Below are 55,953 nucleotides of genomic sequence, written 5' to 3'. Positions count from 1 at the left end.
CGCTTCGAGGTGGTCGATGGCCTGCTCTCGACGACATCGAGCGACTTCGGTATCGCTGCGGCCTTCGTTCCTGGCGCGTTGCAGGTGACGAGCCCGTCCATGGCCATCCTCGCCAATAATCGTGGCCCCGCGCCGGTGACCGGATACGACGCGCAGCTCTATCAGCGCGACCGGGTCTTTTCGCTCGCGGTGAACGGCAAGCGGCTGACGACCAGCGCCTTCATCATCGGTTTCGATTCCGATGTCGTCGATGCGCCGAGCAGCATCTCCCTCGGCCGCGACCTCGCCAGGCTGGGCGTCGTGACGCCGTCGGGCCCCTCTTTCGGCGAGATCGCGCGTGGCTTCGTCCTGGGAGCCGACGGCCGCTGGCGCAGCACCACCAACGATGCGGAGACGACCGCAAGCACAGGCGAGCGGTCGAAACCGCTCGTCAATCTCGCTGGTTTCGAGGGACAGCCTTGAACCACTGGAGGCGTGTTGTTCTTGGGTGTGTTCTGAGTCTTGGCGCCGGCTGCATCGCCGGGCCGGGGGCGGCGCAGGTCTTGCCGCAGACCCTCGAGAACGAAGCCGCGCGCCAGCAGCGCGAGATCGAGCGTCAGACCGCGCCGCAGCGTCAGCGCGGTCCGGCCGTGGTGGCGCCCGCGCCGGGCCCAAAGCTTGAATTCCCCGCCGGCGGGACGACGGTGGTGCTCACCCGCATCGAGTTCGGCGATTCCAAGTTTCTGAGCCCCGCCGAGCTCGACGCCATTCGGGCGCGCTATCTCGGCCGGCGCGTCGATCTCGCGGAGATCGGCAGGCTGGTCCAATCGGTCAACGACCTCTATGCCGAGAAGGGGCAGATCACCGCGAGCGCCGTGCTGCCGCCGCAGAAGCTCGATGGCGGCGTGCTCAAGGTCCGGCTCGTTGAGGGGCGTGTCGGCAAGGTCAGCCTCAGCGGCGCTGTCCAGACCTGGCCCTGGTATATCCGCTCGCAGGTGCCGATCAGCGAAGGCGAGGTCGTCGATGTTCCGGCGCTTAACCGCGAAGTCTCGATCTTCAACCGGCTCAACGAAACGCAGATCCGCGCCCAGCTCGCCGTCGGCGCGAGTTTCGGGCTGACGGACATCGAGCTCGCCTTGACCGAGCCGGCGCGGAACGTCGTCCAGCTCTCCTACGACAATCAGGGTGTGCTCTCGACCGGGCGCTATCAGGGCACCTTGTTCCTGCGTCATCACAACCTGCTCGGCATCGACGACAGGGTGATCCTCTACGGCTCGCGCGCCCGTGGCAGCATCCTCGGCAGCGGCAGCTATACGCTGCCGGTGACGCCCTGGGGCACGCGCCTCGGCGTGAGCTTTACGCGCTCCGCCTATCGGATCGTCACCGGGCCGACCCGCGAGTTGCGGCCCGATGGCATCTCGGAGAGCGGCTCGCTGACGCTGTCCCAGCCGATCTTCGCGACTGACATCGTTCTGCTTCAGGCGACGGGGGCGATTGGCCGCGGCCGCAGCCGCAGCAAGCTCGTCGAGGTCAACACGGTCGACAGCAACTATATCCGTACCATGGCGGGTGCCTCGCTGAGCCTGACGCTACCGAGCCTCAACCATTCCACCAGCGTGAACTGGACGCAGATCGCGCATGAGGACACGCTGGCTGGCGCCAAGCGCAACTATACGATCTGGACCGGCAACAGCGCCTCGCTCTGGCGGATCAGCGACGATCTCTACGGCTCGATGGTAGGGGCCGGGCAGTATACGGCCGAGTCGCAATTGCCCGGTGACCAGATCTTCCAGATCGGCGGGCCGACGACCGTCCGCGGCTATCCGATCGGCAGCGCCTTCGGCAATTCGGGTTTTTACGGCCAGGCGGAGCTGCACTATTCTCTGCCCGATCCGTTGCGGTCGTTGGAAACGTTCGTGTTCCTGGATCACGGCCAGACCTATCTGAATGCGTCGAGGGTGACGCGCGCGACATCCGTCGGCGCCGGCCTGGTCTGGCGCCCTGTCGACTGGGCGTCGCTCGAAGGCGGTCTCGGGCGGCCGCTGCAGCGCGTCTCGGCGCTTCAGCGCGATGTCGAGCTTTATTTCCGGCTTACGCTGCGCAAGAGCATCTGAGCCTGTTCGTGAGGACCTGACCATGGCGCCGCTGCCGCTCTTCTATTCAAGCATCACCGTGCTCGACCGCAACCAGCATCGCGAGGCGCGGATCTCGTCCGCTGACAAGCCTTATGGCTTTGCGGCTGGCGCGCATGTCTTGCCGGCGCTGATGCCGGAATTCGCGATCGGCTGCCGGGACATGCCGATTCTCTTCCTGGAGGAAAGCGGCGTAGTTTCGCCGCTGTTCATGGTCGGGATGCGCCCTGGCGAGAGCCGCTTTGTCGACCCGGACGGGCGCTGGCGCGGCCAACATCCGCCGGCCTATTTGCGGCGCTATCCTTTCGTCGGCGGCGAGGTCTCGGCCGAGCAGCAGGTCATCTGCGTTGACGGTGGCTTTGCCGGTCTGCAGAACGAGCAGGGCGAGCGCCTCTTCAGCGAGGAGGGGGAGCCGACCGAGGCCCTGCAGCGGATCATCGCCTTCGTCGGCGAATATTCCGACGCGGCCAAGGCAACGGCGGCTTTCACCGCCGAGCTGAAGGCTCTCGATCTGTTCCAGACAATCAACATCGAGATTCGGTCACCCGATCGCGCGACCTCGAATTTCTCCGGCTTCGCGGCGGTGAGCGAAGAGCGGCTCAACGCGCTGCCGGACGAGACCTGGCTAGATCTGCGGCGCAAGGGCTATCTGGCGCCCATCCACGCCCATTTGATCAGCCTGATGAACTTCGCTTTGCTCGGCGAGCGCCCGCAATAGGGTTGGCGCCGCGCGTCGCGTCGAAGATTCAAGCCGACGCGGCCCGTGCGGCATCGATTTCTCCGATACCATTCACGAAGAGCCCGATCGTTTCGCGGGCTATGTGATCGACCGAGAGCGGCCCGGCCGGATCATGCCAGCGCGCGATCCAGCTCAGCGCGCCCGCCGCGGCGAAGGCGAGCAGTTTTGGATCGCAGGTGCGGATCGAGCCGTCGGCGATGCCGGCTTCGATCAAACCACGGAAGCGCTTGTCGATCTTGCCCTTGAGGGCGCGCAGGTCCTTGCGCGTCTCGGCGGGGAGAGGGTCTTCGCCGACGAGGATCAGGCAGCGGCCGAAATCCTCGGTGACGATGTGGGCGTATTCGGTCCAGAGCACGATCAGCCGCTCGAGGCCGCTGCCGCCGCTGCGCCGGGCTTCAGCCGAGGCGGCGGCGGCGTCGAGCCGTTCCAGTCCGATCCGCACGCATTCGAACAGGATCTCGTCCTTGCTGCGGACATAGTGGTAGATCGTCGGCTTGGTGACGTTCAGCCGCTCGGCGACATCGTCGAGCGAGGTGCGGTGGAAGCCCTGCTCGGCGAAGGCCTGCGCCGCGACGCGCAGCACGGCCTCGCGCTTGAGGGCCCGCTCGCGCTCGCGCTGCGCCGGCGTCTTCCAGAGGGCTGTCGCCATATCCGGCTCAGGCCCGTTCGATCGCGAGCGCGATGCCCTGGCCGCCGCCGATGCACATTGTCACCAGCCCGTAGCGTCCGCCGGTGCGCTTGAGCTCATAGGCCGCCTTCAGCGTGATGATCGCGCCGGTCGCGCCGACGGGATGGCCGAGCGCGATCGCGCCGCCATTGGGATTGACCTTGGCCGGATCAAAGCCGAGTTCCTTGGCGACGGCGCAGGCCTGGGCCGCGAAGGCCTCGTTCGACTCGATCACGTCGAAATCCCCGAGTGCGAGCCCCGTACGATTCAGAAGCGCCTGCACCGCCGGCACCGGGCCGATGCCCATCACGCCGGGTTCGACGCCGGCATGGGCATAGCCGACGATACGCGCCAGGATCGGCTTGCCCTCGCGGCCGGCGCGCCCCTCTTCCATCAGCACCATCGCGGCGGCGCCGTCATTGATGCCCGAGGCGTTGCCGGGCGTGACCGTGCCGTCCTTCTTGAAGGTCGGGCGCAGCCCCTTCAGCGTCTCCGCCGTCGTGCCGGGCTTGGCATGCTCGTCGGTGTCGAAGCTGATCATGTCGCGGCCCTTGCGAACCTCGACCGGCAGAATCTGCTCCTTGAAGCGGCCGGCATTGATCGCCTCGCCGGCGCGGCGCTGGCTCTCGGCGGCGAAGGCGTCCTGCGCCTCGCGGTCGATGCCGTAGCGCTCGGCGACGTTCTCGGCGGTGATGCCCATGATGCCATTGCCGAACGGGTCGGTCAGGATGCCGGTCAGGTGGTCGGAGGCGACGGTGTCGCCCATGCGCTGGCCGAAGCGGGCGGTCGACAAGAGGTGCGGCGCGCGGCTCATCGTCTCCGCTCCGCCGGCGACGGCGGTGTCGCAATCCCCGAGCATGATCGCCTGCGCGGCGGAGACGATCGCCTGCACGCCGGAGCCGCAGAGCCGGTTCAGCGTCAAGGCCGGCACCTCGACCGGGATGCCGGCATCGATCGCCGCGATGCGGGCGAGATAGGCATCCTTGGATTCGGTCAGGATCACGTTGCCGAACACGACATGGCCCACCTCTGAGGCCGGCAGGTCGGCGCGGCGCAGCGCCTCGCCGACGCAAGCAGCGCCGAGCGCGGTCGGGGCATGGCCGGAGAGCGCCCCGCCGAAGGTTCCGATCGCGGTGCGCACACCCGCGGTGATGACGACATGTCGGCTCATGGTGGTTCTCCTCAAACGGGTTCGGCCTGCCGCTCAGGCTTGTACAGGGCCTCGATCTCGGCGGCGTATTTCTTCGCGATGCTCGCTCGCCGGACCTTCATCGTCGCGGTGACCTCGTCATCGTCATGATCGAGTTCCTTGACGAGCAGGTGGAAGCGCTTGAGCTGCGCCACCGGCGCGAGCTGGCTGTTCGCCCGCTCGATCTCGGCGGCGACGAGTTCGCGCACGCGCTCATGCTCGGCGAGGCTGCGGAAATGGGTGAAGGCGATACGGTTCTCCTCGGCCCATTTGCCGACGGTCTCGCCGTCGATCTGGATCAGGGCGGAGGGATAGCGGCGCCCGTCGGCCACGACGATGCACTCCTTGATGAAGGCGCTGCCCTTGACCGTGTTCTCGATCTCGGATGGGCTGAGGTTCTTGCCGCCGGCGGTGATCATGATGTCTTTCAGCCGGTCGACGATCCGGACCTGGCCGGCCTCGATCACGGCGACGTCGCCGGTGTGCAGCCAGCCCTCGCGCAGCACGCCTTGCGTCGCCTCGGGATTGCGGAAATAGCCCTCGAAGACGATGTCGCCGCGCACCAGCAATTCGCCTTGGTCGCCGAGACGAACCTCTGCGCCCGCGACCGCCTCGCCGACTGAAGCAGGCAGCAGATGGTCGAGGCGCTGTCCGGTCGCCATGCCGGAGGTCTCGGTCAGCCCATAGACCTCGACCAGCGGCACGCCGAGCGTGCGGAAGAACTGGACGATGCGCGGCGGGATCGGCGCCGCCCCGGTCAACGCGATCTTCGCCTTGCGCAGGCCGATGAAGTTCTGCAGCGCCCGGAAGATGACGAGTTGAAAGAAGGTTGCGAGCGCTTTCTCGCGCAGGCTGCGTGCGGAGTTCGGCTTGGTGGCGAAGGGCTCGCAGGCGGCAAGGCCGGCCTCGAACAGGCGCCGGCGCCAGCCGCCGGCCTCCATCAGCTTGATGTGGATCGCCGCGTGCAGCTTCTCCCAGATGCGGGGCACGCCGAGGAAGAGCGTCGGCGCGATCTCGCGCAGATCCTCCTGCACGGTGCGGATCGACTCGCCGAAGGAGACGCAGGAGCCGGCATAGATCGGCGCCATCGTGCTCAGCATCTGCTCGGCGACATGGCAGAGGGGCAGATAGGACAGGTTGGTCGTACTCGCATCGTAGCCGAGCCGCTCGACCACGCCGGCCGCCTGGGCGCGCATGTTGCGATAGCTCAGCATCGCCCCCTTGGGCTTGCCGGTCGAACCCGAGGTGTAGACCATCAGGCCGATATCGGCGGAGGTCTGCGCGGCGAGGCAGGCCTCGACCAGCCCGGGATGTTTCGCTTCATGTTCCGAGCCGAGGCGCAGCACCTCGGCGAAGGATAAGACAAGCTCGGAGGCGTAACCCCGCAGGCCCTTGGGGTCGATCACCACGATCCGCTTCAGCCGCGGCAATTCCTCCAGCCGCTCCAGCACCTTGTCGGTCTGCTCCTGGTCCTCGCAGACCACGATCTCGACCTCGGCATGGCCCAGCACATAGGCGACCTCGTTGGCCGGGCTGGTTGCGTAGACGCCGACCGCGACCGCATTGACCATGCCGGCGCCGAGCTGGGCGACAACCCATTCCGCCCGGTTCTCCGAGAGGATGCCGACATGCCCGCCTTCGGCGAGGCCGAGCGCGCGCAGTCCGAGGCCGAACTGGCGGGCCTGGCGATCGTATTCCGCCCAGTTGATCGGCAGCCAGATGCCGAAATCCTTCTGCCTGAGCGCGATGCGCTCCGGCATGGTCCGCGCATTCTCGCGCAGCATCTGCGGCAGAGTGAGGTTCGGAAGCTCGTGCATCGCCGCCATCCTCACGAGAGCCAGCGCTTGCGGCGCTTGTAGTGCTTGATGTCGCGATAGCTGCGCTCAGCCCCGGCGCCGCCGAGGCCGAGATAGAATTCGCGCACGTCCTGGTCGCGCATCAGCTTCTCGACCGGCCCGTCGATCACGACCTTGCCCATTTCGAGGATGTAGCCGTAATTCGCCACCGCGAAGGCGACGGCGGCGTTCTGCTCGACCAGCAGCATCGAGACCTTCTGCTCGGCATTGATGCGGGCGATGATCGCGAAGATCTCCTCGACCAACTTGGGGGCCAGGCCGAGCGAGGGCTCGTCGAGCAGGATCAGCGATGGCCGCGCGATCAGCGCGCGGCCGATCGCCAGCATCTGCTGCTCGCCGCCGGACAGATAGCCGGCGAGCCCCTTGCGGCGCTCATGCAGCCTTGGGAAGTAGTTGTAGACGAGGTCGAAATCGGCCGCGGGCAATTTGCGCCCGCTCAGCGCGAAGGTCGCGGCGGTGAGGTTCTCCTCGACGGAGAGGTCCTCGAAAATCCGCCGCCCCTCCATGACATGGAAGAGTCCGCGCCGGACGAGCCCATGCGGGGTGAGCGCCGCGATATCGTCGCCGCGGAAGCGGATGGCGCCGGCGGTGACGTCGCCATCCTCGAGCGAGAGCAGGTTCGACACCGCCTTCAGCAGCGTCGACTTGCCGGCGCCGTTCGAGCCGAGAAGGGCGACGATCTCGCCCTCCGGCACCTGCAGCGACAGCCCGCGCAGCACCTGCACTGTCCGGTTATAGACCACCTCGACATTGTTGACGTCGAGCACCGGGGAGCTCATCGCGCTTTCCCTTACCCCGTCTTTCCGGGACGCCGCGCAGCGGCGGGCCCGGAATCCATGAACACTGATCCTTCGAGGAAGATGCTCGCGCTGTCCGCGCCTACTGGTTCATCGCCATGATCATGGGTTCCGGGCCCGGGCCTACGGCCCGTCCCGGAATGACGATGCGGTTCCAGCGCGAGCCCTCTCACAGCTTGATCCAGTCGGAAGCCGGCTGCATCTGCTTGGCCTTGGCGTCGAAGCGGTAGATGCGCCCGACCGGCACGGAATTGCCGGGGATCGAGATCGGCACGCCGAACAGCCCGCCGGTGTCGAAATCCTTGATGCTGTTGAGCCCGGCCTTGAGATTGGCGCCGGTAAGCTCCTTGCCGGCGTCGAGCGTGCGCTTCACCGCCTCGGCCATCAGCATGGCGGTGACGAAGCCCTGCAGATAGCCGGTCGACTGGTATTCCGGGCGCATCTGCCGGATCTTCTCCAGCATCGGCGAGGAACCGTCCTTGTCGTAGTAATAGCGGTACGGCATCACGCCCATGAAGCCCTCGGCGGCGTCGCCCATGCGCTGCACGGTCGAGTTGTCCATGGTCCAGAACGTGCCCATGAACTGGCTCTTCATGCCCATCTGCTTCGCCTGGGTGACGAATTCCGGGATCGGCGCCAGCACATAGCCGTGGAAGATGGTGAAGTCGGGATTGGCGCGGCGCAGCTTCAGCACCTCGGTCGAGACGTCGACGCTGCCCGGCGGCGTCACGATCTTCTCGACGACGCTGAGCTTGAGTTCCTTGGCGACCGCCTCGCTCGGCCCGATCGGATCGCGCCCGAACTCGCTGTCGGAATAGACGAAGGCGACGCGCGCGCCCGGCTTCTCCTTGGCGATGTAGCGCAGGAGAATGCCGAACATCTCGGTGTAGTCGGGCCCGGCCATGAACTGCAGCGGGAACTTCTTGGGATCGTTGAGCTCGGTCGCGAAGGAGGCGCCGGCCATGATCATGCTGCCGCGGCGCTCGAGCTCGGGATTGATCGTCTTCGAGAAGCCGGTCGAGTCGCCATAGTAGAGCGAGACCTTCTCCTGGCCGGTGATCTTGTTGAAGGCCGCGACCGAGGCGTCGACCTTGTAGGCGGTGTCCTCGGCGACATACTTGATCTTGCGGCCCTTGATGCCGCCGCCATCGTTCAGGATCTTGAGATAGTCCTGGATGCCGGCATGGATGCCGACGCCGGCAAAGGCGAAGACGCCCGTCAGCGGGATCGAGCCGCCGAGCACGATGTCGCCGCCCTCCTGCGCCGCGAGCGGCCTGACGCCGAGCGCCAATCCGCCGGCGAGCGCTGCGGTGCCGGCGAGAAGCTGGCGCCTGTCGAGAGTCGTATTCGTCATCTCATCCTCCCTAGGGTTGGCTGCTCTTGCCGGCAGCGGTTTTCAGCGAAGTGCTCAGGTCCTGAACGGCCAGAGATGGAAGAAGCGGCGCAGCCGCCGCCAGATCTCGGCGAGGCCGCGCGGCTCGAAGATCAGGAAGCCGACGATCAGCGCGCCGAAGACGATGGTGCGCACCGGCGCCAGCGCTGCGAGCGCGTCCGGGTAGATCGGCGTCGCCCAGTTGGCGACGAACTTCAAAAGCTCCGGCACGAGCGTCATGAAGACCGCGCCGAGGATGCCGCCGAGGATCGTGCCCATGCCGCCGACGATGATCGCGGCGAGGTAGAAGATCGAATTGACCAGCGGGAAGCTCTCGGGCGTGACGACGCGGAAGAAATAGGCCCAGAGCCCGCCGGCGAGCCCGGCATAGAAGGAGGAGATCGCAAAGCTGGTCAGCTTGTAGCGCAGCAGCGGAATGCCGAGCACCTCGGCCGAGATGTCGCGGTCGCGGATGGCGATGAAGGCGCGGCCGATCCTGGTGCGCAACAGGTTGGCCGCGCCGAGCACCATCAGGCAGGTCACCGGCAAGATCAGCCAATAGAGCGAGAAGGGCTGGTCGAGGGTGAGGCCGAACAGGCGTGCCGGCGGCATCGACAGGCCGCGCGACTCGCCGGTCAGCGACCCGTGCGAGAACAGGAAATGCAGGATGACCGAGGCCGCGATCGTCGCGATGGCGAGATAGAGCCCCTTCACCTTGAGGCTGGGAATGCCGACGAGGACGCCGATCGCCGCGGCGAAACCGGCGCCGACCAGAAGGTTGATGAAGAACGGTGTACCGAGCCTGATCTCCAGCACGGCGACGGTGTAGGCGCCAACGCTCATGAAGGCGGCCTGGCCGAGGCTGACGAGGCCGGTATAGCCGGTGAGCAGGTTCAGGCCGGTCGCGCTCGCGACATTGATCGCGCAGAGGCAGGCGAGGAAGAGCCAGTAGGGGCTGGCGACGAAGGGAAAGGCGATCGCGGCGAGCGCGAGCAGCACCAGCAGGCCGCGCTGCACGGAAGTGTCGAACAGCGCCTCGTCGGCGGCGTAGCTGGTCTTGAGCGTGCCGATCCGCATGGCGCTAGAGCCTCTCGATCTCGTGGGTGCCGAACAGGCCGTAGGGACGGACCATCAGCAGCACGAGCAGCAGCGCGAAGGTGACGACGAGCTTGAACTCGCCGCCGAGGAAGGCGCCGGCGAGCGCTTCGACCAGCCCGATCAGGAGGCCGCCGACGAGCGCGCCGGCGATCGAGTCGAGCCCGCCGATGATGACGACGACCAGGACCGAGAGGCCGAACACGCCCATGGTCGGCGAGATGCCGCCGATCGCCCCGACCAGCACCCCGGCCCCGGCCGCGGTGGCGCAGGCGAGGATCCAGGCGATGGAGAAGACACGGGGAACGTCGATCCCGACCGAATAGGCCGCGCCCTGGTCGGCGGCCGTCGCCTTGAGCGCGACGCCGCCGCGCGAGAAGCGGAACAGGGCCAGGAAAAGTCCGATCACCACGGCCGCAGCGACGAAGCCGATCGCGACCTTGGGCGCGAGATAGGCGTCCCCGATGAAGACTGGCGCCGAGGGCATGAACTCAGGCAGACGCAGCGGGTCGGCGCCCCAGCCGAGCTGAACCACGCCGGCCAGAATCGAGCCGAGCCCGATCGTCACCATGAACACCGAGATCGGGCTCTCGCCCAGCATCGGCCGGATCAAGGCGCGCTCGACCAGCCAGCCGAGCGCGCCGCCGGCCGCGATCGCAAGCGGCAATGCCAGCCAGGGCGAGAGGCCGAGCCCGGCCGCGAAGCCGAGGAAGGCATAGCCGCCGAGCATCAGGATCTCGCCGATGGCCAAATTCACCACGCGCGTGGCCTTGTAGATCAGCACGAAGGCGACGCCGGTCAGCGCATAGAGTGCGCCGGCGCCGAGACCGGCGAGCGTGACTTCAAAGAGGAAGAGCGCGTCCATCACGCCGCCTCCGCCTTGATCCGGCGCGCGATTGCGCCGACATCGCCCGAGCCGAGATAGGCAGCGATCACGGCATCGTTGCCCTGGACCTCGCGCGGCGTGCCGCTGGCGATGACCTGGCCGAAATTCAGCACCACGACATGGTCGGAGATATCCATCACCATGCCCATGTCGTGCTCGACCATCAGGATGGTGACGCCCCATTCCTCCTTCACGTCGAGGATGAAGCGGGCCATATCCTCGGTCTCCTCGCGGTTCATGCCCGCGACAGGCTCGTCCAGCATCAGGATGCGCGGACGCATGGCGAGCGCCCGCGCCAGCTCGACACGCTTCTGCAAGCCGTAGGAGAGCGTGCCGACCGAGGCGTTGCGAATATGCTGGATCTCGAGGAAGTCGATGATGCGCTCCTCGATCTCCGCACGCAGCTCCAGCTCCTCCTTCTGGGCCCGACCCCAATAGAACAGCGCATCGAGCACGCCGGTGCGCATATGGGCGTGACGGCCGAGTTTGATGTTGTCGAGCACGGTCATGCCGCGGAACAGCGCGATGTTCTGGAAGGTGCGGGCGAGGCCGCGCGCGGCGCGCTGCGGAGCGCGTACGCCTTCAAGGCTCTCGCCGGCGAAGCGGATGCTGCCGGCTTGCGGCCGATAGAAGCCCGAGATCGTGTTGAACAGCGAGGTCTTGCCGGCGCCGTTCGGGCCGATCACGGCGGTGATCGCGCCTTCCGGCACCGAAAACGAGACGTCGGTGAGGGCGCGAACCCCGCCGAAGGCGAGCGAGACGCCAGACACCTCCAGGATGGGGGAAGCGACCATCTCAGCGGCCCTCGAATTGCGGCGTTCGCTTGGCCAGGAAGGCGTGTGCGCCTTCCCGGAAATCTGCCGTGCGCGTGCCGGCGAGGAATGCCTCGCGTTCGAGATCGAGCTGGGTCGAGAGGTCGTTGCCGAGCGAACGGCCGACGAGGTGCTTGATCCGGGCATAGGCCGCAGTCGGCCCATGCGCGAGTCGGCGTGCCAGCGACATCGCCTCGTCCGCGAGGTCGGCAGCCGGCACGACCCGGTTGACCAGCCCGAGCGTGAGCGCCTCGGCCACGCCGACCGGCTCGGCCAGCAGCGCGAGTTCGAGCGCCTTGCGCTCGCCGACAAGGCGCGGCAGCCGATAGGTCGCCGAGCCGTCGGGGGAGGCGCCGATACGGGAATAGGCCATGGTGAAGACGGCGTCGTCGGCCGCGATGCAGAGATCGCAGGCCATGGCGAGGCTGAAGCCGGCACCCGCGACCGGCCCCTGAACGGCGGCGAGCGTCGGCAGTTTCAGCGCGTTGAGCGCGCGCAGTGCGGCGTGGAACGGATCGATGATCGCCTCGACCGCGGCGGTGGGGTCCTCTCCCGCGAAGCGGGCGACGTCGCCGCCGGCGCAGAAGGCACGGCCTTCGCCACGCAACAGCAGGGCTCGCACCGTGCCGTCCTGAGCGATGCGCTCCATCGCATCGGCAAGGGCTTGCGCCATCTGCGCATCGATCGCGTTCAACACGCGCGGATGGCTGAGCGTGACGACGGCGACGGCATGCTCGATCGCGAGCAGCACCGGACTCCCGGCCTGATCCATGGCGTTCCCCTCGGGCCTGCGATCGTTTGCCGCCGCAGTGCCTCTACTCGTTGTTCACGAGATTACTCGTGAGTAAGGCGAAACCCTGCGCGGTGCGCCATGTGCATTTCTGCACGGCCCGGATTGCCAAAACGGAACGGCGCGGTCGCCCAGAGCGACGGCTTTCGCCCGTGCCTGCAGGGTGATGAACCCAGGCAAAGCACCATCCGGATCGATGCAAACCTTCGTATGGCTCACCAAAGCGCAAGGGTGACCGAGCGCGACCGGCGCCTAGTGCTACGGTCTTTCCCGGAGCCTCATATCGCAGCGGTCGCGGCCTTGCTGCCGCGCGGCGGCCAGGTCGGCTCGCTGACGGGCTGGTGGTCGAGCTCATGGCCGGGATCGCCGGTGGCGGCCGCTGCGATCCGAAAGGCCACGGCGTCTTCCTCGTCGCCTTCGATCCCGCGGCTGCGGGGGAGACCATCGACTGGCAAGGCAAGGCCCCCGCAGATCGACACGCCGGAGAACAGGGCGGCTTCTTTCGCCGACAAGGCGGTTGTCGAGATGGCAGGCTCGACCGAGACCGACAAGGTGCGCGAATCTCCCGGCGGAACTGGCCGTCTGAACCAGATCAGCCATAGATTGGAATTCATTTAAACTACTGTTTTTATTGACTTTCTTGCTCTTCATGCCGATAGCCGTCTCGGACGCCTTTACGGCGCGGGATCACGAGGGCAGATGTCGCACAGCGCGCTCAGCGTCGCCGCGCTCTACGCCGCCGAGCAGGACAGGCTCCGGCGGCGCTTGATCGGGCGCGGGCTCAACGCGCAGCAGGCGGCCGATGCGGTCCAGGAGCTCTTCCTGCGCCTGCTGAGGGCGCCGCGCAGCGACATCCGTGACGCCAGCGCCTATCTCAGCCGTGCCGCGGACACGATCGCGATCGACCACTGGCGGCGGGAGCAGCGGGCGAAGCTGCTGTTCGAGGCCGAGCCGCCCGATGCGCTGATGATCGCCGATCCCATGCCGACGGCCGAGACCGGTCTCGTCGAGCAGGATCGGTTTCTCGAGCTGGAGGCCGCGCTCTCGTCCTTGCCACCGCGATGCCGCGAGGTGCTGCTGCTCCATAAGTTCGAGGAGCTGAGTTATGCCGAGATCGCGCAGCGCCTCGGTATCTCCCGCAACACGGTCATGGTCCATCTCGCCAACGCCATGAACCTGCTGCGTCGACGGATGCGCGAGAAAAATCCGCCAGGTGCTAATTAGTTTTCCGAGCCGGATCGTCTAAACAGCGAGATGAGCCAACAGGCGGGATCGATGGAGTTCCGGCGCGCGATGCATCTGCGGACACCGCATTGCGGCCCGAACCGGCGCGCCGATGGATAAGGTCGATGCCGATACGGTCGATGAAGCCGCTGTCGCTTGGTTCGTCAGGCTGCGCGACGAGGAGGTGACCGAAGCAGATCGGGCGGCATTTGCCGTCTGGCTGAAGGCCGATCCGGCGCATGAGCGGGCTTGGGGCGAGCTCGAAGCCATTTGGGGTGCGCTCGATCAAGTCGCAGTTACGACAATGGTCGTTCCGGTCACTGAGCGCCCAGAGCGGCGTCGGCCACGAGCATTCTGGCGTCCGCTGGCGGTTGCGGCGATGCTGCTGCTGGCCGTGACTGCGGGTCTGCGCCTGCTTCCGCCCGGCCTCCTTGCCGACTATCGCACCGGGATCGGCGAACGGCGCGTCGTCGCTCTTGCGGACGGTTCGCGTATCGAGCTTGGGCCGGTCAGTGCGATCGAAGTCGACCTCGGCAATGCCCGGCGAGCCGTGAGATTGGTTGCAGGCGAGGCCTTCTTCACCGTGGCGCGCGATCCGGCCCGGCCTTTCGTCGTCGGCGCCGGCCAGGGCGAGATCGCCGTGCTCGGCACGGCATTCGACGTCAAGATCGGCCTGAGCGAGACGGTCTCGGTCGTCGTCACCGAAAGCAAGGTCGCGGTCAGCGCCAGCGGAAGCAGTGCCGTCGGCGTCGCCGCCGGCCAGGAGGTCAGCTATGACCGCAGCGGCGTCTCGGCCGTGCGTCCGGCCGATCTCGATAGTGCCCAGGCGTGGCGACAGGACCAGCTCGTCTTCCACGATACACCGCTCGACACGGTGCTGAGCGAACTCGGCCGCTATCGCCGTGGCCATATCCAGCTGCTCGGGGGTGAGCTCGGCAAGCGGCGCATCACCGCCGTATTCGACGCCAAGCGTCCCGAAGCGGCGCTCGACACCATTGCTCGCAATCTCGACCTGCGGCTGTTGCGCATGAGCGACTACCTCGTCGCTCTCGTCGCCTGGTGAAGAAAAATCGCGCCGGCGCCTAATTAGTTTTCTCCCCCCGGGCGTCTTCCCCAACGGGGGAGCGCCAGTACGGCGCTCCGCATGATCGCGGACAGGGGCATCTGACGATGAAGAGCAGGAACAAGGCCGGACAGCAGGCGGTCCGGCCGGCGCTGATAGCCGTGCTGCTGGCTGGCACGGCGCTCGGCAATTTTGCCACGCAGCCGGTGCTGGCGCAGGCGCCTGCGGCGACGAGCGCTGCGATCGACATCCCCGCCCAGGCCCTGTCCTCCGCCCTGATCGCCTTCTCCCGTCAGACCCGGATCGAGATCTTCGTCCCATCTTCGCTCGCCGCAGGCAAGCGTTCCGGCGCCGTCTCGGGCGCCCAATCGCCGGAAGCCGCTCTGCAGCGCCTGCTCGCCGGCACCGGCCTGACCTATCGCTTCACCGGCGCGCGCTCGGTCACGGTGGAGGCTGTACCCGCAGCAGCCGCGATCGGCGCGGCGCCGGCCGGTGCGATCGCGCTCGATACGATCGATGTCATGGGTGCGAGCATGGCGCGCGGCGGCGTCAGCGAGATCGTCATCGGTCCAAAGGAAATCGAGCGCAAGAACCCGATCGACACGCGCGACCTTTTCGCCGGTGAGCCGGGGGTCAAGGTCGGTGGCTCGATCCCGATGTCGCAGAAGGTTTACGTCCATGGCGTCGAGGAAAACAATCTCTCGGTCACGATCGACGGCAGCCGGCAGAACAACAAAGTCTTCCATCACAACGGCACCACTCTGATCGACCCCTCTTTCCTCAAGGCGGCCCGCGTCGATGCCGGCGTCGCGCCAGCCGATGCCGGCCCTGGCGCGATGGCTGGCGCCATCGCCTACGAGACCAAGGATGCGCGTGACTTTCTGCCCGGCAACGGCGTAGGGGCTTTCGCCAAGACGATGTTCAATACCAATGGCAACGTCTTTACCAACAGCCTCTCAGGCTATGCCCGCTATCAGGGTTTCGACGCACTCGGCTATGTCACTTATGGCAAGGGGCAGGCCTATGAGGCCGGCGACGGTCGCAAGGTCCCAGGCACGGCGACCGACATTCTGAGCGGCCTCGTCAAGCTCGGCTGGGAGGCGCCGAGCGGCGACCGCTTCCAGATCAGCCACGAGCGCGTGCGTGACGATGCGCTGCGCCCCTTCCGCGGCAATATCGGCTTCATCAGCGGCCGGCCCGCCTGGGAGCCGCGGATCCGGAACTACGAGATCAATCGCCAGAACACGGTGCTGAGCTACAGCCGCACCTCGCCGATCGGCTTGTGGGATCCAAAGGCGGTGCTGGCCTACAGCGCGACCGAGGTCAGGACGCCGGTCTTCGAACGGCCGATCGGAGCCAACCCGCCGGTGACATATCCCGGCACAGGCGAAACAGACAGCCTCAACGGCAAATTCGAGAATCGGTTCGGGCTCGGTTCACTCGGAAGCGTCACGGCCGGCGTCGACTTCTACAAGGACAAGGCGCTCTATAAGGACATCAATTATCGCATCAGCGAGAAAGCGAGCAATGTCGGCGTCTATGCGCAAGCGCGGCTGACGCCAATAGAGCGCGTGCGGGTCTCGTTCGGCCTGCGCGGCGACAAGCAATGGTTCACTGGAGTCGACAGGTCCAGCCATGACAATTTCGGGGTCAGCCGCAACGCATCGGCTGAAGTCGACCTGATCCCCGAACTGCTGACCGCCAAGGCCGGCTACTCGCATGTCTTCGGCGGCGTCCAGCTCGCCGAGAACTTCATCCTGAATCCGGCCTGGCGCTATGGCCGGGACGGGGTCGAGCCCACAACGTCCGACAACTATGTCGCCGGGCTGGTGGCGCGCTATGCGGGCTTCACCGTCGAAGGCAGCGTCTTCCGTACCGTGATCGACAATGCCCGATCGGCCCGCTTCGCGCTGGCAGCTGCGACGCAGACCCGCCATGTCGAATCGCATGGCTACGAGATCTCGGCCGCCTATGCCTGGGCAGACGGCTTTGTGCGGGCGAAATACGCCGATATCGACGTCAAGATCGACAATCTGCCGGCCGATTCCGATACCGGCACTTATCTCGCCACCCCGATCGGCCGTGTGCTGACGCTGACCGGCGCCCATACCTTTCAGCAATGGGGCGTGACCGTCGGTGCCGATCTCGAGATCGTTTTCGATTACAAGAAGGTTCTGCCGGGCAACCTGCCGCTCAAGGGCTACGAGGTCGTCAACGCCTTCGTCGAGTATAAGCCGCAGGCGCTGCCGAACTTCACCTTCCGCGTCGAGGCCAAGAATATCCTCGACAAGACCTATGCCGACCGCGCCACCTATGGTCAGGAATTCGGCACGGTGACGCCGCTCTACCAGCCGGGCCGCGCCATCGTGCTCAGCGCCGCCGCGCGCTTCTGAGGAGCGGCGGGCCATGTTGCGAGCGTTGCTGTCCGGCTTGGTTCTGTTCGCTGCTGTTGCGGTGACCGAAGCGCGCGAAGTGACCGATCTCGCCGGCAGGACGGTGACGGTGCCTGACACGGTCGAGCGCATCATCATCGGCGAGGGCCGCTATGTCCCGGCTCTCGCCATTCTCGACCGCGACGATCCGGTCGGGCGCGTGGTCGGCATGATGGGCGACTATGAGGCCGTCGATCCGGCGAGCTATGCCCGCTATCGCGAGCGCTTCCCGAAGATCGCCGGGATCGCCCGGATCGGGCGTGCCGCCAAGGAGAGCTTCAGCCTGGAGAAGGCAATCGCGTTGAGGCCGCAGGTCGCGATCTTCGGCCTCGGTGGCCACGGCCCCGATACCCGCTCCGGCGAGGTGATCGCGGCGCTGGAGAAGACCGGCACGGCGATCGTGTTCATCGACTTCCGCAGCGATCCCTTGGTCAACACGCCGAAATCGCTGGAACTGCTCGGCCAGGTGCTCGGCCGCGAGAAGGAGGCCGCCGAATTCCTCGCCGCCTGGCGCAAAGCGTTGAAAGAGGTCGAAGACCGGCTGAAGCAGGCGAAGCCGGCGCCCGTCGGCGTCTTCGTCGAAAGCCGCGTCGGGCTCGATGTGAGCTGCTGCGAGACGATGACGCGCGGCATGATCGGTCGCTTCGTCACGGCGGCGGGCGGCTTCAACGTCGCCGAGGCGATGGTGCCGGGCGAAGCCGGGACCGTCAGCCTGGAATGGCTCCTCGCCCATCCGCCGCAGGTCTATGTCGGTACCGCGATCGGCGGCACCGCGTCTGCCGAGAGCAAGCCCTGGCTCGCGCTCGGCGCCGGCGTTTCGACGGAGGTCGCGCAGGCGAGCCTCAAGCGCTCGATGGCGCGCACCGGCATCTCGCAGCTGGAAGCGGTGCGCCTTGGCAGGGCGCACGCGGTCTGGCACCACTTCTACAATTCGCCCTTCAACGTCGCGGCGGTGCAGGCCTTCGCCAAATGGCTGCATCCCGCGCTCTTCGCCGATCTCGATCCCGAGGGGCTGTTGCACCAGCTGCACCAGCGCTTCCAGCCCTTTCCGATCGACGGCGTCTACTGGACCTCGCTGCCATGACCGACATGCCTGCCGCGCCCGCATCCCGCCCCGCCCTCGAAGAATGGCATCTGTCCGTCGTCGAGGCCCTCGACGTCGAGCCCCGCCTGCGTCGCGTCGTCTTCACCGCTGACACGCTCGACCAGCTCGACTATCGGCCGGGTCAGGCACTCGTGCTGCGCATGCCGCTGCCGGAGGGCGGCACCGGCCGGCGCGACTACACCATCCGCTGGCTCGACCGGGAGGCGAAGCGCCTCGCCATCGATTTCGTCCTGCATGGCTCGACGCCGGCGCCGAGCTGGGCACGGGCGGCACGAGCGGGGGACAGCCTGCTCGCGCTTGGCCCGCGCGGTCGCACGGTCGTCGCTCCGGGTGCGGATTGGCATCTGTTCTGCGTCGACGAGACCGGCATGCCGGCCCTGCGCCACATGCTCGAGACGATGCCGGCCGCGGCGACCGTTCTCGCACTGATCGAAACCGCCTCGGCCTCGGACGAAACACCGATCGAGACTTTGGCGACGCTGACCAGTCGATGGCTGGCGCGCGATGGCATCGCGCCCGGCCCGAATCCGTTGGTGCTGGAGGCCTTGCGCGCGCTGCCGCTGCCTTCAGGCCAGGGCCAGGCCTATCTGGTCGGCGAGACCAGCAATGTCCGCTCCTGGCGCCGTCATCTGGTCGAACGCGGGATGCCGAAGACCGCCATTGCGTCGGAGGGCTACTGGCGGCCCGGGCGCATTGGCGGCCACGATCACGTCGATGATTGACACCATGCGTTCCGGCAGGGCGCGCGACGACGCCCATAGCGGAGCCTGACTGGTCGCATCCGTGCAGGGAGCGACGGATGCCGGCTGGCCTGTTCGTCTCGCTGCCCGATACGCGCTGTCTGGTCTGGGCGCTGGGATGACGGCGGAGCCGATGCGGCACCCCGGGCGCACGCGGCCACGCGCCGGCGCTGTATCTGCCCGATTTTCGATCTGACTACGCCCGTTTTCCGGCGCGCCCGGCACGCGCTGAGCAGTGGTCGAGCAAAGCCGTCGCAACTTCCTTCGACCTGTTGATCTCTCCTCGAATTCGTGCAATTAAATGACCGACCGGTCGGTTGATAAAAACAAAGGCGCGGAACTCGGGGAGAGACATCGTGGCGGACGCTTTCATTTGCGATGCGGTTCGCACGCCCGTCGGCCGCTATGGCGGGGCGCTTTCGAGTGTCCGTGCCGATGATCTCGCGGCGATCCCACTTGCCGCGCTGATGGAGCGCAACCCTTCCGTCGATTGGGCCCAAGTCGACGACGTCATTCTCGGCTGCGCCAACCAGGCCGGCGAGGACAATCGCAATGTCGCGCGCATGGCCGTCCTCCTCTCCGGGCTGCCGGTCGATGTGCCCGGCACCACGGTCAATCGGCTCTGTGGCTCGGGCCTCGATGCGCTCGGGCTTGCCGCCCGCTCGATCCGCGCCGGCGATTGCGAGCTGATGCTCGCCGGCGGCGTCGAGAGCATGTCGCGCGCACCGTTCGTCATGCCGAAAGCCGATGCCGCCTTCTCGCGGGCCAATGCGGTCTACGACACCACGATCGGCTGGCGCTTCGTCAACCCTAAGCTGAAGAAGGCCTTCGGCATCGATTCCATGCCCGAGACGGCCGACAATGTCGCCGCCGATTTCTGCGTTTCGCGCGCGGATCAGGACGCCTTCGCGCTGCGCAGCCAGCAGCGCTGGGCGGCGGCCCAGGCTGCCGGCCGTTTCACTGAGGAGATGGCGCCGGTCGCCGTGCCTCAGAAGAAGGGCGATCCGGTCATCGTCGATCGCGACGAGCATCCGCGCCCCGACGTGACGCTCGAACAGCTGGCCAAGCTGAAGGGCGTCAACGGTCCCGATCTCAGCGTCACCGCCGGGAATGCCTCCGGCGTCAATGACGGCTCGGCCGCGCTGATCGTGGCGAGCGAGCAGGCGGCGAAGGCAAATGGCCTGACGCCGCGTGCTCGCGTCGTCGCGATGGCGGCCGCCGGCGTCGCGCCGCGCATCATGGGCATCGGCCCGGTGCCGGCGGTGCGCAAGGTGCTGCAGCGCGCCGGGCTGGAACTCGCGCAGATGGACGTGATCGAGCTGAACGAGGCCTTTGCGGCGCAGGGGCTCGCGGTGCTGCGCGAGCTCGGCCTGCCGGACGATGCCCCGCAGGTGAACCCGAATGGCGGCGCGATCGCGCTCGGCCATCCGCTCGGCGCGAGCGGCGCCCGGCTGGCGACGACGGCGATGTGGCAACTCCAGCGCAGCGGCGGGCGTTACGCTCTCTGCACGATGTGCGTCGGGGTGGGGCAGGGGATTGCAGTGATCCTCGAGCGCGTCTGACGCGCGAGGCGGAACAGGAGGCAGGCCGATGTATGCCCAGATGGTCAAGACCGAGGCGAAGCGGGTCCGCAGCCTCGACGAGATGGAGCCGCAGGAGCGCGCCTTCCAGGAGCGCATCGACGCCGGCCAGAAGATCGAGCCGAAGGAGTGGATGCCGGAGGACTATCGCAAGACGCTGATCCGCCAGATCAGCCAGCACGCCCATTCCGAGATTGTCGGCCAGCTCCCCGAGGGCAACTGGATCACCCGCGCGCCGACGCTGGAGCGCAAGGCGATCCTGCTCGCCAAGGTCCAGGACGAAGCCGGCCATGGCCTCTATCTCTACTGCGCGGCGGAGACGCTCGGCATCAGCCGCGACCAGATGTACGAGCAGCTCCATTCCGGCAAGGCCAAGTACTCCTCGATCTTCAACTATCCGACGCTGAGCTGGGCCGATATCGGCGCGATCGGCTGGCTGGTCGACGGCGCGGCGATCATGAATCAGGTGCCGCTGCAGCGCTGCTCCTACGGCCCTTACGCCCGCGCCATGGTGCGCATCTGCAAGGAGGAGAGCTTCCACCAGCGCCAGGGCTTCGACATCATGACCGTGCTTGCCAAGGGCACGCCGGAGCAGAAGGCGATGGCGCAGGACGCGCTCGATCGCTGGTGGTGGCCCTCGCTGATGATGTTCGGCCCCTCCGACGATGCCTCGGTGCATTCGGCCCAGTCGATGGCCTGGAAGATCAAGCAGAACTCGAATGACGAGCTCCGCCAGAAATTCGTCGACCAGACCGTGCCGCAGGCCAAGTATCTCGGCCTCACCGTCCCCGATCCCGCGCTGAAGTGGAACGAGGCAAAGGGCGGTCATGATTTCGGCGAGCCGGACTGGACCGAGTTCTTCGCGGTGATCTCAGGTGAAGGCCCGTGCAACCACGAACGACTCGAGGCGCGCCGCAAGGCCTGGAACGACGGTGCCTGGTTCCGCGACGGGCTGACCGCCCATGCGAGCAAGCAGGCCGTGCGGCGTCAGGCCTCGCGCATCGCTGCCGAGTAACACGCCGACGCAAGGGAGCTGATGATGTCGAGCGAATGGCCCCTCTGGGAGGTCTTCATCCGCGGCCAGCACGGCCTCAACCACCGCCACGTCGGCAGCCTGCACGCGCCCGATGCCGAGATGGCGATCATGAACGCCCGCGATGTCTATACGCGCCGCAATGAGGGCGTCAGCATCTGGGTGGTGCGCTCGGTCGACATCGTCGCCAGCGCGCCCTCCGACAAGGGCCCGCTATTCGACCCGGCCAACGCCAAGGTCTACCGGCATCCGACCTTCTTCGACGTGCCGGACGAAGTGGGACACATGTGATGAGCGCCCCGGCCTCTTCCTCTGCGGTTTCGTCGGCGGTCGCCGAGTTCGCGCTGCGCATGGGCGACAACTGCCTGATCCTCGGCCATCGCAATTCGGAATGGTGCGGCCATGCCCCGGCTCTCGAAGAGGACATTGCGCTCGCCAACACGGCGCTCGACCTGATCGGCCAGACCCAGCTCTGGCTCGGGCTCGCCTGCGAGGCCGAGGGCAAGGGCCGCACGCCCGACAATCTCGCCTTCCTGCGCGATGTCTCCGGCTATCGCAATCTCCTGCTGGTCGAGCAGCCCAATGGCGATTTCGGCCGCACGCTGATGCGGCAATATCTGTTCGACGCCTGGCATCTGCCGCTGCTCAAGGCGCTGATCGGCTCGGCGGACAAGCGTATCGCCGAGATCGCCGAGAAAGCCTCCAAGGAGGTCGCCTACCATCTCGAGCGCAGCGCCGATCTGGTCGTCCGCCTCGGCGACGGCACGGCGGAAAGCCATGCCCGCATGCAGGCGGCCGTGGACTTTCTCTGGCCCTATACCGGCGAGATGTTCCTCGCCGATGCGGTCGACGAGGAACTGGCGGCCGCTGGTCTCGCGCCGGAGCCGGGATCGCTGAAGGCCGCCTGGCAAGAGCATGTCGGCAGAACCTTCGCCGATGCGACGCTGAAGGCGCCGGAGAAAAGCTTCGTCCAGAAGGGCGGCCGGCGCGGCGTCCATTCCGAGCATCTCGGCTACATCCTCGCCGAGATGCAGTTCCTGCAGCGCGCCTATCCCGGCGCCAGCTGGTGAGGAGGCGCTGATGGACGCCGTCACCATCTCCCGCCCGGCCGTCGCCGAGATCTGGTCCTGGCTCGGCGAGATCCCCGATCCCGAGATCCCGGTGATCTCGCTGGTCGATCTCGGCATCATCCGTGATGTCGCCTGGGTCGACGACCTCCTAGAGGTGACGGTGACCCCGACCTATTCCGGCTGCCCGGCGACCGGCGTGATCAATCTCGAGATCGAGCGTGGCCTGCGCGAGCATGGCATCGAGAAGCTCAGGCTCAAGCGGCAATTATCGCCGGCCTGGACCACCGCCTGGATCAGCGCCGAGGGCCGGGCCAAATTGCGAGACTACGGCATCGCCCCGCCTGTCGAGGGCACGGCCGCCTGCGCCGGTGCGCTGGTGCCGCTCAAGGTCTCCTGCCCACGCTGCGGCTCGCAAAGGACCGAGCGCATCAGCCAGTTCGGCTCGACGCCCTGCAAGGCGCATTTCCGCTGCACCGACTGCCTGGAACCGTTCGACTACTTCAAGAGCATCTGATGGCACGCTTCTTTCCATTGGAGGTCGCCGATATCCGCCGCGAGACGCGCGATGCGGTCGTCGTCACGCTCGCGCCGCGGCCTGAAGACCGCGCCGCCTTCGACTTCACCCAAGGCCAGTACCTGACGTTCCGAAGGGAGTTCGAGGGCGAGGAGCTGCGCCGCTCCTATTCGATCTGCGCCGGCAAGGACGAGGGCGTGCTCAAGGTCGGCATCAAGCGCGTCGATGGTGGCGCCTTCTCGACCTGGGCGAACGAGGAGCTGAAACCCGGCGACGTGGTCGAGGCGATGCCACCGATGGGCGCCTTCCACGTGCCGCTGAAGCCGGAGGAGAAGCGGCATTATCTCGGCTTCGCCGGCGGCAGCGGCATCACACCGGTGCTATCGCTGATCAAGACGACCTTGGCGCGCGAGCCGGGATCGCGCTTCACGCTGGTTTACGGCAACCGCTCGATCAACTCGATCATGTTCCGCGAGGAACTGGAGGACATCAAGAACACCCATCTCGGCCGCTTCAACGTGGTGCATGTGCTGGAGAGCGAAGCGCAGGAGGTCGAGCTCTTCTCCGGCCGGATCGACGCCGAGAAATGCGCCAGGCTGTTCAGTGGCTGGATCAACATTGCCGCCATCGACATGGCCTTCATCTGCGGTCCCGAGCCGATGATGCTGGCGATCGCGGCGGCGCTGCGCGAGCACGGCCTGCGCGACGACCAGATCAAGTTCGAGCTGTTCGCCTCGGCGCCGCGCCGCGGTAAGCATGTCGTCAAGAGTGCTGTCGACAACGGCAAGGCCGCGACCTGCACCGCGACGATCACGCTCGACGGCACGACGCGCGTGATCGAGATGGCCAAGACCGGCCAGACCATCCTGGAGGCGGCGCTCGGCGCCAGTCTCGACGCGCCCTATGCCTGCAAGGCCGGCGTCTGCTCGACTTGCCGCGCCATGGTCGTCGAGGGCGAGGTCGAGATGGCGACCAACCATGCCCTCGAGGATTACGAGGTCCGCCAGGGCTATGTGCTGAGTTGCCAGTGCTATCCGCTCTCCGACCGGGTGGTGGTGACCTATGACCAGTGACACCGACAGCATGCCGCTCGAAGACTATCTGGCGCAGGGCGGCAAGCTGACCACGCCTGAGAACGCGCCGCCGCGCTATCGCGGCGAACTACTCAGGCTGATGGCCACCTTCGTCGACAGCGAGCTGGCGGGTGCCGCCGGCTTCGCGGATATCATCAACCAGGGGCCGGGCATCAAGGAGCGCATCGCGGCATCCCGCATCGTGCTGGAAAAGCTCGACCACGCCGAGCGCGTGCTCGCGGTGATGGGCGAGTTCGGCGCCGACATCTCGCGCTATGCCAATCACCACCCCTGGGCCGAGCGCGTGGCGCGCGACAGCGATCTCGGTGCCGCCCGTCACGGCGCCGACATGCGGCTCGCCGTGCTGCACTACCCGCTGCAGGGCTGGCTCGACGCTGTCGTGATGAACGTGCTGATGGGCCAGGCCGTGGTGATCCAGATCGAGGAGTTCGCGGGGCTTTCCTACCAGCCGCTCGGCGATATCTTCCGCGCCATCCTGCCGCGCGAGCGTCGGCACAAGGAGCTCGGCGAGGAAGGCTTGCGGAAATTGCTGGAAGACGCAGCCAATCGGTCGCATGTCGCCGCGGCGCTGGCTTATTGGCGCCCGCGCGTCGCAGCGAGCTTCGGCCGCGGCAGCTCGGCGCATTTCGAGACGCAGAGGAGGTTCGGCCTGCGCCACACCGGCAATGCCGAGCTTGCCGCCGCCTGGGAGCGGCAGGTGGACGAGCTGCTGCACGCCATCGGCATGGCCTGATCAGCACATTCAACCGACGACGGCGACAAGCCGCACACCGCGATCGACAAGGGATCTCAAGGGATGAACGCGCCAGTGAAGACCGTCCGCCAGCTCGAATCCTATATCGCCGGAGACTGGGTCCGCGGCGCCGGCAAGGCCGTGCCTCTGCTCGATGCGGCGACTGGCGCTGAGGTCGCGCTGATCGACGCCAGCGGTCTCGACATGAAGCGCGCCCTGAACCATGGCCGCGAGGCGGGCGGGCCGGCGCTGCGCAAGCTGAGCTTCCATGAACGCGCCCTGATGCTGAAGGCGCTCGGCCAGGCGCTGATGGAGGCGAAGGAAGAGTTCTACGCCCTCTCCACCGCGACCGGCGCGACGCGCACCGATAGCTGGATCGACATCGAGGGCGGCATCGGCACCTTATTGTCCTATGCCTCGAAGGGCCGGCGCGAACTGCCGAACACGCGCACCCTCGTCGACGGCGAGGTCGAGGCGCTTTCGCGCGCCAATACCTTCTCCGGCCAGCACATCCTGACGCCGCTGGAAGGCGTCGCGATCCATATCAACGCCTTCAACTTCCCGTGCTGGGGCATGCTGGAGAAGCTGGCGCCGACGCTGCTCGCCGGCATGCCGGCGATCGTCAAGCCGGCGAGCCAGACCGCCTATCTGACCGAGCTGATGGTCCGCAGGATCATCGCCACCGGCATCCTGCCCAAGGGCGCGCTGCAGCTGATCAGTGGGTCGGTCGGCGATCTGCTCGACCATGTCGATTGCCAGGATGTCGTGACCTTCACCGGTTCGGCCACCACCGGCCGCAAGCTTAGGGCGCACAAGGCGATCGTCGAGAATTCCGTGCGCTTCACCATGGAAGCGGATTCGCTCAACGCCGCGATCCTCGGGCCGGATGCGGTCGCCGGCACCGAGGAGTTCGATCTCTTCGTCAAGGAGGTCGCCCGCGAGATGACGGTGAAGGCCGGGCAGAAGTGCACGGCGATCCGTCGCGTGATCGCGCCGCGCGCCACGGTCGAGCCGCTGATCAAGGCGCTCGGCGAGCGTCTCGCCAGGACCGCGCTCGGCAATCCCGGCGAGGAAGCGACCCGGATGGGCCCGCTCGCCAGCCTCGCGCAGCGCGACGAGGTCCGCGCCCGCATCGCCGAACTGCAGGGGGATGCCGAGATCGTCGCCGGCGATCCGAGGCAGGCGAAGCTGACCTCTGGCGATGCCGAGGCCGGCGCCTTCCTCAGCCCCGTGCTGCTCTATTGCGACAAGCCGGGCTCAGCCAAGGCCGTGCATGATGTCGAGGCCTTCGGCCCGGTCAGCACGATCATCCCTTACGAGACTGCCGAGGAGGCGGCGGAGCTGGCACGGCGCGGCAAGGGCAGTCTCGTCGCCTCTGTCTTCACCAACGACGCTGGCTTCGCACGCGAGGCCGTCGAGGCGCTCGGCCCCTGGCATGGCCGCGTCATGCTCGGCAACCGTGTGAGTGCGAAGTCCTCGACCGGCCATGGCTCGCCCTTGCCGGTGCTGGTCCATGGCGGGCCCGGCCGCGCCGGTGGCGGCGAGGAGTTAGGGGGCATGCGCTCGGTCAAGCACTACATGCAGCGCACTGCCATCCAGGGCGCGCCCTGGCTGCTGTCGGAGGTCACTGGGCGCTGGATGCAGGGTGCGAAGACACGGCAAGACGGCATCCATCCCTTCCGCAAGTCGCTGGCCGAACTGGAGATCGGCGACCAGCTCGTCACCGCTTCGCGCACAGTCACGCTGGAGGACATCGAGCATTTCGCCCATTTCACCGGCGACACCTTCTACGCCCATATGGACGAGGAGGCCGCCAAGGCGAACCCGTTCTTCGACGGCCGCGTCGCGCATGGCTACCTGATCGTCTCCTTCGCCGCCGGCCTCTTCGTCGATCCGGCCCCGGGCCCGGTGCTCGCCAATTACGGCGTCGACGCGCTGCGCTTCCTCACCCCGGTCAATCCGGGCGACACGCTGCAGGTGACCCTCACCTGCAAGCAGATCAATCCGCGCGCGACGGAAAACTATGGCGAGGTGCGCTGGGATTGTACGGTGAGCAATCAGGAGGCCCAGCTCGTCGCGCAATACGATGTGCTGACCATGGTGGCGAAGACCTGGCCGGCGTGAGCGCCGCCTATTTCATCGCGCTGGCGCCGTCCAAGAACAGCGTGGTGACCATGTCGGCATAGCCTTCGCGGCTGAGCGCGCCGCTCGGCCGGAACCAGGTGTAGACCCAGTTCAGGATGCCGAAGAGCGACATGGTGACCGGCGTCACACCGGCGCTGCTTTTCGCCAGCGCCGGGTTGATGTCGACCAGCACGTCCGAGAACGCCTTGACGATGCGGCGCTCCATCTCGCGCAGTTCCAGCCTCTGGGCGTCGGTCAGCGAGCCGGTGCCGTTGAGCAGGACCTGGTGGAAGTTCGAGGCCGTGCGATAATTCTCGAGCACGCCGCCGATCAGATGGCGCAAACGCGCCCTTGGCTCGAGATCGGGCCGGTCGGCCTCGATGATCGCCGCCTCCAGCTCGACGAGATGGGTGCGGCCGATATCGAAGATGAGCAGGTCCTTGCTCGGATAGTAATGGTAGAGCAGCGCCTTGGAGACGTTGTTCTCCTGGGCGATCTGCGCCATCGAGGCGCGCTCCATGCCGAGCTTGGCGAAGACGGCTGCGGCGCTGTCGAGGATGCTTCGCCGCTTCTCGTCGAAATCCGCAGCCCTGGTGCGGGCCATCGCCTGTCATCCTTTCGGCCGGTTGTCGACGACGCGCCTGGCCTTGCCGGCCGAACGCTCGACCGAATCGGGGTCGCCGACCTCAATCGTGGTGCTCACCCCCACCACGCTTTTGATGTGGTGCGCAAGTTCCTTGGCTGACGAGGCACGGGCGGCCGCATCGGCGGCGTGCGGCATCGCCTCGACATGCACGACCATGTCGTCCATCCGGCCGGCGCGCACGAGCTCGATCTGGAAATGCGGGGCGAGCCCGCTACATTTCAGCAATTGCTCCTCGATCTGCGTCGGGAAGATGTTGACGCCGCGCAGGATGATCATGTCGTCGCTGCGGCCGGTGATCTTCTCGATCCGGCGCATTGCCCGCGCCGTGCCCGGCAGAAGCCGGGTCAGGTCGCGGGTGCGATAGCGGATGATCGGCAGCGCTTCCTTGGTCAGCGAGGTGAAGACGAGCTCGCCCATCTCGCCGTCGGGCAGGACCGCGCCGGTCTCGGGATCGATGATCTCCGGGTAGAAATGGTCCTCCCAGACATGCAGGCCGTCCTTGGTCTCGACGCACTCGCTGGCGACGCCCGGGCCGATCACCTCGGACAGGCCGTAGATGTCGACGGCGTGCATGTCGAAATCCTGCTGGATCTCCGCGCGCATCGCGTTGGTCCAGGGCTCCGCGCCGAAGATGCCGACGGCGAGCGAGGAGCTGCGCGGGTCGATGCCCTGGCGCCGGAACTCGTCGAGGATCGACAGCATGTAGGACGGCGTCACCATGATGATGCGCGGCTTGAAGTCCTGGATCAGGCAGACCTGGCGCTCGGTCATGCCGCCTGAGATCGGGATGACCGTGCAGCCGAGCTTCTCGGCGCCGTAATGGGCGCCGAGCCCGCCGGTGAACAGGCCGTAGCCATAGGCGACATGGCAGATGTCGCCGGCCCGTCCGCCCGCCGCCCGGATCGAGCGGGCGACGCAGGAAGCCCACATCTCGATGTCGTTCTGGGTGTAGCCGACGACCGTCGGCTTGCCGGTCGTGCCGGAGGAGGCGTGGATGCGCGCGACCTTCTCCTGCGGCACCGCGAACATCCCGAACGGGTAGGTGTCGCGCAGGTCCTGCTTCACCGTGAACGGGAACTTGGCGAGATCGGACAACGTCGTGAGATCGTCCGGATGGACGCCGGCCTCGTCGAACCGCGCCCGGTAGTGCGGCGAATTGCGATAGGCGTGGTCGAGCGTCGTCTTCAGCCGCTTGAGCTGGAGCGCCGAGATCTCGTCGCGGGAGGCGGTTTCGATGGGGTCGAGATCGCCCGGGCGGGGCGAAAGGTCTTCCATGGGTATCCTCCGCTTGTCTTGTTTCGGCCGGAACGTTCAGCCCGGCGCGGGTATCGGCGTGCCCTTGACGGTGCGGGAGTGGCCGCGGAATTCCGCGACATGCTCGCCGTTCTGGTTCGTCACCCTGATGTCGTAGATGCCGCCGCGGCCGATCCGCGAGATTTCGCGCGCGCTCGCGGTGAGGCGGTCGCCCTCGAAGGCCGGGCGCATGAAGGTCACCGAGCAGTGCTGCGCGACGGTGTTCTGGTTATAGCTGTTGCAGGCGAAGGCGAAGGCCGAGTCCGCCAGGGTGAAGATGTAGCCGCCATGGCAGGTCTTGTGGCCGTTGGTCATCTCGGCCGTGACGGTCAGCGACAGCCGCGCCTCGCCCGGACCGACCGCATCGAGGCTCATGCCGAGGCTGCGGGAAGCGAGGTCCTTCTCCCACATCGCCGCGGCGCAGGCGCGGGCGAGGGCGAGCGGATCGGAGACGTCGAGGCTCATCGTCCGCTGAACTTCGGCTGGCGCTTGTCGAGGAAGGCGAGCACGCCCTCGGCATAGTCGGCGCTGCGCCCCGCCTGGCGCTGCAGATCGCGTTCCAGGTCGAGCTGCTGGTCGAGCGTATTGCCGGCCGCGGCCTGGATCGCCTGCTTGATCAGGCCGAGCCCGAAGGTCGGGCCAGCGGCGAGCCTCCTGCCGAGCGCCTCGGCCTCGCTCATCAATTCGGCGTCGTCGACGGCGCGCCAGATCAGGCCCCAGGAAGCTGCGGTCTCGGCCGTCAGCGGTTCCGCCGTCAGGGCGAGCGCCTTGGCGCGGGCTTCGCCGAGCACTTGCGCGAGGCTCCAAGTGCCGCCGGAATCGGGCACGAGGCCGATCTTGGAGAAGGCCTGGATGAACTTGGCCGAGCGGGCGGCCAGCACGATGTCGCAGGCGATCGCGATATTGGCGCCCGCGCCGGCCGCCACGCCGTTGACCGCGCAGATCACCGGCTTGTCGAGGCTCCGGATCAGCCGGATGAGGGGATTGTAGAAGGTCTCGATCGTGCGGCCGAGATCCGGCGCCATCTCCTTGCGCGGGTCGCGATCGCCCAGGTCCTGGCCGGCGCAGAAGCCACGCCCGGCCCCCGTCAGCAGGACAGCGCGGACCTCGCTCTCGTCATGCGCACGCTGGAAACCGGCGCGCAGCGCCAGATGCATCGCGTCATTGAAGGCATTGAGCTTGTCGGGACGATTGAGCGTCAGCCGCAGCAGGCCGTCGGCGAGCTCCACCTTGACCGTGTCGGACACCAGCCTTCCTCCCATGACGTCGCGGCCTTTGGGCCGTCGCTTCAAAAAATTCCTTGCATAGTCCGAACGGTCGGTCAATTATTAACTCAACGAAGGCGCGAGCGCCGTGGATGGGCCCAGCCTGTCCGCGGCCGGCATCGAGCCTGCGGGGAAACGATAACGACCGCGCTCTGAGGCCTCAGCCGCGCGGCATGAAAACAAGGGCGCTTCGGCACGAAAGCGCTTGGACCGTGGAGGAAACAATGAAGTTCGGAGTTATCGGCGGCGCGCTGGCGCTGACGCTCGGCCTGGCTGGCCCGGCTTTCGCCGACATCAAGATCGGCGCCTCGGTTTCCGAGACCGGACCGGCTTCCTCGCTCGGCGACCCCGAGGCCAAGACCCTCAAGCTGCTGGTCGACGAGATCAATGCCGCCGGCGGCGTGCTCGGCCAGAAGCTCAAGCTCGTCCTCTACGACGATGGCGGCGACCCGAACAAGGCCCGCACCTTCGCCACCCGCCTGGTCGAGGACGACGAGGTCGTCGCGATCGTCGGCGGCTCGACCACCGGCACCACCATGTCGATCATCTCGGTCGTTGAGAACGCCAAGGTCCCGTTCATCTCGCTGGCGGGCGCGATCGAGATCATCGACCCGGTCAAGCCCTTTGTCTTCAAAACCCCGCATACCGACCGGATGGCCTGCCGCAAGATTTTCGAGGACATGAAGGCCAAGGGCTTCAGCAAGATCGCGCTGATCTCCGGCTCGGACGGCTTCGGCGCCTCGATGCGCAAGCAGTGCCTGCAGGTCATCGGCGAGTTCGGCATCACCGTGCTGGCGGAGGAGACCTACGGCCCGAACGACGCCGACATGACCCCGCAGCTGACCAATATCCGCTCCAAGGCCGATGTGCAGGCGATCCTCAATCCCGGCTTCGGCCAGGGCCCGGCGATCGTCACCCGCAATTACGGCCAGCTCGGCATCAAGATGCCGCTCTACCAGTCGCATGGCGTTGCCTCGAAGAGCTTCATCGACCTCGCCGGCCCGGCTTCGGAAGGCGTGCGCCTGCCTGGCACGGCGGTCCTCGTCGCCAATCTCCTGCCGGCGAACGACCCGCAGAAGGCGGTCGTCTCGGCCTATACGAGTGCCTACCAGGCGAAGTTCAACCAGCCCGCCTCCACCTTCGGCGGCTATGCGCATGACGGCCTGCGTTTGCTGGTCGATGCGATCAAGCGTGCCGGCAAGGCCGAGCCGAAGGCGATCCGCGACGCGCTCGAGGGCACCAAGGGCTTCGTCGGCGTCACCGGCACCTTCAATATGGCAGCAACGGACCATCTCGGCCTCGACCTCTCGGCGTTCCGTATGCTCGAGATACAGGGCGGCAACTGGGCACTGGTGCAGTAGGGCGCCGGAATGGGGCGCGTCTGCGGTCGCTGAGCGGCGCCCTTTCCGTCATGGTCGGGCTTGTCCCGACCATCCACGTCTTCCCTCGGGCAAGGCGGTGTTCAAGACGTGGATGCTCGCCACAAGGGCGAGCATGACGAGCTGGACTGGCCTTCAGCATCTGATCTGGCCACGGGGAGCATCAAGTGCCCGAACTTCTGCAATACCTGCTGTCGGGCGTGACGGTTGGGGCGGTCTATGCGCTGGTCGCGCTGGGCTTCACCCTGATCTACAACGCCTCCGACGTGGTGAACTTCGCCCAGGGCGAATTCGTCATGCTCGGCGGCATGATCACCTTCTTCGCCTGGCAGGCCGGCATCCCGCTGCCGCTGGCGGCGCTGCTCGCCATCCTCGCGGCGGCGACGATCGGCGTGCTCCTCAACAAGCTCGCGATCGAGCCGGCCCGCGGCGCGCCCGTCGCCAGCCTGATCATCATCACCATCGGCGCCTCGATCTTCCTGCGCGGCAGCGCCCAGCTCGTCTTCGACAAGCAGCTCCATCGCTTCCCGAGCTTCTCCGGTGACGACCCACTCCGCATCTTCGGCGCGACGATGCTGCCGCAGGGCCTCTGGGTCATCGCCGGGGCGGTCGCGATCTTCCTCGCGCTCTGGCTGTTCTTCGCCCGCACGCTGACCGGCAAGGCCGTGCTCGCCACCGCCAACAACCGCATCGCGGCGAGCCTGGTCGGCATCAACCCCAACCATATGATGACGCTGAGCTTCGCCGTCTCGGCCGCGATCGGTGCGCTCGCCGGCGTGCTCGTCACCCCGATCACCCTGACCAGCTACGATCTTGGCGTCGCGATGGCGCTGAAGGGTTTTGCTGCGGCCATGCTCGGCGGCATGGGCGTCCCGGCGGGTGCGCTGGTCGGCGGCCTGCTACTCGGGCTGATCGAGGCGCTCACCGCCGGCTATGTCAGTTCGGTCTACAAGGACGCCGTCGCCTTCGTATTGATCCTCGTGATCCTGTTCGCGCGGCCTCAAGGGCTGTTCGGCCGCAAGGCGATGGACCGGGTCTGACGATGCGCCTGTCCCAAAAACATCTCACTTTGATCGTGCTGGCCGTGCTGGTCGCGCTGGCGCCAGCCTTCTTCCCCTCGAACTTCTACTACCGCATCGGCGCGCTGATCTTCGTCAACGGGCTCGCCGTCACCGGCCTCGTCGTGCTGATCGGCTTCGCCGGCCAGATCAGCCTCGGCCATGCCGGCTTCGCCGGCATCGGCGCCTATGCCTGCGCGCTGGCCCCCGGCTATCTCGGGCTGCATCCCGGCCTCGCCATGCTGCTCGGGGCGCTGCTTTCGGGCGGCGTCGCCTGGCTGATCGGCCGGCCGATCCTGCGGCTCAAGGGCTATTACCTCGCCGTCGCCACCCTCGGCTTCGGCATTCTCGTCTCGATGGTGCTCGCCAACGAGGCGAAGATCACCGGCGGTCCGGACGGGCGCGAGGTCGCCGAGCTCGGCCTGCGCAGCGCGCTCGCCAGCATTGGCATCGCGCTCAGCAACGCGCAATTCTGGTACGCCGCCACCGGCCTCGTCATGCTCGCCGGCGCCTGGATCGCGCTCAACCTGCATGACAGTCCCTCGGGACGGGCGCTGCGTGCCCTGCATGATTCCGAGGTCGCAGCCCGCACCGTCGGCGTCGACGTCGCCCGGCTGAAACTCTCGGCCTTCGTGATCTCGGCCGTCTACGCCTCGTTGTCCGGTTCGCTGCTGGCGCTGATGAACCGCTTCATCACGCCCGATGTCGCCGGCTTCCTGCACTCGGTCGAGCTGGTGACGATGACGGTGTTCGGCGGCGTCGGCTCGGTGCCGGGCGCCATCCTCGGCGCCGCGACGCTGACCCTGCTGCCGCAGGCGCTGACCGTGCTGCAGCAATACGAAAACCTCATCCTCGGCCTGATCATGATGCTGGTGATGATCTTCATGCGCGAGGGCCTGCTGCCCTCGATCATGCGCCGCCTGAAGGGGAGGGGCTGATGGCGCTCCTCTCGGTCGAGGGTCTCGGCATCGATTTCGGCGGCCTGCGCGCCGTCAACGATGTCGGCTTTTCGGTCTCGCCGGGCGAGATCGTCTCGGTGATCGGCCCCAATGGCGCCGGCAAGACCACGCTGTTCAACATGATCTCCGGTGTTTACCAGCCCCAGCGCGGCAAGGTCGTACTCGACGGCCGGGACGTGACGGGAATCGCACCCAACCGCCTCGCCGAGCGCGGCCTCTCCCGCACCTTCCAGAACCTGCAGATCTTCCAGCGCATGAGCGTGCTGGAGAACGCCATGACCGGCTGCCACCTCAAGGAGCGCGGGCCGGTCCTCGGCGATCTCCTCAGCCTGCCGTCCTCGCGCCGCCGCAGCGCCGAAGCCAGGGCGCGCGCCACCGAATTGCTGGAGCGCGTCGGCCTGGCGCGCGGCGCCGAGCGGGAGGCCTCCTCGCTCTCCTATGGCGCGCTGAAGCGCCTCGAGATCGCCCGCGCGCTGGCGCTCGAGCCGCGCATCCTCCTGCTCGACGAGCCGGCCGCCGGCTGCAACGCGGTCGAGACCGAGGAGATCGACCACCTGATCGCGGAGGTCGCCAAGTCCGGCGTCGCCATCCTGTTGGTCGAGCACGACATGAAGATGGTGATGCGCATCTCCCAGCACATCGTCGTGCTCGATCGCGGCGAGAAGATCGCGGAGGGCGCGCCGGCCGCTGTCTCGCGCGATCCCAGGGTGATCGAGGCCTATCTCGGCACGCAAAGCGCGGAGGCGGGCGATGCTGTCGGTTGAGGGCCTGCGCTCGCGCTATGGCCGCATCGAGGTCCTGCACGGCGTCGATCTCGAGGTCGGCTCGGGCGAGATCGTCACCGTCGTCGGCGCCAACGGCGCCGGCAAGACGACGCTGCTGCGCTGCATCTCCGGGGTCCAGCCGGCGAGCGGCGGCGCGATCATCTTCCGCGGCGAGGCGTTGAAGGCGATTCCGGCGCATCGCCGCGTGGGGCTGGGACTTTCGCAATCGCCGGAAGGCCGGCTGATCTTCACCAACCTGACCGTCGAGGAGAATCTGCGGCTCGGCGCCTATCTCTTCGCCGACGAGCGGGTCGAGCGCGACATGGCCGACGCCTTCGCGATGTTCCCGATCCTGAAGGAGAAGCGCAACCTGCCGGCCGGCGGCCTCTCCGGCGGCCAACAGCAGATGCTGGCGATCGGCCGCGCGCTGATGGCCCGGCCCGCCTGCCTGCTCCTCGACGAGCCCAGCATGGGGCTGGCGCCGCTCCTGGTGGCGCAGATTTTCGACGTCGTGAAAAACCTGAAGTCGCTCGGGGTCACCGTGCTGCTGGTCGAGCAGAACGCCTATGCGGCCCTGCGGATCGCCGATCGCGGCTATGTCATGGAGACTGGCCGCATCGGCTTCAGTGGGACCGCCGAGGAACTGATCGCCGATCCGCGCATCCGCGAGGCTTATCTCGGGATCTGAGCTGGCCCGTCACGATCATGCGAACGGCCCCATGCCTGGTCGGCAGGGGCCGTTCGCCTCTTGATTGCCTGTGCAGCTGCCTGCCGGCGTCTTCAGGCTGCCTTTGCGAGGCTCGGCGCGATTGCGAGGGGGGCTGCGGTCTTGGCCTTGACCGCGTCGAGGGTGACGTCGGGGGCGAGCTCGATCAGGGTCAGTCCGCCCTTCGTCTTGTCGCAGGACATGACGCAGAGATCGGTGATGATCAGGTCGACCACGCCGGCCCCGGTCAGCGGCAGCGAGCAGCGCTCCAGCACCTTGGATTCGCCCGCCTTATTGGCGTGGTCCATCACGACGATGACCTTCTTGACGCCGGCGACCAGGTCCATCGCGCCGCCCATGCCCTTCACCATTTTGCCGGGGATGGTCCAGTTGGCGATGTCGCCATTGGCCGCCACTTCCATGGCGCCGAGGATGGTCAGGTCGATATGGCCGCCACGGATCATCGCGAAGCTATCGGCCGAGGAGAAGAAGCTCGAACTCGGCAGGATCGTGATAGTCTGCTTGCCGGCATTGATCAGGTCGGGGTCGGCCTCGCCCTCATAGGGGAACGGGCCGATGCCGAGCAGGCCGTTCTCCGACTGCAGCGTGACGTCGACGCCCTCGGGGATGTAGTTCGCCACCAGCGTCGGGATGCCGATGCCGAGATTGACGTAGAAGCCGTCCTGCAGCTCTTTGGCGGCGCGGGCGGCCACCTGTTCGCGGGTCCAGGCCATCAGGCAGTCTCCCTCTTGCGCTCGGTCAGCTTCTCGATCTTCTTCTCGTTGATCGTGCTCTTGATGATGCGATCGACATAGATGCCGGGGGTGTGGATCGCTTCGGGATCGAGCGAGCCGACCGGCACGATCTCCTCGACCTCGGCGACGGTCACCTTGCCGGCGGTCGCCATGTTCGGGTTGAAGTTGCGCGCGGTGCGCCGGTAGACGAGGTTGCCGGCCGTATCGGCCTTCCACGCCTTGACGATCGCGAGGTCGGCCCGCAGCCAGGTCTCGCGAACGTAAAGCTGGCCCTCGAACTCCTCGACCGGCTTGCCCTCCGCCACCACCGTGCCGACGCCGGTGCGGGTATAGAAGGCCGGGATGCCGGCGCCGCCGGCGCGAATGCGCTCGGCCAGCGTGCCCTGCGGATTGAGTTCCAGTTCGAGCTCGCCGGAGAGGTATTGCTGCTCGAACAGCTTGTTCTCGCCCACATACGACGCGATCATCTTCTTGATCTGCCGGGTCTCCAGCAGCATCCACAGGCCAAAACCGTCGGCGCCGGCATTGTTCGAGATCACGGTGAGGTTCTTCACACCGGAGCGGCGGACCTCCGGGATCAGGCTCTCGGGATTGCCGGAGAGGCCGAATCCGCCCGACATGATCGTCATCCCGTCGAACAGCAGCCCCTCCAGGGCGGCCTCAGGGCCGTCGTAAATCTTGCGCGTCATCGCTCCCTCTTCCCTTGCCCTGCCGCCGGCGGGGTCATCCTTTACGCCTGACCGCCAGAGGCATCGGCCGTCAGCCGGCCCTGCTCAGCGCCTTGTCGACGCTGGCATCAATACCGGGTGTCTCGTCCTGCGTCGACGGTGTCGGATGGTCATCGGCCATGTCGGCGAGCGGCGCTCCCGACAGGGCGGCGTCGCGCCTGGCCGGGGCGAGCCCGCCCTTCCGGCCCTCGGCCTGCCCGCTCAGTTGCCCTGGTTCTTCGGGTACAGTTTGGCGTAGCGCTCGGCATCGCCCCGGACGACACCGTCGAACGTCGCCGGCGACGAGGACACGAGTTCGACGCCCTGAGATGCGAAGCGTTCCTTCATGCCGGGCGTCTGCACGGCTTCGGCGATATCCTGTGCGATCTTCGCGACGATCGGCTTCGGTGTCGCCGCCGGCATCAGGATGCCGAACCAGGCATCGTAGGCGAAGTCCGGCAGGCCGGCTTCGGCGAAGGTCGGGACGTCGGGGAGCTGTGGCATGCGCGTCGCGCCGGTGACGGCCACGGCGCGCATCTTGCCGGCCTGAATCAGATCGCCGCCGACATTGAAGAAGGTGAAGCCCAGCGCCGCATCGCTGCGCATGATGGCGGTCTGGGCGTCGGGCATGCCCTTGTAGGGGACATGCACGATCTCGAACCGCGCCGTCTGCCGCAGGAGTTCGGCTGCGATGTTGGTCGCGCTGCCGAGACCGGCGGAGCTGTAGTTGAGCGCGCCGGGCTTGGCTTTCGCCGCCGCGACCAGATCCTTCAGCGTCCTTGTCGGCGAGTCCGGGGGGACGACCAGGATCGACGGCATCGTCGCAACCTGCGTCACGCCGACGAAATCGTTGAGCGGGTCGAAGTTCAGGTTCCGGTTCATGGCGCTGATGACGGCGTGCCCGTTCGACGTCAACATGATGGTGTGGCCGTCGGCCGGCGCCTTCGCGACATTTGCGGTTCCCGCAATGCCGGACCTGTTCTCGACGATCACCTGCTGCTTCCATTTCGCCGTGAGCTTCTCGGCGAGGGCGCGCGCCAGGATGTCGGTCATGCTGCCGGCAGAGAACGGCACCACGATGCGGACCAGCTGGTTCGGATAAGACGATGCAGGGTCGGGCGACTGCGCCAGGGCGGGGATCGGTGCGGCTGCCGTAGTCGCGGCAAGCAGGGCAGCAATCAGAAGTCGACGACGGTTCATGGATGCCTCCCTTGGTGTTTATGAGGGGTCATGCCGATACCGGTGGGAGCGGCATGACGAGCAGGATCGAAGCCTCCTTGTCGGTGTCGTTGCTGAGCTGGCGTCCTTCGCCACGAGGACCCCGGTGCCTATCACCTGATCTATGGCGACGAGGAGGGCTCGCCCGGCAGCCGGCTCTCCTTCTTCGCCTGGGTGAGCGCCGCCGTTAGCGTGCGCCCGAGCGGTTCCGAATACGTCTCCTTCGCGGTCATGCCGGAGGCGATCGACTGGTGGGAGACACGGCTCGGCGCCTGCAATGTGTCCTGCCGGCGCGCCAGCACGGCCGATGGGCGCCCCAGCCTGATGTTCGAGGACCCCGACCGGACGCCGCTGGCGCTGATCGGCTCGGACCTGATACCAGCGACGATCTGGTCGCCCCCGGATATCCCTGCGGCCCTTGCCGTTCGTGCGCTCCTCGGCGTCACCGTGAGCATGCGCGGCGCGGAGCTCATGGCCCGGATTTTGATGGAGGTCCTGGGCTTTGCCGAGATCGCGAGCGCAGGCGACCAGATCAGCTTCTCGGCTCATGGCGGCCCGGGCGGGCGACTGTGGCTCCACCGGCGGCGCGAGGAGCCGCGGCCCAGGCTCGGCGCCGGCATGATCCACCACGTCGCATTCCGCGCCAAGGACGAGGCTGATCTCGCGGCGATGGCAGAGATGCTGCAGGCGCGATTCGGCATCGCTCCGAGCCCCGTCAAGGACCGCTACTATTTCCGCTCGATCTATTTTCGCGGTCCGGACGGCATCCTGATCGAGATCTCGACCGACGGCCCGGGCTTCCTGATCGACGAGACCCGCGAGACTCTGGGAGCACGCCTGATCATCCCGCCGAGCCTGCAGGACCGGCAGGAGGAATTGCTGCGAATCCTGCCGCCGCTCGACCGGAGCTTCGCGGATCAAGGGGATAGCGAATTGGCGTGAGACAAGGGAAATGGCGGACAGGGCGGGATTCGAACCCGCGATACGGTTTCCCGTATACACACTTTCCAGGCGTGCGCCTTCAACCACTCGGCCACCTGTCCGGCGCGCTGCTTATGGCGTCCATGCGCGCGACTTTCAAGGCCTAAAGCCGCAGCTCAACAGGGTTGCGTGCGATTGTCCTTTGCCGTTGCAATGCGCAGGGCGAAGGGACACATCGGGTTCCACGGCCAGCGGGCGCCCGAGGCGCGGCGCGCCAGGCCCGGCGTTGCGGGGATCGGGGGACCAATTGCGCTTTCTCGTCAGAATGCTGGGTTATCTCCTTGTTGCCGGCGGATTCGTGGTGCTGCTCACTGACGGCGCCCGTTCGATCGCCAACTCGGCATTGCGATTCACGCCGCTGGGCGAGAGCTTGCTGACCTTCGTCGGCGAGCGCTTCCGACAGCTCCAGCCCGCCGTCGAGCGTAATCTCCACCCCATGCTGTGGGACCCTGTGCTGATCCATACGCTGCAACTGCCGACCGCCGCGGCCGGCCTGCTGCTCGGTTTCCTGCTGCTTTGGCTCGGCGCTGCTCCCAAGCCTCAGATCGGTATCGTCACGCGGCGCTGACTGCATCCGGCTTGGCCGCTCGAACGGCAGCGCAAGCGTAGTCGCCGCATTTTAAACACAATCTTGCGTGGCCGGCCCGACAAACGCACGGGATTTGTCCATTGGTGGCTTGATCGGCGGAGCAAAGCTTCAGAGACTTCCCGTTTCAACGGGAGGTTTTCCATGCAGTCCAAGATCTCGCGCCGCAGCGTTGCAGTTGTGCTGGGTTGCGGCGCCCTGGCACTTGCCGGTGCAGCGCTTGCCCAGGCCCCGGCCTTCTTCCGCATCGGCACCGGCGGCACGGCCGGCACCTATTACCCGATTGGCGGGCTGATCGCGAATGCGATCTCGACGCCGCCGCAACTGGTCTCGACCGCGGTCGCCAGCAACGGCTCGGTCGCCAATGTCAACGCCATCGTCGGTGGCGCCGCCGAATCCGGCTTCGTCCAGGCCGACGTCGCCTATTGGGCCTATTCCGGCACGGGTGTTTATGAGGGCAAGCCGAAGGTCGCCGAATTGCGCTCGATCGCCAATCTCTATCCGGAATCGGTCCATCTCGTCGTCCGCAAGGCGGCGAATGTGAAGAGCGTGGCCGATCTCAAGGGCAAGAAGGTCTCGCTCGACGAGCCGGGCTCGGGCACGCTGCTCAACGCCAAGGCGATCCTCGCCGCCTTCGGCGTCGGCGAGAAGGACATTTCGGCCGAGTACCTCAAGCCGAACCAGGCGGCCGAGAAGATGAAGGACGGCTCGGTCGACGCCTTCTTCTTCACCGGTGGCTATCCGGCGGCGGCGATTTCCGAGCTGGCTTCGACCGGCTCGGGCATCGCCATCCTGCCGATCACCGGCGCCGAGGCCGAGAAACTCGCCAAGGACTCGCCCTTCTTCGCCGCCGACGAGATCCCGGCCGGCACCTACAAGGATGTCGGCGCGGTCAAGACCGTCGCGGTCGGCGCCCATTGGGTGACTTCGGCGAAGATCTCTAACGACACCGTCTACGCCGTAACCAAGGCGCTGTGGAGCGACAAGACCCGCGCTGCGCTGGACGCCGGCCACGCCAAGGGCAAGGTCATCCGCAAGGAGACCGCGCTCTCCGGCCTGCAGGGCGTGCCGCTGCATCCGGGCGCCGAGAAGTTCTACAAGGAAGCGGGCCTGCTGAAGTGACGCCATAGGCGTCACGCTCGGGCCTGCCCCGAGCATCCCTGCCGACGATTCTCGGGCCGGCACCTCGTGCCGCCCGAGAATGGTTTCGCCTGCGCCCGAAGGCGCGACGTATTGAAAGTCCACCATGGCCAACCAGCCCTCCGCCGCCGAACTCGCCAGGCTCGAGGAAGAGCTCGATCCGGAAATGGCGTTCCGTAAGGTGCCGCATGGCACGGCGCTGATCGTCGGCGGATTGCTGCTCGCGCTTTCGGCCTTCCATTACTACACCGCCGGCTTCGGCCTGCTGCGCGAGACGACGCATCGCGGCATCCATCTGGCCTTCGTGCTCGGGCTGATCTTCCTGGTCTTCTCCGGCCGCAAGAGCGATGCCGGCACGGTGCACGCCTCGACATTCTGGCGCCCCGGCGGCGTGCCGCTTCATGACTGGATCTGCGCCGCCGCGGTCGCGGTCTCCAGTCTCTATGTCCCCTACATCTTCGAGGATCTGGTCTTCCGTGTCGGCAATCCTTCGACGCTCGACGTCGTCATGGGCACGATCACCATCGTCTTGATGATCGAGGCGACGCGCCGCGCCATCGGCTGGGGCCTGCCGCTGATCGCGCTCTTCGCCATGGTCTATGCGATCTTCGGTCCCTGGTTTCCCGGCATCTTCCTGCATCCGGGCGCGACCTGGTCGGTGCTGGTCAATCATCTCTATCTGACCAGCCAGGGCGTCTACGGCGTCGCGCTCGGCGTGGTCGCGACCTATGTCTTCCATTTCGTGCTGTTCGGCGTGCTGGCGACGCGCATCGGCCTCGGCCGGCTGTTCCTTGGCGTCGCTGCTGCCGTCGCCGGTCGTTTCGCCGGCGGGCCGGCCAAGGTCTCGATCTTCGGTTCGGCCCTGTTCGGCATGATCTCGGGCTCCTCGGTGGCGAACACCGTCACCGTGGGCTCGCTGACGATCCCGATGATGATCCGGCTCGGCTACCAGCGTCACTTTGCTGCTGCCGTCGAATCGACGGCCGCGACCGGCGGCCAGATCACCCCACCGATCATGGGCGCCGCCGCCTTCCTGATGGTCGAGTTCCTGAATCTGCCTTACGCGACGATCGTCATCGCCGCGGTGATCCCGGCCTTCATGCATTTCTTCGGCGTGCTGATGCAGGTGCATTTCGAGGCGCGGCGCAACGGCATGCGCGGCATGACCGATGCCGAGGCGCCCAAGCTGAAGGAGGTCTTCGCCCGCGACTGGCCGACGATCGCGCCGCTCTTCGGCCTGATCGTCGTGCTCTTCACTGGTTATACGCCCTATCTCGCCGCCTTCTGGGGCATCACCGGCTGCATGCTGGTCGGCCTCGCGCATTACCGCGCCGCTTCGGCGCTGGCCTTCGCCCTGGCGATAGGCATCGCCGCGCCGACCGAATTCCTGCGTGTGCCCGGCGTCAACGCCGCCTTCACGCTCGCCGCCTTCGCGGTCATGGCCCATGGCGTACTGCTGAAGTCGGCCGAGGGCCGCAAGCGCGTCAACGACATGGTCGACGCCTTCATCCTCGGCGCAAAATACGCCATCGGCGTCGGCGCCGCTGCGGCGACGGTCGGCATCATCGTCGGTGTCGTCACCCTGACCGGCGTCGGCTTCAAGATCTCCTGGATCGTGACTTCGCTCGCCGATCAATGGGCCAAGGGCGTGCTCGATCTCGTCCCGTTCCTGCCCTTCGACGTGAAGACCGCGACCCTGTTCTTCACGCTGCTGCTGACCGGCATCGTCTGCATCCTGCTCGGCTGCGGCGTGCCGACCACCGCGAACTACATCATTATGGTGACGGTGGCGGCGCCGGCGCTCGGCATGCTCGGCGTCAACCCGCTCGTCGCCCACTTCTTCGTCTTCTATTACGGCGTGCTCGCCGACGTGACGCCGCCGGTCGCGATCGCCGCCTATGCCGGGGCGAGCATGGCCGGCGCCGACCCGTTCAAGACCGGCAACACCGCCTTTCGGCTGGCGCTCGGCAAGGTGCTGGTGCCTTTCGTCTTCGTGTTCTCGCCCTCGATGCTGATCATGGTGCCGAGCTTCACCTGGACGGAACTGATCGGCTCGACTGCCGCCTGCCTCGCCAGCATCACCCTGCTTTCCGCCACGTTCTCGGGCTGGCTGCTGGCGCCGCTGGCGATGTGGGAGCGGGTGATCCTCGGCATCGCCGCGCTGCCGCTGATCCTGGCGACGCCGACGAGCGTGGCGATCGGGCTCGTCCTCGCAGCGCCGGTCTTGTTGCGGCAGGCGCTGGCGCGCAGGGCGGCGCTGATGGCGGCCTGACAGCCGCAACAAGGGCGGCCCGGAAGCCGCCCTTCTTCTCTGTTCGCTCTCAACCGATCGGGTTGATGTCGTTCACCAGCCTGAGCAGATCGGCCATGGTGAAGTCGCCGGCTTTGGCCGAGGGCAGGGTCGGCTTCCAGTCCTTCATCTGCCAGATATAGGATTGCGGATCGCCATGGACGAGGCCGACGAAGACCTCGGAGACGATGGTCGAGCCGACCGGTCCGAGCCGTTCGCCATTGCCACGAACCTGCGCTTCCTTGAGGATGTAGTACCAGAGCGGGGTCGCTTTATCGAGGCCCTCCTGCTTGGCGACCTGGCCGTCCGGCCCGCTGGCGATCTCGGCCGGGGTCAGCGGCTTCTTGATCTTCATATGCGCCGCCACGTCCTGGCCCGAGGGCAGGCCGAGCATGACGCCGCGCTTCAGATTGCGGAAGGCGAGGTTGCCGCCGCCGCCCGGCAGGTTGTGCAATTCCTCGACCAGGAACGGGTCGAGCTTGCGGGTATTGTTGAAGGCGAAGTCCGCCGTGCCGGCCGGCGTGCCGAGGTCGTAGAAGCGGCGCCAGTCGATGATCCAGTTGCTCGGCAGCACCGAGACCGGCAAGGGGCCGGTCGGCGGGTTGGGTGCTAGATTACCGATGATCTGCCCGGAAAGGCCGGTGAAGCCGAAGAGCAGGTTGAACCCGATATCCTGGAAGACCCGGTTGTGGCTGTAGGTCTGGCGGACCATGCTGTGGCCGAGTCGGTAGGCCGCCACCGAGAATTCGACCGGCATGTAGGGCGTGCGCTTGAAGCGGTAGAATTTGCGCCCGTCATGCAGAATCTTGGCGACGATGCCGGGCTCGGTCAGGCGCTCGACGAAATCGTGCAGCACCAGCCACTGGTAGTGCCAGGTGACGAGGCGACGCGCCTCGGCGAAGAGATCGGCCGGCGGCTTGGCGCCGGCGGCAAGGATGTCGCAGACCTTGTTGTGGAATTTCAAGAAGGCGAGGTGGGTCTGCGCCACCAGCAGGTTCTCGTCATTGCGATGGTCGCCGATCAGCGCCATGCCTTCGGGCGAGCGCGGCAGGTCGTTGCTGAAATCGCCGGTGACCCCGCCGAAGTCGACATTGATGTTCTTGCCGATCACGAATTTCGGGCCGCGCGCCTGAAATTGCGGGCCGCTGCGCTGGTAGAGATGCGGCGAGCCATCCGGCCCTAGCCCATACAGGCAGTCAAGGTCGAGCCCCGGCGTGCGGAAGTTCTCGATGCCGAGCGGATCCTTCTGCTTGTCGCCGAGCGAGGTCAGGTCGAGGGTGATGTCGTGATCGACGAATTGCCCGAGATAGGTGAAGCCAGCCGGGATCTTCGCATTGTCCTTGGCCGCGTCGGCCGAATCGGCGTCGAGCATCGCCTCCGACAGCGCCTTGAGCTTGGCATCGTTGACCGAGAGCGGCGGCAGCTTCGGGAACATCCGCCCGAACATGCCGGGATCGCGGTTGCCGGTGAGCGCATCGAGCACCTCGCGGGTGGGGTGGCGGCCGGCGACGCCGTGGCCGGGCGTGACCTTCACCGCATTAGTCTTGGCGGTCGTGGCCTTGAGCAGTTCGACCGGCAGGCTCGTGCCGGATTTGGTCACCGGAGGCAGAGTCATCGTCTCAGGCATGGAAATCTCCTGTCGCATTGGGCGCGATGCGCGCCTCAGGCGTTAAAAGATCGTTCCCCCAGTCCCCATGGCCTTACGTTATGAGTCGTGTCCCGTAGTTCCTCCTTTCTCAATAATTGTATAAAAACAGAGACAATTCGTCCAAGACCTATCTATAATGCGATTTTGTCGAATTTCTCTAATATGAACATCTTGGCTAAGCAAGTCAGTGTTAAACGGTTTATAAATGAAAACTATCAGGCAATGCAGACAAGTCATTTAAAACAAACAGAAATTGGTTATTTGCTGAAATATTCGGCGTGAACGCAGCGTCATGCGATGCTGGGTGATCGACTCGGTGAGTCAACAAAAGTTCCCTATATGTTCTTGCAACTCTGGCGCGCTTCCGTTAGCGTCATTGCACGGGGATGGGGTGCGCTCGGAATGGTGACGCGGGTTGCGACGGTGGCGTTCGAAGGCATCGAGGCGCGCGCCGTGGATGTCCAGGTCCAGGTCACGCCGGGCGGCGTCGCCTTCATCCTCGTCGGCCTGCCGGACAAGGCGGTCGGCGAGAGCAAGGAACGGGTGCGCGCTGCGCTGATCGCCTCGGGCCTGGCGCTGCCGGCCAAGCGCATCACCGTCAATCTCGCCCCGGCCGATCTGCCCAAGGAGGGCAGCCATTACGACCTGCCGATTGCGCTCGGCGTCATGGCGGCGATCGGCGCGATCCCGGCCGATGCGCTCGCCGGCTACACCGTGCTCGGCGAACTCGCCCTCGACGGCTCGATCACACCGGTCGCCGGCGTGCTGCCGGCTGCGATCGCGGCCTATGGTCGAGGGCAAGGGCTGATCTGCCCGGCCGCGAGCGGGCCGGAAGCGGCCTGGGCGGCCCGCGATCTCGACATCCTTGCGCCGCGCTCGCTGATCCAGCTCGCCAACCATTTCAAGGGCACGCAGGTGATGGCGCGGCCGCAGCCTGCCGTCGCCCGCCAGAGCGGGCCGCTGCCGGATCTGCGCGACATCAAGGGCCAGGAAAGCGCCAAGCGCGTGCTTGAGATCGCTGCCGCCGGCGGCCACAACCTCCTCATATTAACTGCATTATTGTCGTGGCCCATTAGCACTTCCTTTTCGCGAGCATGGCAATGTCTGGGACGATGGGACGATCGAGAACACGGGCGCAATCGGAGCCGGCCAAGCCGTGCGCGTATTCGTATGTGCGCTTCTCGACGCCGGAGCAGGCGCGCGGCGAGAGTTTCCGTCGCCAGATCGAAGCGGCGCGAACCTATGCGGCCAAGCACGGTCTTGTCCTCGACGAGAGTTTTCGCGACGAAGGTGTGTCGGCTTTCAAGGGCAAGCACCGCGATGAGCGGGCGGCGCTTGGGGCGTTCCTGAAACGCGTTGAGAGCGGCGATGTCGCCAAGGGATCTTACCTCCTGGTCGAAAGCCTCGATCGTCTTTCGCGTGAGGAGGTCGTCGATGCACTTGAGCTTTTCCTCGGACTGACCCGCAACGGCATTGTGATCGTCACGCTCACCGATCAGCGGGTCTATTCGCGGGCGAGTTTGCGCGCCGACCAGACGCAGCTGATCATCTCTATTGTCGTGATGTCGCGCGCGCATGAAGAGAGCGCGTTGAAGTCGAAGCGCGTCTCCGATGCCTGGGCGGCAAAACGGCAGCGCGCGGCCGACGACAAGCAGGCGATGACCGCGCGCTGTCCCGGTTGGCTCGAACTCGTCGGCGGCCCAAAGTCGGGGCAGTATGTCGAAATCCCCAAGCGGGTCGAGATCGTCCAGAAGATGTTCGCCGATACGATCGCCGGACTTGGCCGCCGCTCGATCCAGGCGACGCTGAATGCCGACGAAGTTCCGACCTGGGGGCATGGCAAAAAGAAGGGCCAGTACTGGCACGACAGCTACATTGCAAAAATTCTGGCGAACCCTGCAACCTTCGGGCGCTACGTTCCGCGCGGCAAGCTCGCCGGCGGCTCGGATGCCACCGCCGAAGCGCCAATTGATGGCTACTTCCCGGCGATCATCGACGAGGAGACCTTTTGGGCAGCGCAAGCCGCATCTAAGGCACGCGGCTTTGGCAAGGGCACTCCCGGCCGGCGTAAGAACCTTCTGTCGGGGCTGGTCCGCTGTGAAGCCTGCGGCAGCAATATGGTGTTCATCGACAAAGCTGCGCGTGGCGGCGGCCACAAGCTGCGCTGTGGCCGGGCGCATGCCAGCGCCGGCTGCGATCACCGCACGATGTATGATTACAAGAAAGTCGAACTTGCAGTCGTGTTCGGGCTCGGACAGCGCCGCAAGGGCTTAATCGACGCCGCGACCGATCGTCAGAGCCAAGCACAAGCTGCGCTATCTGCTGCCCAGGCGCGTCGCGAGGCCATCGAACGCCAGCTCGACAACCTGATCCAGTTGGTTCAGGCGTCGGGCGGCGGCAGTCGCCTCGGCAAGCAGGTGCAAGCGCTCGAGGCCGAGCTTGATGCGGCCGAGGCAGAGACCGTCAAGCTCGACCGTGCCCACCGGCAGTCACGGCCCGCCGGTATCGACGAAGCGGCAGCCGGGCTGAAGACGGTCTATGACAGCCTCAACGCCGACCCCGACGATCTCGCCATCCGCGCCGCCTTCCAGCAGCGGCTCAAGCTGCTGGTCAACCATGTCGTGCTCGGCACAACCGGGTTCGTTGCGACCCATAGCGACGGCTCGACCTCACGGACGAGTTTCGCTGGCCCGCGCCGCTGAGCAGCAGCACCGGTCAGTCGTCCTGGCGGCGCGTCGCGGAATCGGTCTTGTCGCGCAAGCCGGTCAACACGCCGATCCGGTGCCTGACCTTCGACCAGTGCCGTGTTGGCCGGTCGATCTCGATCAACCGCCCCGCTCGCTCGTCAGCAGCGAGCCCGCGCGCACTGTGATAGGCCGAGGGGCCGTACCGACTGATCAGGCTGCGCGCATCATCTTCGACGCGCTGCCGCTGCACTGCACGTCGTCGATGGCATCTGTCGATCCACTCTGATAGCCGTTTCCACATGGCGACGGTCGTCCGTATCTCGTTCTAAGCGATCATGGCGCGTCGCAAACAGCAGGTCGAGCGCCTCGCCGACCAGCGCTTCCAGCGTGGTCACCTCCCGTGCCGCCATCACCTTCAGACGGACATGAGTGTCGAGATCGACATGGACGGTCAGCGCCTTCCGGCCGCGCCGGCTCGGCGCGAGCGGTGACGCGCGCTCATGCGCCGTGGGGGTTGGGCCGGCTTGCGGCGTTGCCGTCTCCGCTGACGCCTCAGCCAATGGCTCGTGTTTTTCGGCCATGATCCCGGCCAGGGCGCTCGCGCGCTGCATGTCATTGTGTCCCAAGCCTGCGATGTCGATCGTTCCGACATCAGGCATGCCAGCATGTTGAGATTGCATAATGCCAATGATCTGCATTTTCAGCATCGCTATAAGCGGCGGAGCAAAATCGCTCACGGTAGCGGCGGGATAGTCCTGCCGCGGGCGGCGCAAAAGTGGTCTACCTACTTCCTTCCGCAAGGTGTGCGGGAAGGTTAGGGGATCTATACCGTGGAACTCTATCTGAAGGCCCGTGTCGCGTGCGCGGCTCGGCCCGACCATGGGGCGACCTGCCGGCGCGCGGTGGCGACGACCGATCGTTGGCTTGATGAGGACCAGCAGTTCCCGCACAAATACCGCCATACGACCAGGCATGTTTTGAACCGGCATCGTGAAGAGAGCGGAAATTGCGAAACTTTTAAGCATCCCATTATCTTAAATTCAAAAGAGTCAGTGTATTTAAGTTTCCTCAGATGAGGGCCTTTCGAATGCACTTCCCAGATTTCGACAATGCGTGGACCAATGACAGGAAGTATCATTGGGTTGCCAATGTGACGACAGCTTACTGCTTGCGGAATACGAGTCCCCAAAACCCTGATCCATTGTCAGCTCTGGAGAAAGTGCGTTTAGCCAGTCTCGAAGAGCGGTTTGATGAGGTCATGGAGCACGCTGGCGAAGCGGCCAAGGCTGAGCGCGAACAGCGCCAGACGATCGTCGACGAGCTAGCCGCATTATCGCCAGAGAAGAGAGCGGAACGGTTCGCACCGCACACGGCGACCTCCAGAGAGCTGCTTTCATATGTCGACCGCTACAATACGGCGTTCACGACGGACCCGGTTCGGATGCGTCCCTATTTCGACGCGTGCTGGGCAAGCATCTCCCAGAAGTTCATCGCGCCGCAGGAGTGATGGTCGGAAAGCGAGCCGACCTCTTCCTGCGCTTCCCGAGCGAGCGGCCAATTGATGACTGATCCCGCCGTTCCGTTTCGCGTTGCTTTGGCGGCTGCGGTCGGACTCCTCATAGCGGTTCTCGCTTTTCCGGCAGCGTTTGTGCTGACGCATGGCTTCGTGCTGGGCGGCTGGCCGGCAGGGCAGACCGACCCGCTGCGGTGGTTCGGGGCCATCTTAAATGGTGAGTTCCCCGCGATTGGCGCCTTCCTGCTGAACTTCCTCCGGGGGCGTGTTGATGCCTTGCCGCTGGGCGGGCTGGCCGCAAGCTGGACGGCGGTCGCCCTGATCGTCGGAAGCTCGGCCGCCATCATTTCGGGCGGCAAGCACGTCCCGTTGCGCGATCCCTCCGAGCAGTTCGGCAAGGCGCAATGGGCATCCTCGCGGGTGCTGCGCGCCATGAACAAGGGCCTCGAACTTGGCCTCAACCCTGACACCGGGCGCGCGGTGCGTGTCCGCGTGGAGGGTAATCTGGTCAGCATCGCGCCGCCTCGGTCAGGCAAGACCGGGTTATTGCTGGCAAACCTCGCCGTTCCCGAAGAGGGGGCCTGGACCGGCCCGGCTGTCGTGATCGACCCGAAGGGAACGGCCTATCTGGCGATGCGCGCCAGGCGCGAGGCTCTGGGACGGACAGTCCACTGCATCGATCCGCTCGGGATTGTCGGGGGTACTGCGCGCTGGAACCCGCTCCTGCATGTCGATCGCTCCGACACGACGGCACTGGTGAGCATGGCCCGCGCCCTGCTGCCCGCTCCCAAGAGCAGTTCGGAGGCCGGAACCTATTTCCGCGACCGCGCCAGCATCTTGATCGCGGCAGCGATCTTCGCGACCTTGTGTGACGCGAAGGCAGATGTCGGTGCTGCCGCCGATCTCATGCAGAATGTCGACGCTTTTACACGGGCGCTGGGTGCGGGCCGATCCCCTCTCGAACAGGAGGCGGCGGCGACCCTCGCGACGGAACCACGGGTTCGCGACCCGATCCTGTCGACGGCAGGACAGGGGTTGCAGTTCCTGCTGGACCAGCGGCTGCGCGCCGCGATGATCGACCACACGCTTGATCTGGTCGAGCTGATGCATGGCGACACCGATCTGTTCATCGTCACCCCGGCCGATGACCGGCGCGAGATCACGGCTCCCTATCTGCGCTGGTTGTTGTCGGATCTCTTTGTCACAATCCGCAAACATCGCCCGGCGAAGCGCGTCATGATCTTCATCGATGAAGCGTTTGTCCTCGGCCGCTTCGACGCCATCCTGAAAGGGGTCGGCGAGTTACCAGGATATGGCGCGAGCATCTGGACGTTCTGGCAAAGCCGCGCCCAGTTGCGGGAAGCCTATGGCGAGGACGGCGCCCGCACGATCATGGAAACCGCCGAAGTGGTGACGGTGTTCAATGTTCCGCGCCATAGCGGCGAGGAAGCCGAGCACTGGTCGCAAGCCCTTGGATCGTTCACGACGGTCGCCGTCTCATCTGCCCCAGGCCCGAACGGCAAGCCGCAGGAAACCCGCAGCGCAGCGACCCAGCGTCTGGTGACGCCAGACCAGATTGCGGAGCTGACCCGGACGAATGCAATCGTCTTCCTGACGGGAGCCGGTCACACGAGTGATCCGATCCTCGTCCGGAAAACCCAGCCGCATCGCGATGTGCGGTTTGCCGGGATGGCGGATTGGCAAAAGCCGGTCGGCGCGATCGATACGTGACGTTTCAGTTGGCGGGGTCAGCGCGGCGGAGCGGCCATTAACTCCAGAGGCACTTGCGCCCGCGCATAACCCTCCCGCGCCTGCCAGACCCGGATCGTCGCCTCTCGCTGATCGCGGCTGGTCACGACAACCGCTTGACCACGCGCCAAGGGTAGCCAACCAACGCTGCCATTTGACAGGATGCCCCGAACCTCGGTCGCGCGCGTCATGATCGCGCGCTGCCCGCCACTTCGGGCGGCAGCAACGCTGGTGCCCGCCACCATCACCACGAGCACTGCCATTTTCCAGTTCAGCAAGAACGCGAAATCCTTCGCAACCAGCGGGGTTTTCGGCGTTCGGGCAGATTTCCCCGACCGGGCGAGGAGCGACGCGAGCGAGCGGCGCAACTGTTCGCGCTCAGCCGGCTCCAGAGCGGCATCGTTCAGGGCTTCGAGCCGGGCATGCGCAGGCTGGCGCATCAGCTCGGCCAGGCGATGGCGGCTTGCGGCGGCAACATCGGCCTGCGCCGCGCTCGCAGCTTGCCGCGCTTCCGCCAGCCGGTCGCTTGGAGGCTTTCCAGGCCGCTTGCCAGTGCTCATCCGACCAGCCACTCGGCGGCGGGCTTGACGGCTTCCATCGCTTCCAGCCGGAAGCGGGTGAGGTCGCGACGGATGCGGGAGCCGAGCGCAAGCCCATGCCGCTCATTCAACTTGCCGGCATCGAGCCTGGGAATACTGGCGAGCCCGCCGGCCTGATAGAGGGCAACGGCCTGCTCTTCCATGACATGCTCGGCGAGCATGGTGAGAGCGGCGCCATCGGCGATCTTGCCGAGCGCCTTGCCATCGACCTCACCACGCACGCGGTTTTCGATCAGAAAGCGAGCCGAGGCGAACGGTTTTGCGATCTGCATCAGGCGCGGCGCCTCGGCGAGCGCTCCGGCTTCCGCCGTGGCGATGACGATGATCCCAATTTCGACAGCGGCCTCCTTGAGGTCCGGCGCGAGATCGGCCAGCAGCGCCAGCAAGGAGGCCGAGGTGTTGGCGCCGACATCGACGATGGTCGGCAAGCTCGCCTGCGTCATCGCGGCAATCAGCCCGTCGAACTCGGCGCGGGCAGCCCGCCCGCCGCTCTTCTCGATCGCGGCACGATCGGCCCGCATCGGGAAGAAGATGGCCCGGCCTTCCAGCTCGACCAGTCGGCGGCTGGCATCAACCTCGATCACCGGCGCCTCCGGCACGGCCTCGGCGAGCGCGCGGGAGATCAGCGACTTGCCGACGCCGCCCTTTTCCTGGGTGACGAGCAGAATTCGAGCCATGGTCAGTCCTTCTTGAGCAGGTCTTGCAGGGAAGCGAGCTGGTCGCGCCGAAGGTCTTCTTCGGTACGCGCCGGTTCGGAGGAGCGGGATTCCGGCATGACGAGATCGGACGCGAGCCCGAACTTCCTGACCGGCGGTTTCGGCAGGTCCGGGCGAGCCTGACGCTGCTCGGCCTTCGCCTCGCGACATTGCCGCTGACGGCGTACGCTGGCGATGAGGGCGGTGAGCTGGCGTCCGGTCAGAGCCTCGCCGTCGCCGCGCCGGATACCCTGCGCCGACAGGCTGGCGGCGATATCCACCCAGCTCGCTCCGGCAGCATGCAGGGCTTCCAACTGGGTCAGGTTCTCGCGCACGACGGCCATCGCGCCGGAGACAGCACGCCCGCCCGGACCAGAGCCCCCGGGGCGGTCACGGCGGCGGCGATCGAGGTCGCGGGAGAGCTTGGCAAGATCGAGCTTCGGCACGATCGCCATCTAGCATGCTAGGGATTGCCGGATGATCAACCGGACCCATCGAATGCGATGGAGTACAACAGGGGGCTGTTAAGGGCAGCGCTGGGCTGCAATCGGCAACAGGAAAGGCAACCGGAAGGCAACAAGGGTAGGGATATCACACCCCACGCACTGAAGATGCTATTCGGTAACCGCAGCGCCCGAAACGCCCCTCAGGGCCTTGCCGAGCGTCATCGACGCGCTCACGCTGTCTGATATCCCTTCGTGTCAGGATTCGCCGCTGATGGCCAGCCCGCCCGTCTCGCTCACCCTGTCTCTCCCGCCCGAACTGGCCTCGACCCTAAAGGCAGCGGCCTCGCAGCGCGGCTGGACGCCGGAGAGCCTGGCGGCCGATTGCATCGCCCAGTCGCTGGAGGTTGCGATCCGGCATCGCGTCGCACTGGAACGCATCGATCAGGTCGATGCCGCCCTGCTCGAGCTGGCCAAAGCCGTCTCGGCCGTCGAGGAGGCCGGAGCCCCGATCGACCTTTCGGAATTCTGCCGCTACCGGCACGGCGGATGACCGCCTCGCCTCATCGGCTCGGGGCTGGACCGGAAGCCGGCAACTACTACACCAAAGACAGCGCCCGCGAAGCCCGGCCGGACCGGCGTGACGAGTATTATGCGAAAGACGGTGATGGCGTCTGGTGGTCGACGGGCGAGACGATCGTGCGCAATGGCGCGGCGATCGATCGTCAATCGTTCCGCGATCTCTGCGCCGGCATCGATCCACGGACCGGCAACGCGCTGGTGAGAGGCGCAGGCGCTTCCCATAACGCCGGAACCGATATCGTGATGACGCCGGGCAAAAGCGTATCGGTGCTGTGGATGGCCGGCGATCCACAGCAGCGAGAGATCATCGAGGCCGCGCATCGCAATGCGGTTTCGCGGGCGCTGCAATTGATCGTCGACGAGGAGATGGTCGTCGTGCGCTCAGGCGCCGGCGGGGCCATCCGGCACAAGCCGGCAGATCTGATCGTCGGCCGGTTCGATCATTTTACGACCCGAGAGGGAGACCCCAACTGCCATACCCATTGCGTCGTGATGAATGTGGCCGGAGTCCCCGCCGAGGCGCTTTCGGGGCGCTATCGCTACAAGCACCTCACGACGGACCCTGAGCAGGTTTTTAAACTCCAGCGCATGATCGGCGCGGCCTACCGGGCCGAGTTGGCAGCGGAACTCGCGCAGCATCTGGGTGTGCGGTTTCGCGAGGCCGGTCAGGGCCAATGGGAGATCGCCGGAATCAGCCAGGAGCTTCTGGACCGCTTTTCCAAACGCTCGGCGCAAATCGAAGACTATGCCGGATCGGGAGCCAGTCCCGCTCAGCGCGAGATCGCGGCCCTTGCCACCCGTAAGGGCAAGGATCAGGTTCCCACAGGCGACGAACTGGAGGCGCGCTGGCGAGCGGAGCTTGCTGCCCTCGCTGTCGATCCCTGGCAGCAGATGCGGGCTCCGGCCAGCGAGATCGAGCGCACCGCGTCCGGGCCGGAGATCGACCCGCCAGAACTTCCCGGAGAGGGGCCTGTCGCCCGCGCCGCATCCGAGCTGTTCCGCCACGAGAGCGTGATCGAGCGGAAAGACCTCCTTCAACGCGCCTTTGAACTGGCAGGGTTGGCGGGGCTCAGTCCGGATACCGTCGCGGCCGAGCTTGCCGCCTTGCAGGATGACGGCAGGCTCTTGCGGCTCGATGATGAGGCTCGGCCGCAACGCTGGACTACGCCAGCAATCGCAGCCTGCGAGGCCGCGACGCTGCGCTCGGCCGAGCGGCCGGACGAACGCGACTGGCTCGCAGAGGCTGCCGTTGATGCCGCTCTGACCGCAGCCCCTCACCTCTCCGGGGAGCAGCGGGACGCGGTTCGTTCGGTCGCGAGCCGTGACGGCGTTGTCCTGATCGAAGCCGGAGCGGGGACCGGCAAGACGACCACCGCGCGGGCGCTGGTCGACGCGGCCCATCGTTCGGGCCTGAAGGTCGTTGGCCTCTCGCCATCCTGGGTTGCCGCCGATGAGCTGGCCGCATCCACCGGTATCGCGGCGCAGGCCATCGCGCGCTGGCGCCATGATCGGGCTCATGGTGGAGGCCCACCGCTTGACGACCAGACACTGGTGATCCTCGACGAGGCCGGCATGGTCGGCACGCGCGACATGGAGGCCGTGCTGACGGCGGCGCGCGATGCCGGCTCCAAGGTCGTGCTGGTCGGCGATCGTCGGCAGCTTGCTTCTGTGGCCGGGGCAAGCGCCCTCAGGGCCGTCGCGGATATGATCGCCCGCTCCGCCGCGATGACGGAGGTTCGACGCCAGGAGGTGGACTGGCAGAAGGCTGCCACCGTCGTGATGGCGCGTGGGGATTCCGAAGCGGGCCTGCGCGCCTACGCGATGCATGATCGGCTGGAACTGGTCTCCGGCAGCGAGGCCGCGCAGGAACGCACGATCGCGGCATGGCGGGAACTCCGGCAGGCCTACGGCGATGACGTGCTGATCGTGACCCGGCGCAATGATGATGCTGCCGATCTGAACCGTAAGGCACGCGAATTGCTGAAGCAGGACGGGCGGCTTGGGCCGGACGCCATCGCGTTGCCATCGATCGACCGCGCCGACAAGCCGGTGAGGCTCGCGCTCGCGATCGGCGACCGACTCCGGTTCGGCGAGACCTTACCGGAGCACGGCATCCGCAACGGCAACCGTGCGACGGTGCGGGCGATCGTCCTGACGGAATCAGAAACGCCCCGCGTCACGCTCGATCTCGACGACGGGCGCAGCCTTGAGGTGAAGTGGCGCGAGCTGGCGCGGGAGCCCCGCTATGGGCGCAAGCGGACGCCGCCTCGCATCGTGCATGCTTACGCGGGCACGGCGCATTCGGTGCAGGGGCGCTCGGCGGCGGCATCGGTCGTCCACATCGCTCGTGAAACGGACGCACGCGAGGTCTATGTCGGCCTCAGCCGGCATCGCCATGACACCCGCATCATCGTCGAGCGCGATAGGCTCGATGCGCTTTGCCGGCAGCGCCAGGCCGATCCGCGCCTTCCGGCTAGCAATACGGCGGTTCAGGAAAGGCTGTTCGCAGAGGCGGCACGCTATCGCGACAAGGCCAATGTGATCGAACATGTTGCCGACAGGGAGGCGTTCCTGCGGCGTGGAGATGTTCGGCTGGCACAGGTCGAACGAGGGCGTACAACCAGTACGCTACTGGCGTCGCGTCTTTTGCGCGACGCGATGCGCTGGCTTAAGCGTTCTTCGCACGCCTTGACCCGACTTAGCGTTGCTCTCTCCGTCCAGCGTGACGGGACGGTTCAAGCGAGAACGGGAGAGACATTGGCGAGGCGGATCGAAGGCCTGTTGCGCCCAGGGCGGGAGAGGAGCCGCCAGCCTCGACCTGATAGGGATCACTCGCCTGAACGGTGAGATTGCAGATAAGGACACTTGTTTACGATGCCCCATGGGGGGCGCCCAGGCAGCCTTGGCCGGAATAGCCTCATGCAGGAAGGCGGTCATCTCGCCTACCTGCATCGACCTGGCGAAGAAGTAGCTCTGCGCTTGGGTGGCGCCGGCCTAGCGCAACTCATTCAATTACTCCAGGTGTTGTTGTTCGCCGTCAGCCAACGGTCCTGCATATTCCCGATGTACGACGGCTCAAGTTCGCGCCAGGGCGGCACGAGACTTGATCGTAGCGGCCGGGGCGAGGACGGCCCTCATCGAGCGGAGCTCGCCGTGGGAGAATGGCTAAGAGCCCGTCCCGAAAGGGTTGAGCGACTGGGGCACTCGTGATTCCAAGGGGTTGTTCAGGCCATCTTGGAGCGAGCGATGTGGACCCCAGCCACT

52 protein-coding genes, 1 tRNA gene and 1 pseudogene (1 of these 54 only partly in view) are annotated in these 55,953 nt (G+C 66.4%); 31 read left to right on the top strand and 23 right to left on the bottom strand.

Going from position 1 to position 55,953, the window contains the following annotated elements:
- The 3 genes from ACFPOB_RS15440 to ACFPOB_RS15430 all read left to right on the top strand — a co-directional run.
- Positions 1–462, top strand: the final stretch of a protein-coding gene (locus ACFPOB_RS15440; RefSeq protein ID WP_377799309.1) for a leukotoxin LktA family filamentous adhesin. The gene continues 20,163 nt to the left of window position 1, outside the view; the window shows 462 of its 20,625 coding nt (coding positions 20,164–20,625); the start codon falls outside the window, past its left edge; its stop codon occupies positions 460–462.
- Between the two features lie 80 nt (positions 463–542).
- Positions 543–2,093 (top strand): ShlB/FhaC/HecB family hemolysin secretion/activation protein, encoded by a 1,551-nt coding sequence (locus ACFPOB_RS15435; protein ID WP_377799308.1) that lies wholly within the window; start codon positions 543–545, stop codon positions 2,091–2,093.
- A 22-nt stretch (positions 2,094–2,115) separates the two neighbouring features.
- Positions 2,116–2,829 (top strand): SapC family protein, encoded by a 714-nt coding sequence (locus ACFPOB_RS15430; RefSeq protein WP_377799307.1) that lies wholly within the window; start codon positions 2,116–2,118, stop codon positions 2,827–2,829.
- A gap of 28 nt (positions 2,830–2,857) precedes the next feature.
- On the opposite strand, the gene ACFPOB_RS15425 is transcribed toward ACFPOB_RS15430, so the two are convergent.
- The 10 genes from ACFPOB_RS15425 to ACFPOB_RS15380 all read right to left on the bottom strand — a co-directional run bounded on the left by ACFPOB_RS15425 (position 2,858) and on the right by ACFPOB_RS15380 (position 12,928).
- Positions 2,858–3,499: a TetR/AcrR family transcriptional regulator gene (locus ACFPOB_RS15425; RefSeq protein ID WP_377799306.1), complete on the bottom strand. Its 642-nt coding sequence runs from the start codon at positions 3,497–3,499 to the stop codon at positions 2,858–2,860.
- Positions 3,500–3,506: 7 nt separating this feature from the next.
- Positions 3,507–4,688 (bottom strand): beta-ketothiolase BktB, encoded by a 1,182-nt coding sequence (gene bktB / locus ACFPOB_RS15420; protein WP_377799305.1) that lies wholly within the window; start codon positions 4,686–4,688, stop codon positions 3,507–3,509.
- Positions 4,689–4,699: 11 nt separating this feature from the next.
- Positions 4,700–6,523 (bottom strand): AMP-dependent synthetase/ligase, encoded by a 1,824-nt coding sequence (locus ACFPOB_RS15415; protein ID WP_377799304.1) that lies wholly within the window; start codon positions 6,521–6,523, stop codon positions 4,700–4,702.
- An 11-nt stretch (positions 6,524–6,534) separates the two neighbouring features.
- The gene (locus ACFPOB_RS15410; RefSeq protein WP_377799303.1) at positions 6,535–7,341 is read right to left on the bottom strand and encodes an ABC transporter ATP-binding protein; all 807 of its coding nucleotides are present in this window, start codon (positions 7,339–7,341) and stop codon (positions 6,535–6,537) included.
- 187 nt (positions 7,342–7,528) lie between these two features.
- Complete coding sequence (locus ACFPOB_RS15405; RefSeq protein WP_377799302.1) at positions 7,529–8,713, bottom strand: ABC transporter substrate-binding protein; 1,185 nt, start codon at positions 8,711–8,713, stop codon at positions 7,529–7,531.
- 54 nt (positions 8,714–8,767) lie between these two features.
- Complete coding sequence (locus ACFPOB_RS15400) at positions 8,768–9,808, bottom strand: branched-chain amino acid ABC transporter permease (protein WP_377799301.1); 1,041 nt, start codon at positions 9,806–9,808, stop codon at positions 8,768–8,770.
- 4 nt (positions 9,809–9,812) lie between these two features.
- A complete protein-coding gene (locus ACFPOB_RS15395; protein WP_377799300.1) occupies positions 9,813–10,691 on the bottom strand; it encodes a branched-chain amino acid ABC transporter permease in 879 nt (292 codons plus the stop codon).
- Positions 10,691–11,506 carry an ABC transporter ATP-binding protein gene (locus ACFPOB_RS15390; RefSeq protein ID WP_377799299.1) on the bottom strand — a complete coding sequence of 272 codons (816 nt, stop codon included), beginning with the start codon at positions 11,504–11,506 and terminating at the stop codon, positions 10,691–10,693. The genes ACFPOB_RS15395 and ACFPOB_RS15390 overlap by 1 nt, the downstream gene beginning before the upstream one ends.
- A gap of 1 nt (position 11,507) precedes the next feature.
- Entirely contained in the window at positions 11,508–12,296 is a 789-nt protein-coding gene (locus ACFPOB_RS15385) for an enoyl-CoA hydratase/isomerase family protein (RefSeq protein ID WP_377799298.1), read from the bottom strand.
- Between the two features lie 296 nt (positions 12,297–12,592).
- Positions 12,593–12,928 carry a hypothetical protein gene (locus ACFPOB_RS15380; protein WP_377799297.1) on the bottom strand — a complete coding sequence of 112 codons (336 nt, stop codon included), beginning with the start codon at positions 12,926–12,928 and terminating at the stop codon, positions 12,593–12,595.
- An 85-nt stretch (positions 12,929–13,013) separates the two neighbouring features.
- Here ACFPOB_RS15380 and ACFPOB_RS15375 point away from each other — a divergent pair, with 85 nt between their 5' ends.
- From ACFPOB_RS15375 to paaZ, 13 genes are all read left to right on the top strand, one after another.
- Positions 13,014–13,538, top strand: a complete 525-nt coding sequence (locus ACFPOB_RS15375) for an RNA polymerase sigma factor (protein ID WP_377799296.1) — start codon at positions 13,014–13,016, stop codon at positions 13,536–13,538.
- Positions 13,539–13,650: 112 nt separating this feature from the next.
- Entirely contained in the window at positions 13,651–14,601 is a 951-nt protein-coding gene (locus ACFPOB_RS15370; protein WP_377799295.1) for a FecR family protein, read from the top strand.
- A 107-nt stretch (positions 14,602–14,708) separates the two neighbouring features.
- Complete coding sequence (locus tag ACFPOB_RS15365; protein ID WP_377799294.1) at positions 14,709–16,994, top strand: TonB-dependent receptor; 2,286 nt, start codon at positions 14,709–14,711, stop codon at positions 16,992–16,994.
- A gap of 13 nt (positions 16,995–17,007) precedes the next feature.
- A complete protein-coding gene (locus ACFPOB_RS15360; protein ID WP_377799293.1) occupies positions 17,008–18,117 on the top strand; it encodes an ABC transporter substrate-binding protein in 1,110 nt (369 codons plus the stop codon).
- The gene (locus tag ACFPOB_RS15355) at positions 18,114–18,860 is read left to right on the top strand and encodes a siderophore-interacting protein (protein WP_377799292.1); all 747 of its coding nucleotides are present in this window, start codon (positions 18,114–18,116) and stop codon (positions 18,858–18,860) included. The genes ACFPOB_RS15360 and ACFPOB_RS15355 overlap by 4 nt, the downstream gene beginning before the upstream one ends.
- A gap of 374 nt (positions 18,861–19,234) precedes the next feature.
- The gene (pcaF, locus tag ACFPOB_RS15350; protein WP_377799291.1) at positions 19,235–20,440 is read left to right on the top strand and encodes a 3-oxoadipyl-CoA thiolase; all 1,206 of its coding nucleotides are present in this window, start codon (positions 19,235–19,237) and stop codon (positions 20,438–20,440) included.
- Positions 20,441–20,468: 28 nt separating this feature from the next.
- Positions 20,469–21,473, top strand: a complete 1,005-nt coding sequence (gene paaA, locus ACFPOB_RS15345) for a 1,2-phenylacetyl-CoA epoxidase subunit PaaA (RefSeq protein ID WP_377799290.1) — start codon at positions 20,469–20,471, stop codon at positions 21,471–21,473.
- A gap of 24 nt (positions 21,474–21,497) precedes the next feature.
- Positions 21,498–21,782 (top strand): 1,2-phenylacetyl-CoA epoxidase subunit PaaB, encoded by a 285-nt coding sequence (gene paaB, locus ACFPOB_RS15340; RefSeq protein WP_377799289.1) that lies wholly within the window; start codon positions 21,498–21,500, stop codon positions 21,780–21,782.
- Positions 21,782–22,561, top strand: a complete 780-nt coding sequence (paaC, locus tag ACFPOB_RS15335) for a 1,2-phenylacetyl-CoA epoxidase subunit PaaC (protein ID WP_377799288.1) — start codon at positions 21,782–21,784, stop codon at positions 22,559–22,561. Before paaB ends, paaC begins: the two co-directional genes overlap by 1 nt.
- A gap of 10 nt (positions 22,562–22,571) precedes the next feature.
- Complete coding sequence (gene paaD, locus ACFPOB_RS15330; RefSeq protein WP_377799287.1) at positions 22,572–23,075, top strand: 1,2-phenylacetyl-CoA epoxidase subunit PaaD; 504 nt, start codon at positions 22,572–22,574, stop codon at positions 23,073–23,075.
- A complete protein-coding gene (paaE, locus tag ACFPOB_RS15325) occupies positions 23,075–24,148 on the top strand; it encodes a 1,2-phenylacetyl-CoA epoxidase subunit PaaE (RefSeq protein ID WP_377799286.1) in 1,074 nt (357 codons plus the stop codon). The genes paaD and paaE overlap by 1 nt, the downstream gene beginning before the upstream one ends.
- The gene (locus ACFPOB_RS15320) at positions 24,138–24,902 is read left to right on the top strand and encodes a Phenylacetic acid catabolic protein (protein ID WP_377799285.1); all 765 of its coding nucleotides are present in this window, start codon (positions 24,138–24,140) and stop codon (positions 24,900–24,902) included. Before paaE ends, ACFPOB_RS15320 begins: the two co-directional genes overlap by 11 nt.
- Before the next feature lie 63 nt (positions 24,903–24,965).
- Positions 24,966–27,026, top strand: coding sequence for a phenylacetic acid degradation bifunctional protein PaaZ (gene paaZ, locus ACFPOB_RS15315; RefSeq protein WP_377799284.1), 2,061 nt, complete (start codon positions 24,966–24,968; stop codon positions 27,024–27,026).
- Positions 27,027–27,033: 7 nt separating this feature from the next.
- Here the strand turns inward: paaZ and ACFPOB_RS15310 are convergent, their stop codons facing one another.
- From ACFPOB_RS15310 to paaG, 4 genes are read right to left on the bottom strand one after another with little or no spacing between them, the layout of a single operon-like run.
- A complete protein-coding gene (locus tag ACFPOB_RS15310; protein ID WP_100962870.1) occupies positions 27,034–27,630 on the bottom strand; it encodes a TetR/AcrR family transcriptional regulator in 597 nt (198 codons plus the stop codon).
- A 6-nt stretch (positions 27,631–27,636) separates the two neighbouring features.
- Complete coding sequence (paaK, locus tag ACFPOB_RS15305) at positions 27,637–28,947, bottom strand: phenylacetate--CoA ligase PaaK (protein WP_377799283.1); 1,311 nt, start codon at positions 28,945–28,947, stop codon at positions 27,637–27,639.
- 36 nt (positions 28,948–28,983) lie between these two features.
- Positions 28,984–29,430: a hydroxyphenylacetyl-CoA thioesterase PaaI gene (gene paaI, locus ACFPOB_RS15300; protein WP_377799282.1), complete on the bottom strand. Its 447-nt coding sequence runs from the start codon at positions 29,428–29,430 to the stop codon at positions 28,984–28,986.
- On the bottom strand, positions 29,427–30,212 hold the full coding sequence (paaG, locus tag ACFPOB_RS15295; protein WP_377799281.1) for a 2-(1,2-epoxy-1,2-dihydrophenyl)acetyl-CoA isomerase PaaG: 786 nt from the start codon (positions 30,210–30,212) through the stop codon (positions 29,427–29,429). Before paaG ends, paaI begins: the two co-directional genes overlap by 4 nt.
- Positions 30,213–30,454: 242 nt before the next feature.
- Here paaG and ACFPOB_RS15290 point away from each other — a divergent pair, with 242 nt between their 5' ends.
- The 5 genes from ACFPOB_RS15290 to ACFPOB_RS15270 all read left to right on the top strand — a co-directional run bounded on the left by ACFPOB_RS15290 (position 30,455) and on the right by ACFPOB_RS15270 (position 35,078).
- The gene (locus ACFPOB_RS15290; RefSeq protein WP_377799280.1) at positions 30,455–31,591 is read left to right on the top strand and encodes an ABC transporter substrate-binding protein; all 1,137 of its coding nucleotides are present in this window, start codon (positions 30,455–30,457) and stop codon (positions 31,589–31,591) included.
- A gap of 185 nt (positions 31,592–31,776) precedes the next feature.
- On the top strand, positions 31,777–32,649 hold the full coding sequence (locus tag ACFPOB_RS15285; RefSeq protein ID WP_377799279.1) for a branched-chain amino acid ABC transporter permease: 873 nt from the start codon (positions 31,777–31,779) through the stop codon (positions 32,647–32,649).
- 2 nt (positions 32,650–32,651) lie between these two features.
- Positions 32,652–33,605, top strand: a complete 954-nt coding sequence (locus tag ACFPOB_RS15280) for a branched-chain amino acid ABC transporter permease (RefSeq protein WP_377799278.1) — start codon at positions 32,652–32,654, stop codon at positions 33,603–33,605.
- On the top strand, positions 33,605–34,390 hold the full coding sequence (locus ACFPOB_RS15275; RefSeq protein WP_377799277.1) for an ABC transporter ATP-binding protein: 786 nt from the start codon (positions 33,605–33,607) through the stop codon (positions 34,388–34,390). Before ACFPOB_RS15280 ends, ACFPOB_RS15275 begins: the two co-directional genes overlap by 1 nt.
- Positions 34,377–35,078 carry an ABC transporter ATP-binding protein gene (locus ACFPOB_RS15270; protein ID WP_377799276.1) on the top strand — a complete coding sequence of 234 codons (702 nt, stop codon included), beginning with the start codon at positions 34,377–34,379 and terminating at the stop codon, positions 35,076–35,078. Before ACFPOB_RS15275 ends, ACFPOB_RS15270 begins: the two co-directional genes overlap by 14 nt.
- A gap of 92 nt (positions 35,079–35,170) precedes the next feature.
- On the opposite strand, the gene ACFPOB_RS15265 is transcribed toward ACFPOB_RS15270, so the two are convergent.
- The 3 genes from ACFPOB_RS15265 to ACFPOB_RS15255 all read right to left on the bottom strand — a co-directional run bounded on the left by ACFPOB_RS15265 (position 35,171) and on the right by ACFPOB_RS15255 (position 37,758).
- Complete coding sequence (locus ACFPOB_RS15265; protein ID WP_377799275.1) at positions 35,171–35,830, bottom strand: 3-oxoacid CoA-transferase subunit B; 660 nt, start codon at positions 35,828–35,830, stop codon at positions 35,171–35,173.
- On the bottom strand, positions 35,830–36,540 hold the full coding sequence (locus ACFPOB_RS15260; RefSeq protein WP_377799274.1) for a CoA transferase subunit A: 711 nt from the start codon (positions 36,538–36,540) through the stop codon (positions 35,830–35,832). Before ACFPOB_RS15260 ends, ACFPOB_RS15265 begins: the two co-directional genes overlap by 1 nt.
- Positions 36,541–36,780: 240 nt before the next feature.
- Positions 36,781–37,758, bottom strand: coding sequence for a tripartite tricarboxylate transporter substrate binding protein (locus ACFPOB_RS15255; RefSeq protein WP_377799273.1), 978 nt, complete (start codon positions 37,756–37,758; stop codon positions 36,781–36,783).
- Between the two features lie 192 nt (positions 37,759–37,950).
- On the opposite strand from ACFPOB_RS15255, the gene ACFPOB_RS15250 reads away from it, so the two are divergent.
- Positions 37,951–38,718, top strand: a complete 768-nt coding sequence (locus ACFPOB_RS15250; protein WP_377799272.1) for a VOC family protein — start codon at positions 37,951–37,953, stop codon at positions 38,716–38,718.
- An 11-nt stretch (positions 38,719–38,729) separates the two neighbouring features.
- Here ACFPOB_RS15250 and ACFPOB_RS15245 read toward each other — a convergent pair.
- A tRNA-Ser gene (locus ACFPOB_RS15245) sits at positions 38,730–38,819 on the bottom strand.
- Positions 38,820–39,004: 185 nt separating this feature from the next.
- Between ACFPOB_RS15245 and ACFPOB_RS15240 the strand changes: the two genes are divergently transcribed.
- The 3 genes from ACFPOB_RS15240 (at position 39,005) to ACFPOB_RS15230 (ending at position 42,755) form a co-directional block, all read left to right on the top strand.
- Positions 39,005–39,325, top strand: coding sequence for a hypothetical protein (locus tag ACFPOB_RS15240; RefSeq protein WP_377799271.1), 321 nt, complete (start codon positions 39,005–39,007; stop codon positions 39,323–39,325).
- A 162-nt stretch (positions 39,326–39,487) separates the two neighbouring features.
- Positions 39,488–40,465, top strand: coding sequence for a TAXI family TRAP transporter solute-binding subunit (locus ACFPOB_RS15235; RefSeq protein ID WP_377799270.1), 978 nt, complete (start codon positions 39,488–39,490; stop codon positions 40,463–40,465).
- Positions 40,466–40,589: 124 nt separating this feature from the next.
- Positions 40,590–42,755: a TRAP transporter permease gene (locus ACFPOB_RS15230; RefSeq protein ID WP_377799269.1), complete on the top strand. Its 2,166-nt coding sequence runs from the start codon at positions 40,590–40,592 to the stop codon at positions 42,753–42,755.
- Positions 42,756–42,804: 49 nt separating this feature from the next.
- Here ACFPOB_RS15230 and ACFPOB_RS15225 read toward each other — a convergent pair whose 3' ends face one another.
- Positions 42,805–44,400, bottom strand: coding sequence for a peroxidase family protein (locus ACFPOB_RS15225; protein ID WP_377799268.1), 1,596 nt, complete (start codon positions 44,398–44,400; stop codon positions 42,805–42,807).
- Between the two features lie 423 nt (positions 44,401–44,823).
- Between ACFPOB_RS15225 and ACFPOB_RS15220 the strand changes: the two are divergent.
- Positions 44,824–45,468, top strand: a pseudogene (locus tag ACFPOB_RS15220) (magnesium chelatase domain-containing protein); the annotation flags it as partial.
- 125 nt (positions 45,469–45,593) lie between these two features.
- Positions 45,594–47,123: a recombinase family protein gene (locus ACFPOB_RS15215; protein WP_377799267.1), complete on the top strand. Its 1,530-nt coding sequence runs from the start codon at positions 45,594–45,596 to the stop codon at positions 47,121–47,123.
- 209 nt (positions 47,124–47,332) lie between these two features.
- Here the strand turns inward: ACFPOB_RS15215 and ACFPOB_RS15210 are convergent, their stop codons facing one another.
- A complete protein-coding gene (locus ACFPOB_RS15210; protein ID WP_377799266.1) occupies positions 47,333–48,133 on the bottom strand; it encodes a ribbon-helix-helix domain-containing protein in 801 nt (266 codons plus the stop codon).
- 62 nt (positions 48,134–48,195) lie between these two features.
- Here ACFPOB_RS15210 and ACFPOB_RS15205 point away from each other — a divergent pair, with 62 nt between their 5' ends.
- Positions 48,196–48,615 (top strand): hypothetical protein, encoded by a 420-nt coding sequence (locus tag ACFPOB_RS15205; RefSeq protein WP_377799265.1) that lies wholly within the window; start codon positions 48,196–48,198, stop codon positions 48,613–48,615.
- Positions 48,616–48,669: 54 nt separating this feature from the next.
- A complete protein-coding gene (locus tag ACFPOB_RS15200) occupies positions 48,670–50,352 on the top strand; it encodes a type IV secretory system conjugative DNA transfer family protein (RefSeq protein ID WP_377799264.1) in 1,683 nt (560 codons plus the stop codon).
- A 17-nt stretch (positions 50,353–50,369) separates the two neighbouring features.
- On the opposite strand, the gene ACFPOB_RS15195 is transcribed toward ACFPOB_RS15200, so the two are convergent.
- From ACFPOB_RS15195 to ACFPOB_RS15185, 3 genes are read right to left on the bottom strand one after another with little or no spacing between them, the layout of a single operon-like run.
- Positions 50,370–50,930, bottom strand: coding sequence for a hypothetical protein (locus ACFPOB_RS15195; RefSeq protein ID WP_377799263.1), 561 nt, complete (start codon positions 50,928–50,930; stop codon positions 50,370–50,372).
- On the bottom strand, positions 50,927–51,646 hold the full coding sequence (locus ACFPOB_RS15190) for a P-loop NTPase family protein (RefSeq protein ID WP_377799262.1): 720 nt from the start codon (positions 51,644–51,646) through the stop codon (positions 50,927–50,929). Before ACFPOB_RS15190 ends, ACFPOB_RS15195 begins: the two co-directional genes overlap by 4 nt.
- A 2-nt stretch (positions 51,647–51,648) precedes the next feature.
- Positions 51,649–52,119 (bottom strand): hypothetical protein, encoded by a 471-nt coding sequence (locus ACFPOB_RS15185; protein WP_377799261.1) that lies wholly within the window; start codon positions 52,117–52,119, stop codon positions 51,649–51,651.
- Between the two features lie 262 nt (positions 52,120–52,381).
- Here ACFPOB_RS15185 and ACFPOB_RS15180 point away from each other — a divergent pair, with 262 nt between their 5' ends.
- On the top strand, positions 52,382–52,660 hold the full coding sequence (locus tag ACFPOB_RS15180; RefSeq protein ID WP_092162644.1) for a hypothetical protein: 279 nt from the start codon (positions 52,382–52,384) through the stop codon (positions 52,658–52,660).
- Positions 52,657–55,536, top strand: a complete 2,880-nt coding sequence (gene mobF, locus ACFPOB_RS15175) for a MobF family relaxase (protein WP_377799260.1) — start codon at positions 52,657–52,659, stop codon at positions 55,534–55,536. The genes ACFPOB_RS15180 and mobF overlap by 4 nt, the downstream gene beginning before the upstream one ends.
- The last annotated feature ends 417 nt before the right edge of the window (positions 55,537–55,953 follow it).

Origin of the sequence: Allobosea eneae, assembly GCF_042657265.1 — a bacterium.
In the GTDB taxonomy this organism is placed as follows: Bacteria; Pseudomonadota; Alphaproteobacteria; order Rhizobiales; family Beijerinckiaceae; genus Allobosea; species Allobosea eneae.
The sequence above is the reverse complement of the archived record's forward strand: the minus strand, read 5'-3'. Positions and strand labels throughout refer to the sequence as shown.

Bases quoted from the DNA above. Each gene is read 5' to 3' on its own strand.
- ACFPOB_RS15430 (WP_377799307.1), top strand. From the start codon at position 2,116: ATGGCGCCGCTGCCGCTCTTCTATTCAAGCATCACCGTGCTCGACCGC.
- ACFPOB_RS15425 (WP_377799306.1), bottom strand. From the start codon at position 3,499: ATGGCGACAGCCCTCTGGAAGACGCCGGCGCAGCGCGAGCGCGAGCGG.
- bktB (WP_377799305.1), bottom strand. From the start codon at position 4,688: ATGAGCCGACATGTCGTCATCACCGCGGGTGTGCGCACCGCGATCGGA.
- ACFPOB_RS15415 (WP_377799304.1), bottom strand. From the start codon at position 6,523: ATGCACGAGCTTCCGAACCTCACTCTGCCGCAGATGCTGCGCGAGAAT.
- ACFPOB_RS15410 (WP_377799303.1), bottom strand. From the start codon at position 7,341: ATGAGCTCCCCGGTGCTCGACGTCAACAATGTCGAGGTGGTCTATAAC.
- ACFPOB_RS15405 (WP_377799302.1), bottom strand. From the start codon at position 8,713: ATGACGAATACGACTCTCGACAGGCGCCAGCTTCTCGCCGGCACCGCA.
- ACFPOB_RS15400 (WP_377799301.1), bottom strand. From the start codon at position 9,808: ATGCGGATCGGCACGCTCAAGACCAGCTACGCCGCCGACGAGGCGCTG.
- ACFPOB_RS15395 (WP_377799300.1), bottom strand. From the start codon at position 10,691: ATGGACGCGCTCTTCCTCTTTGAAGTCACGCTCGCCGGTCTCGGCGCC.
- ACFPOB_RS15390 (WP_377799299.1), bottom strand. From the start codon at position 11,506: ATGGTCGCTTCCCCCATCCTGGAGGTGTCTGGCGTCTCGCTCGCCTTC.
- ACFPOB_RS15385 (WP_377799298.1), bottom strand. From the start codon at position 12,296: ATGGATCAGGCCGGGAGTCCGGTGCTGCTCGCGATCGAGCATGCCGTC.
- ACFPOB_RS15380 (WP_377799297.1), bottom strand. From the start codon at position 12,928: ATGAATTCCAATCTATGGCTGATCTGGTTCAGACGGCCAGTTCCGCCG.
- ACFPOB_RS15375 (WP_377799296.1), top strand. From the start codon at position 13,014: ATGTCGCACAGCGCGCTCAGCGTCGCCGCGCTCTACGCCGCCGAGCAG.
- ACFPOB_RS15370 (WP_377799295.1), top strand. From the start codon at position 13,651: ATGGATAAGGTCGATGCCGATACGGTCGATGAAGCCGCTGTCGCTTGG.
- ACFPOB_RS15365 (WP_377799294.1), top strand. From the start codon at position 14,709: ATGAAGAGCAGGAACAAGGCCGGACAGCAGGCGGTCCGGCCGGCGCTG.
- ACFPOB_RS15360 (WP_377799293.1), top strand. From the start codon at position 17,008: ATGTTGCGAGCGTTGCTGTCCGGCTTGGTTCTGTTCGCTGCTGTTGCG.
- ACFPOB_RS15355 (WP_377799292.1), top strand. From the start codon at position 18,114: ATGACCGACATGCCTGCCGCGCCCGCATCCCGCCCCGCCCTCGAAGAA.
- paaA (WP_377799290.1), top strand. From the start codon at position 20,469: ATGTATGCCCAGATGGTCAAGACCGAGGCGAAGCGGGTCCGCAGCCTC.
- paaB (WP_377799289.1), top strand. From the start codon at position 21,498: ATGTCGAGCGAATGGCCCCTCTGGGAGGTCTTCATCCGCGGCCAGCAC.
- paaC (WP_377799288.1), top strand. From the start codon at position 21,782: ATGAGCGCCCCGGCCTCTTCCTCTGCGGTTTCGTCGGCGGTCGCCGAG.
- paaD (WP_377799287.1), top strand. From the start codon at position 22,572: ATGGACGCCGTCACCATCTCCCGCCCGGCCGTCGCCGAGATCTGGTCC.
- paaE (WP_377799286.1), top strand. From the start codon at position 23,075: ATGGCACGCTTCTTTCCATTGGAGGTCGCCGATATCCGCCGCGAGACG.
- ACFPOB_RS15320 (WP_377799285.1), top strand. From the start codon at position 24,138: ATGACCAGTGACACCGACAGCATGCCGCTCGAAGACTATCTGGCGCAG.
- paaZ (WP_377799284.1), top strand. From the start codon at position 24,966: ATGAACGCGCCAGTGAAGACCGTCCGCCAGCTCGAATCCTATATCGCC.
- ACFPOB_RS15310 (WP_100962870.1), bottom strand. From the start codon at position 27,630: ATGGCCCGCACCAGGGCTGCGGATTTCGACGAGAAGCGGCGAAGCATC.
- paaK (WP_377799283.1), bottom strand. From the start codon at position 28,947: ATGGAAGACCTTTCGCCCCGCCCGGGCGATCTCGACCCCATCGAAACC.
- paaI (WP_377799282.1), bottom strand. From the start codon at position 29,430: ATGAGCCTCGACGTCTCCGATCCGCTCGCCCTCGCCCGCGCCTGCGCC.
- ACFPOB_RS15290 (WP_377799280.1), top strand. From the start codon at position 30,455: ATGAAGTTCGGAGTTATCGGCGGCGCGCTGGCGCTGACGCTCGGCCTG.
- ACFPOB_RS15280 (WP_377799278.1), top strand. From the start codon at position 32,652: ATGCGCCTGTCCCAAAAACATCTCACTTTGATCGTGCTGGCCGTGCTG.
- ACFPOB_RS15275 (WP_377799277.1), top strand. From the start codon at position 33,605: ATGGCGCTCCTCTCGGTCGAGGGTCTCGGCATCGATTTCGGCGGCCTG.
- ACFPOB_RS15270 (WP_377799276.1), top strand. From the start codon at position 34,377: ATGCTGTCGGTTGAGGGCCTGCGCTCGCGCTATGGCCGCATCGAGGTC.
- ACFPOB_RS15265 (WP_377799275.1), bottom strand. From the start codon at position 35,830: ATGGCCTGGACCCGCGAACAGGTGGCCGCCCGCGCCGCCAAAGAGCTG.
- ACFPOB_RS15260 (WP_377799274.1), bottom strand. From the start codon at position 36,540: ATGACGCGCAAGATTTACGACGGCCCTGAGGCCGCCCTGGAGGGGCTG.
- ACFPOB_RS15255 (WP_377799273.1), bottom strand. From the start codon at position 37,758: ATGAACCGTCGTCGACTTCTGATTGCTGCCCTGCTTGCCGCGACTACG.
- ACFPOB_RS15235 (WP_377799270.1), top strand. From the start codon at position 39,488: ATGCAGTCCAAGATCTCGCGCCGCAGCGTTGCAGTTGTGCTGGGTTGC.
- ACFPOB_RS15230 (WP_377799269.1), top strand. From the start codon at position 40,590: ATGGCCAACCAGCCCTCCGCCGCCGAACTCGCCAGGCTCGAGGAAGAG.
- ACFPOB_RS15225 (WP_377799268.1), bottom strand. From the start codon at position 44,400: ATGCCTGAGACGATGACTCTGCCTCCGGTGACCAAATCCGGCACGAGC.
- ACFPOB_RS15210 (WP_377799266.1), bottom strand. From the start codon at position 48,133: ATGCTTAAAAGTTTCGCAATTTCCGCTCTCTTCACGATGCCGGTTCAA.
- ACFPOB_RS15205 (WP_377799265.1), top strand. From the start codon at position 48,196: ATGCACTTCCCAGATTTCGACAATGCGTGGACCAATGACAGGAAGTAT.
- ACFPOB_RS15200 (WP_377799264.1), top strand. From the start codon at position 48,670: ATGACTGATCCCGCCGTTCCGTTTCGCGTTGCTTTGGCGGCTGCGGTC.
- ACFPOB_RS15195 (WP_377799263.1), bottom strand. From the start codon at position 50,930: ATGAGCACTGGCAAGCGGCCTGGAAAGCCTCCAAGCGACCGGCTGGCG.
- ACFPOB_RS15190 (WP_377799262.1), bottom strand. From the start codon at position 51,646: ATGGCTCGAATTCTGCTCGTCACCCAGGAAAAGGGCGGCGTCGGCAAG.
- ACFPOB_RS15185 (WP_377799261.1), bottom strand. From the start codon at position 52,119: ATGGCGATCGTGCCGAAGCTCGATCTTGCCAAGCTCTCCCGCGACCTC.
- ACFPOB_RS15180 (WP_092162644.1), top strand. From the start codon at position 52,382: ATGGCCAGCCCGCCCGTCTCGCTCACCCTGTCTCTCCCGCCCGAACTG.
- mobF (WP_377799260.1), top strand. From the start codon at position 52,657: ATGACCGCCTCGCCTCATCGGCTCGGGGCTGGACCGGAAGCCGGCAAC.